This window comes from Psychrobacter piscatorii, assembly GCF_043641605.1.
Taxonomy (GTDB): domain Bacteria; phylum Pseudomonadota; class Gammaproteobacteria; order Pseudomonadales; family Moraxellaceae; genus Psychrobacter; species Psychrobacter piscatorii_C.
On sequence record NZ_JBHZRK010000011.1, the window covers coordinates 1 to 57,671 of the forward strand.

Sequence of the window (57,671 nt, forward strand, 5' to 3'; positions counted from 1 at the left end):
ATCACGCCACCTGTGTTGATCGCATTACCACCAATAACGTTCTTAACCGATTCTGCGGTGTTAAATAGCTGACCGCCGTTAGTCGCGTCTTGACTGTTGGCTGCCACGGTACCATTAGCAACATTAATAATCTTAGCACCACTGGCATCAAAACCATTGGCTTTTACTTGTCCTGTAAAGGTCGGGGCATTAGCAATTTGAATGTCAACTTTGCCATCAGTGATAACGGTTTTAACGTTGCTATTAGAGCTAGCACCAGCCAACCCACCAGAGATAGTGAGCGTTTCACCTAGCTTACGTGTTGAGCTGCCACTATTACCCGTAAAGGTAATTGACTTAATAACTTCTGTGTTTAAATTTGATAGTGCTGTGCCGACATTATTAGCAGCAGAATAGTTTGTGCCATCTGTTTTTGTAATAGTATAACTTGGTGCTGTAATCCCACCTGCAGCTGTTCCTGCAGTAGAAGTACCGCCCAATGCACTGGCTGTATTGGCTGCTAGGTTGCCTAGTTCTGTATTAGTTTGAAATAATTGACTACCATTAATACCATCTGTACTCGTTGCACTCACGCGACCAGCGGCTAAGTTGGTTAAAGTACGCTCAGTACCTGATGCACCAATGCTCACCGTGCTTGAAGTAGCAGGTGTGCCTGCATAGGTATAAGTCTTGCCGTTAACTGTACCTGTTTGGGTTCGAACGTACGCAGCAGTTGTTGAACCAGAACCTAATGCAACACTATTTGCAATATTTGCTGTTGCAGAAGTGCCCAAAGCAATAGAGTTTGTGGCTGACGCATTCGCACCAGACATAAGAGCTAAGGCATGATTCCCTGAGGCAACCGCACCATTTAGGCTATTAGTTGTACCATTTCCACTTGATCCAATAGCAACAGAACCAACCCCATTTGCAACTGGACTATCTAAGGTTGAAGTCAAGCCACTACCAATAGCAACCCCACCCTGCCCACTAGATGTAGTGGGATTGGCATTGAAATTTGACCCGATTACAACAGCTTGTACAGCGCTAGTACCCGCAATGATATCATTACCAATAACGGTTGACTGCTCTCCTTGTGCTGCAAGGTTTGCACCTATTGCGATTGCTTCTACACTTGAGGCACAAGCAATATTATCAGTAACCCCATTTCCAATAGCTATCGAAGCCTCTTTAATACTAAAACCACCGTTAGAATCTCTTGTACAGTTTTCCCTAGTCGTCCCGCCGCCTGCTTCATAGCCTGCTACTGCTTGCACACTAAACCCGGCACTAATCAGCCCCACACTTAAAGCACTCAATCGTAATAATCGTGCCCCTGATGACACGGCAGCAGATGCAGTAGACGTAGAACTCACGGTACTACTAGACTTACCACGGCTTTTTGCATACTCAGCAACCGCCATAAAGCAGTTTAATGACTGATTCCAAATGACTTTATAATTACGGTTCATATTTTTTCATCCTATGAAAATTGAAGAGCGAGTAGGTAACAGGAAAGACTATAGGTTTGTATATATACAGATTAGAGATAATTAAATAACTTTTGTTAGCTTATTGACTAGTTTTGTTATCATTTTATAGTATCAAGATGTATAATAAATACCGTTCAGCCCTAAATATTGACCGTTCATCAGTAATATTTAAGAAAGAATCTAAATACTTTTTATATCAAAGAAATCCATGATTTTTTACCCAATCTTCTATATGAATTTCTACTGTTTTTTTGTTTTTACTGTCCTATTTTCATATATGAGTTTTTACTTTGTAATAAGTGAAGACAATAAGAATCATCATGAAATAGACGTATTTTTTATAGTAAATTAAGGGATGAAAGTCTTTATTAATCGATCAAGGGCTTTTATTTTTTACTTATTAGACCTCTTGCAAAAGTACCAGTTTATTGACTTTAACTAACGAAGTCACAAGGGCTAGCGATGACTTATGCAAGAGATCTATTAGGTAGGTATAATGATATGTAGTTGGGAGGATTCATATAAATTTTTATACGATTATGAATGATTTTATCGATTGATTCGTGATTTCAAGGATATTGACTTATATGGCAATTAATAAATATAAAGACCTTTCATCAATGGTTTATTTTTTCTTTTTTAGAGCAATGTAAATTATTACTCCCCTAACCTCCTACTTATCTGCTTTCTATATATTCTGAAAAAACGTATACGTATAACAAAAGAATAATTAAAAGCGAATCAAAATATAATTAACCCCAATTCGGGATAAGCGCTCAAAAAAAGATAAAAAAAGAAGCCCAAAATTGCTAAAGTGAGTTTACCAAGACCACTTAAGCAAAAAGGACTTCTTACATGGACAACCTAACCGAACTATACTGCCATATTGACGACTTTTATCAGCAATTCAAACCTGAGTTTGACGCTCATTTAATCGCAACGGGACACCAAAGGTTAAGAGCATGCAAGATAAGTGTAGCAGAGATGATGACCATCTTGGTACTGTTTCATCAACTGCGGTATCGACAGTTTAAGGCGTTTTACTACCATCACATGCTTGGCATGATGAAACGGGCGTTTCCAAATCTGCCGAGCTACTCGCGATTTATAGAGCTTGTGCCGCGCAGTATCATGCCACTGTGCAGCTACTTGCAAAGCATGATGGGCGACTGTACGGGTATCAGCTATATTGATTCAACCAAGATAGCAGTTTGTCATAACAAACGTATCTACCGTCATAAAGTCTTTGAGAGTATGGCGCAAAGAGGTAAAGGTAGTATGGGCTGGTTCTATGGCTTTAAGCTACACGCCATTATCAATCATAAGGGCGAGCTTGTATCTGTTAAAGTCACTGCGGGTAATACCGATGACAGAGTGCCTGTTAAGGATATGGCAACGTCTTTATTTGGAAAACTATTTGGTGATAGAGGCTACATCAGTAAAGCACTGAACGAGTGGCTCACAAAACACAGTGATACTACGTTGATAACGAAACTTCGGCGTAATATGAAACCCCAATTACTTGAGCCTATGGATGAGGCTCTACTCAATCATCGCTCTTTGGTTGAGACGGTGTTTGGGGAGCTGAAAAACTTGTGTCAGATTGAGCATTCACGCCATCGTAGTGTCACGGGTTTTATTACAAACTTGCTGTCAGGTTTGATTGCTTATTGCTGGTTTCCGTATAAACCCACCATCAAAAATATGCCTCAGCAGGGACAGGTGGCTACATTGTAAATAGTATCAATGAGTTACAATGTGGCTTATCCCGAACTGGGGTTAATTAGTATGTTTCTGCTAAAACAATATAGAAAACAATGTGTTATTACACTTATTTTTTAAATAAAACAAAAGTCTTTCAATTTTATTAAAAAGCTACACTAAATTTATCTATTTAAACGTTTAGAAATTCTAAATCTAATACCAATGAGGCAATCATCGCTCTTGCCAATGCAACCATAAGCGCATATCTAACTCAAGTTGATGATACTCAGGTTCCATATGACAGCACAGTTGATAAAACGCCTTGTTATGGTCGTGCTCTTTAAAATGAGCGAGCTCATGCACCACAATCATGCGCAAAAACTCTGGCGGTGCGTCTTTGAATAGACTGGCCACCGTGATGCTATTGTGCGATTTAAGCTTGCTTCCTTGCACGCGAGATTGGGTAGTATGGATACCCAGCGCATGCTTTAGTACCTTTAACTTACTGCTATAACTGACATGTGATAGCGGGCCAATCTTGCGCATGTATTGGTTTTTTATTTCATTGACATAGTGATAAAGCGCCTTATCACTTTGTACTTGATGCTGCATGGGGTATTTGTTTTCCAAATACGCACCCATCCTGCCGTCGCTTATCATTTGCGCGGCTTGCGTTTGAACCTGTTCTGAGTAATGCGCTATGTATTTTAATCTGGTCACAAATGTATCCTTTGCTTGTGCGTTAAAATTTATCAGCTGATCTTGATGAATTTTACCTTATATTTGCTGATTTTCTCTCTTACTTATTCTGTTTCTCTCTTGTCCTGTTTATCATGAACGAATCTCATAAAAAGAAACCCCATAAGCTGTAGCCAACTTATGGGGTCATTTCTTACAAAAGTTTCTTATAAAGCCAGTCACTTATCAGCTATCGTACATATATAGATTGATAGCGCGATAGTCTAAGCCATTAACGCTCTAAATGCAGATACTGCAAATGACGCTCGTACTGATTTAAGATATCGACCAATACCTGCTCTTTGGTATAACCAACCAAGTCATATTCTTGCGAGCCTTCACTCAAGAACACCTCAGCACGGTAGTAGTACTCTGCGTGCTTGGTTGATGTATTCAATGTGAAATTAGGGCGTTCAGCTTTGATTAAGTTAACTTCATAAATAAAATCATCTTCATCACCATGACCGACACGTAGTTTTAGGCCGTCTACCTGACCAGTATCTTGGTTCATACCGGCATCGATATCCTCACCAATACTGGCAAGGTTATGCGCATCTAACGAGGTTTTGAGGCCGCCTGCTTTAAACTCTTTTTCGACCTCAGTCATCGCTGGCATCACGACCGTTTTCAAGAACTTTTCGACCTGCGCGTGTCCTGGGAAGCTCACAATACGTTGCAAGCGTGCTTTCCAGCCTTTACCGCTATCAAGTACATTGGCGGTACCAATCGTGCTGGCTTTGCGCTTATTGCCTTCTTCTTTCAGTGACTTCCACATGGACATCATATAGAGCACTAGAATCAGAGAGAACGGCAAGCCTGCAATCACGGAAACAGATTGCAGTGAGGCAAAACCACCTGCAAACAATAAACCTAGCGTGATAAGACCCGTTGCAGCCGCCCAAAATAAACGTAACCAAACCGGTGCATCCGTATCATTGGTCATGCCTCTTGAGCTTAGGTTCGCAAGTACCAACGCGCCTGAGTCAGCAGAAGTTACAAAGAACACCAGACCGATGATTACACCTGCAAATGATAGGACTTCGCTATAAGGGAAGTACTCAAATAGCGCAAACATGCCCATCGCGGCATCATTGACGGCAGTTTCACCAAGCGCCGTTGCCCCATTAGCGACCAGATCTATCGCGGTGTTACCAAAGATAGAGAACCATGCAAAAATAAAGCCCAATGGAATGAACATCACACCAAAGACAAACTCACGTAGCGTACGGCCACGGCTAATACGCGCAATAAATAGACCAACAAACGGTGCCCAAGCGACCCACCATGCCCAGAAAAATATCGTCCAACCTGATTTCCAGTCGGCACCAGCAGTACCGTCATAAGCGTAAACATCAAAGGTTTTATAAATAATGGTTTGGAAATATTGACCAATATTTTGCGTAAAAGTGTTTAATAAATATACGGTATTACCCATCACGAGGATGGCAAGCAATAGCAATATTGACGACAGCATATTGAATTCAGACAGACGACGTACGCCTTTTTCGACACCCGTCATCGCAGAGACAGCAGCGGCTACGACCACACCGACAATGATAAGCGCTTGAACCATCTTGCTAGATTCAATACCAAAGACATGGGTCAAGCCAGCATTAGCCTGTAAGACCCCAATACCCAGACTGGTCGCAATACCCATCAGCGTACACACGACACCGAAAGTATCAATCCCATCACCCAACCAGCCTTTGATCAAGCGTTCACCAAATATCGGTGTGAGCGGTGAGCGTAGCGCGAGCGGCATGTTTTTGCGATAGGCGAAGTAAGCCAATGCCATACCAATCAGTGCATAAATACCCCAGCCATGTAAACCCCAATGCAAAAAGGTCTGAGCAAGTGCTTGACGCATCGCCTCGGCACTCGCAGGCTCTAGTCCCGTATGCGGTGTTAGATAATGCATCAATGGCTCTGACGCACCAAAAAACAATAGATCTATACCAATACCCGCGGAGAAGAGCATGGCAGCCCACGCTAAAAACGGAAACTGCGCTTTTTCGTGATCCTGCCCCAGCTTGATATCGCCATACTTAGAAAAGCCGACAAACAAAGCAAAGATACTATAAGCGGCAACCACCAACATGTAGTACCAGCCAAACTTATCTGATACCCAAGCCATGCTTGAGCTGAGTAAGGTCTCACTATAATCTGGAAAAACAATGGTCCAGATTATCAATAAAATAGAAATAATAGCCGAACCTAAAAACACAGTTTTATTTAGGCTCAAAGGTTTCGTCACATCTTGTGATGGCGAACTGTACATAAAAGACCTCAAATAGGTAAATTAAACAGTGTCCGATATTGCTTTGTCCGGCATAGCATTATGACTTTTAACCACATAACGTATACATAACCGCATGACGCACAAAGCAGTACCAATGAATAAAAGCGAATAAAATGATAAACAGTGCCGACCGTAACGACTTGCATCGCCCTACTACATCAGCGCTGATAAAAAAGGCCTTTACGTGAAAGGCCATTACTTTGAAGTTATCTTATATCGTTATTTATTCAGCAGCGCATCTCGCCCTGCCTACCTGCCCAGCCGCTTAGCTTACATCGTTGAGAGGTAATCGCGCATTGGCTCAGAGCGTAGCGGTGCTCCATTGGCGACATAATAATCTGCCGTAGAACGAGGCAGTTGTACGCCTTTCATTTTATCAACGATTTTTTCGGCCAGCATAATGGTGGTGGCATTGAGATTGCCGCTAATAATATTTGGCATAATAGACGCATCAACGACTCGCAAACCATCGATACCATGTACCAGCCCTTCACCATTGACGACCGAATCGTTATCTTCCCCCATCGCACACGTACACGACGGATGATATGCCGTCTCGCCATGCTCACGCACATAGTCATCTAACTGCTGATCGGTGACCAAGTCTTCGGTGGGTGAGATGGCAGCACCGCGATAAGGGTCCAGCGCAGGCTGATGCATGATCTCACGCGTAATACGCATCGCGGCACGGAACTCCTGCCAATCCTGATCATGCGACATATAGTTAAATAAAATACTTGGATGCGCACTTGGGTCTTTTGAGGTCAGCTTGACGCGACCACGACTTGGTGAGCGCAATGAGCCGACGTGTGCTTGAAAACTGTGCGAATCACTGGCGCTACGGCCATCATAACGCACGGCAAGCGGCAAGAAATGATACTGAATATTTGGGTGAGTGAATTTCTCATCCGTACGGATAAAGCCGCCGCCTTCAAACTGGTTGGAAGCCCCAAGGCCTGTACCATTAAACAACCACTCCGCACCAATGGCAGGTTTATTCCACCATTTATTGGCAGGCGCAATCGACACTGGCAGCTTACATTCGTACTGCATATACAGCTCTAAATGATCCTGTAAGTTATTACCAACGCCCGGCAAATCTAGTATTTCAGTCACGCCAGCGTCTCTAAGCCATTGACTAGGGCCAATACCAGAGCGCTGCAATAGCTGCGGTGAGGCAATCGCACCAGATGACACCACCACTTCACGAGAGGCATAAAAATTTTTGGTTTGGCCTCCGTGCTCTACCTTGACGCCAACGGCACGCTTGCCATCGAATAAGATCACATCGGTCAGCGCCCCTGTCAAGATCGTGATATTGTCACGCGGCTTGGCGCGATCCAGATAGCCTCGAGCCGTTGAAGCGCGGCGACCATTTGGCGTTACAAAGCGATCCATCGGACCGAAGCCCTCTTGCTGATAGCCGTTTAAGTCTTCGGTGCGTGGATATCCTGCTTGTACGCCAGCTTCGATCATGGCTTGGAACAGTGGATTGACGCCTGGCTTGGAGGTAGTCATCTCAACAGGGCCGCCCGCACCGTGGTAGTCATTTTCGCCGACATCGCGATTTTCTGATTTTTTGAAATACGGTAGGCAATCTAAATACGTCCAATCTTCCAGACCTTTGATTTTTGCCCAATCATCATAATCCAGCGCATTGCCGCGGATGTAGCACATACCGTTGATAAGCGATGAGCCGCCAAGCCCTTTACCGCGACCACAATCCATGACACGGTTGTTCATATATGGCTCAGGATCTGTCTTGTAGCCCCAGTTGTAGGTCGTGCCTTGCAGCGGCATCGCAAGCGCCGCTGGCATTTGAGTACGAAAGTCCAATCGATAATCTGGACGACCGGCTTCTAGTAGTAATACTTTGATATTGGCATCTTCGGTCAAACGCGTGGCCAGCACATTACCTGCTGACCCTGCACCAACAATAATATAATCGTATTCAGGGGTGGTTGATGTCATAACATGCTCCATAATATTGAAAAATATAAATCGGTTGGTAGCAGTGAGGTCAAATGCACAGCGTCATCAGACCCAAACTGCCCTCGTTTTTCTCAATACCAATCATTAAAAGACCGATTCAAACGCACCCAACTCTACTTGGATAGATTTGGTTTGAGTATAATGCTCAAGCGCCTCAACCCCGTTTTCGCGGCCGATGCCTGAGTGCTTATAGCCGCCGACTGGCATCTGTGCCGCTGACTCACCCCACGTGTTCAACCAGCAAATGCCTGCTTCGATCTGAGCGATGACGCGATGCGCGCGATTTAGATCCGCAGTCACAACTCCAGCCGCCAAACCATAATCGGTATCATTGGCGCGGCGGATGACTTCCTCTTCGGTCTCGTACGTCAATATTGACATAACTGGACCAAAGATTTCCTCACGGACGATGGTCATATCGTCGCTGCAATCTGTAAATACGGTCGGCTCAACAAAGGCACCATTTGCCAATGCATCTGTTGTGACGCGTGCGCCGCCCGTTAGTAGACGTGCGCCGCCCTCTTTGCCTTGCTCGATATAACTAAGCACGCGCTCCATATGTGGGAAGCTAACCAATGGACCCATATTGATGTTCTCATCTACCGGATCGCCCAACTTAATACGCTCAACACGCGTTAAAATGGCTTGCTCAAACTTTTCTTGCATCGCCTTAGGGACAAACACTCGCGTGCCATTGGTACATACCTGACCGGTACTATAAAAATTCGCCATCATCGCGATGTCAGCCGCGGTATCGATATCGGCATCATCAAATATGATCAACGGTGATTTACCACCAAGCTCTAACGTCACATCTTTTAAAGACGAGCTTGCCGCGCTCGACATGACTTTTTTACCCGTTGGTACGCCACCTGTAAATGATACTTTGGCGATATCTGGATGATTGGTCAGTGCTTGACCTACTTCGTAGTTGCCTTGCACGACGTTGAATACACCATCTGGTAATCCCGCTTCTGTCAGGATTTCTGCCAGTTTTAAGGCAGTCAAAGGGGTGACTTCTGATGGCTTAAAGATCATCGCATTACCAGCAGCTAGTGCAGGTGCTGCTTTCCACATGGCGATTTGAATAGGATAGTTCCATGCACCAATACCAGCGACCACGCCAAGTGGCTCGCGGCGAGTATAGACAAAGCTCGTATCACGCAATGGAATCTGACGACCTTCGATCATTGGCGCAAGCCCTGCATAGTACTCAATGACATCAGCGCCAGTTACGATATCGACATACTTTGTCTCAGAGTACGCTTTACCCGTGTCTTTTGTTTCAAGCAGCGCGAGCACATCATTGCGCGCACGCAATATTTCAACGGCCTTTGATAAAATACGACCACGTTCAACAGTCGTCATCGCCGCCCAGATTTTTTGACCTTTATGTGCCGCTTTTACCGCGTCATCAATCTGCTCATTGCTCGTTTGCTGAATGGTTGCTAATACCTCACCAGTCGCTGGATTGATATCTTCAAAAGTGGTGAGCGTGTCATCTACCGCCAAGTAACGACCATTAATATAAGCGGTTTGCACTTTTTCTAAATCGATAATGTCTGTCAAATTGTTGCTATCTGTCATAAATTCTCCTTAGGACGATGGGCAAAAGCCGCTATATAAAAGCTCTTACCACATAATGTCGTCATTATTTAATTTTGTGAATATAGTTTTCGTAGTTTTTCATTGGCTAAATGTTTATTAGTTCGAACTTGTATCAAAGTCACGGTGCGTCATTTTTATCAACCGATCATGTAATGACTGCTTGTCCGCTATATGGATGCCTGAAAAGTCCGAGAGCCAAATCCCATCAGCCGTCAGACGAACCATGCTTAGTGTTTCAGTATCGTCAGTAGCTGCGTGTTTCTTTAGTTGAGCATTGGCCCATTTGGCCCACAACTCACGTAACTCGCTATCGCCTAACATCAATACATATAATGTTGCTTGATTATCGTATTCTGCTTGCGCTTTTTCGCCCAAGCTGATGGTGGCATCTATATAGGCACGGGTAAAAGAGCCATAACTCACAGGGTCACTAGCCATGGCGGCATCTACTTCTGCCTCAAATTTCGCCATTGCATCATTAAACACTTCAAGCACAAGGGCGTTTTTGGTTGCGAAATGATGCATCACGCCGCCCTTTGTCACGCCTACGGCATCAGCGACCGCCTGAAACGTTACCTTCGTCAATCCTTGCTCAAGCGTTATTCGCGCTGCCTGATCAAGTAAGGCACGGCGAACCACTTCTGGCTGTTTTTTGCGCTTATGAGCATTTCCCACTTCTATATTCATATTAATGCACCACAGAGTTAGACAATAAATTCATCACAACAACACCGCCGACGATCATAGCGATGCCAACCACTGCTGCCGTATCTAGGTTTTGCTTGAATAGCACTAAGCCTGCGAGCGATGTCAGCACAATGCCCAATCCACCCCATAATGCATAGGCAATACCTAAAGGGATGACCTTGAGTGTCTGTGCCAATAAGTAAAACGAGAGCGCATAAAGCGCACCCATCATCAGCGTCGGCCCCAAACGGGTAAACTGCTCTGACTTTACCAAAAAAGTCGTACCGATCACCTCGCATACAATAGCGATCGTCAAATAACCGTAAGCAATCGTCGTAGGACTCATCGTTAGCACACCGCCTTTATCCAAGCATCTGCTAATAAAGTATAGCAAAGAAACCATATGGTAGGTATTTTATAGTAATATTCTAGCAATGTGAAGGGCTGTCTTGCGTCTTTATTGTGTCAAACCGTGTAGTGATCGTCTTAATAGCAAGATATTGCTCGTTTATAGTTAGTTCGATCCGGTTAGGTTGGTGATCGTGTCAGCATTGCATCAATTATTCTTTTCAAAATCTGATGTTTTCTATAAATGTAGGTAGCGATTAGAGCAAATAAGTAAATTTGCATTCTTATTGGGTGAAGAAAGCTGCTGAAATGCCCTATCTAGCAAGGGATAAGCGCCTATTTTTAATAATTGCGACAATATTTATAATTAATCGCATAATAAGGTTGACAGCCTCTAACGACTTGGCTAAAATGTGCCCCACATAACGCAAACAAGCCAAGTAATTACTGCTTTATAAAGCTTTAAACACTTGCAGTTATGACAGCTTATTCTCCAATAGCTCAGTTGGTAGAGCAACGGACTGTTAATCCGTGTGTCCCTGGTTCGAGCCCAGGTTGGAGAGCCATATACTAAAAACCTTCATCACTATTTGATGAAGGTTTTTTTATTGTTGCCGTTTTCGCATTTGTCTATAATAATATTCGCATGGCGGCTGTGTTCTTTTAGGCATTTTTGTTGTATGGTAAGATGTGTTCTGATTGGGTTCGTTTTTGTTTGAGTGTTTTACTCCTACTCACTAAAAATAATGGTTTATTATGATACCTGTACGTGTAAAAAATAAGTTTTCTGATCATCCGCAAAAAATCATGCGCCCGATCAGCATTCGTTTGTCTGAAGAAATGATTGGCCTATTGGAAGCGACGACGTCAGAATTGGGCTTTAAGCGCATTCAAGGTCTTATTCGTTTATATATTCGCCAAGGTCTCGATCGTGACCATCAAGATTACACGCTCGCTCATGACGAAGTATTCATCGAAACGCTACGCAAGCGCGGCGTCAGTCAGCGTATCATCGATGAAGCAATCGTAGTAACGCACAACAACAACATCTCTCACTCTTTATCTGAGTTGCAAGACAACGATCAATAACCAATGTTGAACATGACAAACTAAAAGTCATTATGCGGCCAGATATATACGACCGGACAGTAGCCGATAACGACGTTTATAAAAAAGACCAAGTTTGCTAACGCAAGCTTGGTCTTTTTTTGTGGCTGTTATCCAGAGCTATTATTCAGAGTAAAGCTTTATTAAAACTTTTTATCTTTATACATTTTTTTCATACTTCACAGCACTGATTTTTTGACACTATTGTCAGTTTGCTACGGTAGTTAGCCATAATTAAACAAAACCTCTCCCCAAACGAGGTATATTAAGAATAACAGTCGCAATTTTTCGTCAGGTTTTACCATAATAAAAATGTATAAGGAGGTGCACGATGATGAGTTTACAAAATCGTTTTAATAAAACTTTGTGTTTGAGCATTACGGTGGCGATGCTAGCGATTGCACCTGGCTGCTCATCACCACAAACTGACCCCAGCAAAACAACCATACCGACTGATTCTGACCAGTGGCAAAAGGAACTAGGGCAAACCTTTGAGCAATTGCCTGCGGCCGATCAGCAAGTGCTGAGCAGATATATGCTGCGAATGAAACTCAGCGAGGCTTATGAATCAGGCGCCATGCCGCGTACCACGATTGAGCAAGCCCTCATACAACAGCGTGAGTACGAGCGTTTGCATCCCAATAATCCAACAGGTAAAAAGAGCCCTATCGTGACTGGTCAGGCGGCAAATGCGACAGCACAGAAATATCCTGTCGCCCTATTACCAATTAAAACCAGTGACAGCGATAGCTTAAACCAAGTCAAAATGCAGTTCATGCTATCTAATCATGGCGATGTCGCTATACAGAGCTTCAAAGGCGTGCTGAGCATGAAAGATGCCAACCTTACACAAGGTAAAAGCTTCAATGTTCCCTTGATACAATTCGATCCAGCTATCGAGCCAGAACAATCTGGCAAAATCATTATCGAGAGTAGTATTGAGGACATCAATGTCATGCGTGCGATCAAAAACCCCAATGGCATGACAATCGAGATTGAAGAAGGCAAACTGATATTAGCAGATGATCAAACCATTGAGTTTGGCAGCTCACTAGCAAAATAGCCGTACAACGTACTATTTAAAATTTTGTAGAGCATGTGATTCAATCTTTATATATATAACAGCCCCATAAAAAAAGCCTCAATCATTGCTGATTGGGGCTTTTTCGAATTTGGCGGAGACGGAGAGATTCGAACTCTCGAAGGGCTATTAACCCTTGTCGGTTTTCAAGACCGGTGCATTCAACCGCTCTGCCACGTCTCCATTGGTGCATCATTATATAGATATCATTTTATAATGCAAGCCCCTAATCTAAAAAAACTCAATTAATTTTAAAATACTTTTAAATTCGTACATTATCGCTTGCTGTACGCTAGATGTAAGCACATATCGAGAAGCCTGTTGGCATAACCCCATTCATTATCATACCAAGCAAAGACCTTGTACTGCTCGCCTACTTGCATCAGCTGCTGACCATCAATGATAAGCGACTCAGTCTGATGAATAAAATCACTAGAGACCAAAGGTTCATCGGTATAGGCCATGATGTCATGTAGGTGCGCCTGACTGGCAGATTTGAGAACCTCACGGATAGCCTCGACACTGACGTCTGGCGTATCAAATACAAACGTCACATCAATCGCCGCCACATCAATGGTGGGCACGCGTATCGAATGTCCATTTATCTTACCCACCATGGCTGGTAGAACACGCTCCGTCGCAGCGATACTACTAGAGGTCGTTGGGATAATATTATAGCCAGAAGCACGCGCTCGTCTTGGGTCTCGATGTGCCTGATCGAGCACGGTCTGATCAGCAGTAACCGCATGAATCTCTGTCATCATGGCAGATTTCACACCAAACGCTTTATCAAGCGTATCAATCAGCGGCACCAATGCCTGCGTGGTACAAGAGACACTAGAGATAATCGGTAGATCAAGCGTGAGTGCATCGGTATTCACACCCATGACGATACAAGCGTCCACGTCATCGAATGGCGCTGCACCAATGATTACTTGCTGTGCGCCAGCCTCAATATGTAGAGTGGCTTGCTCATACGAGCGAAAATGCCCCGTACACTCCAGCACCACATCGACGCCTAGCGACTGCCAAGGTAAATTTTGTGGATTGGGCTCTGATAGCATATTGATACAATACGTTAAATTATTTTTGGTCAGACAAAGCTGAGTTCTATTATCCTCATCTGCTTCGCTTTCTACAATCTCAGCATTGACGCCCAACCGACTCAGGCGACCATGCGTGCTATCAAACTTTAATAAGTGCAGCAAGATATCTGCTGGTGCCAAATCATTAATGGCGACCACATGAATGGCACGTCCTAACACCTCAAAGCGCTCTAGCAAGGCACGCAGTACATTGCGCCCTATACGACCGAAGCCATTGATAGCGACTCTCAGTGGCTGTGAGTGTTCACCAGTAGTACGATACGTCGCCGCTATCGGGTCAGAGGTCAGTTGATAAGTGGCGCTAGAAAAATCAGGCATAAAAGATATCGCTATAAAGGGATATAAAGAATGAGCATTAATGAGCGTTGTCGCTTTAGACACGCTCTAATAGTTGGTTCGATATTAGTTTTTCAAAAAAACCTACAGAGTCATAAAAATCTATCATGTCATAAAAATCTATCATGTCATAAAAATCTATCATGTCATAACAAACTATCTTGTCATAAAAAATCACGGCGTGATAAAAATCAGTGCCAAACGAATGGTGTTGTAGTCAATGCTCTGCTTTAGATGATCAAATATCGGACGCAGTTTGATACTACCATCATCATTAAAATCGTTTGGATTGTTAGCGACTTTGATGGCGACATAAGCATTGCCAACCGCTGTCATGACCTCATCCTCTGGACGTAGATGATCGCAGGCAAGGCTTGGGTCTTGTGATTTTAGCTCGCCGATATGGCGCATGATCGTCGATTGCGACAGTTGACGCGCTTGCGAGATTTCCGCTATGGTCAAACTCTCCTCCAATAGCACTCTGGTCGCACGCAAGGTACTCTCTGACTTATCAGAGACCTGATTGCCTAGTTTTTGTTTTTTATCGATTTGCGCTTGCTGCTGTTCGCGGCGCTTTTTTTGCAGCGCGGCATAGGCATCAATCACGGATTTACTCAGTGTCCCACCTGACTTTAGGACAAACTTCTCGTGGGCCTGCTGCATGCTCTCTTCATCGAGCATCGCATAGTTGGCATCGGCTTCGTCAGACAGTACCAAAAAACGCTTGTCTGCGCCTCGTGCCAGCGGATCGAGTTGCAAGCTCATATCATTCATACCTAATAGCTGCAATCCTGCCAGTGATTTGAGGCGTGATAATGCCACGTAGCCTTGCCCCAACTCAAAGGTACGCGACAAGTCGATTTCAGCGGCGTCAAGGGTCATGCCTTGCGATTTATGAATCGTAATCGCCCATGCTAGACAGAGCGGTACTTGTAGGTAACTTGCCAGCACATCACCCGCCTCATCTTCGATGATCCATTCTTCAGGCTCAGCAATGACTTCGCGTCCTGAGTTTAGCCTGACCACAGGCATTTTTTGTGTCGCCGCTTTCTTTGCTTTTGATTGCTCAGCTTCTTTTTTGGCAACACTTTTTTTGTCTTTGGTCGTCTTTTTATCAGTGGCTTCGCCAGTATCTTCACTGTCACTACTGCTATCGTCTTCTATTAACACGTCACTACTGTCTTTACTGTCATCTATCTTGACCGCAGCAAACCCAATCAGCTCACCCATCGTTCCGTTAGACACGCTAAGCTCGGCATTGTTTTTGATAAACATCACCTTTGCACCCACTTTGAGAATCAGCTCGTCCTGGGTACGTACGGTCTTTTTTAAGGTCTCAACCAGCTTACTGTCACCCGTGGTGGTCGCCTCAAAGCGCATCATCTCACCGTCTAGCAATGCCAACTCTTTGTCATTGATTTTATTAACATTGAGATTGTGTGTATAGAGACGAGTGCGTTTGATATCGACGCTTTGATCGTACGTGTTTTCTAAGGCGGCAATCGCCTCAAAGGTCACTTCCTGACGACGGATTTGGTTCAGAATATCATCCAAATCAAGCCCGCCATTTGCCGCTTCACTGACTTGTCTATGCTGCTCTGATAGATAGCAAATATGGAACTTGGCATCGAGCCATGCCTCAGACATAAAGGCGAATTTTTCACGATTGGTCTCCCCTTTACTACCGATTGGCGGTAACTGAAAAAAGTCTCCTGCGACGACGACTTGGATGCCGCCAAAGGCTTTGTCGTTTTTGCGAATATGCTTGAGCACTTGGCTGACCAAGTTGAGCTGCTTGGCATGTAGCATTGATATCTCATCGATGACCAGTACTGCCGTGTCTTTTAGTCTGTCTGCCAAGAACTGCTTACGGGATAAATTTGTCAAATCTCGGTCGCTCAGCTCATCTTTGATACCGATGCCTGACCAACTATGAATCGTTGTGCCATTCATATGCGTGGCGGCAATGCCAGTACTGGCCGTCACTGCAACAGGCACACGGCGAGCACGTAGATAATCGATGTATTGATTGAGGGTATAAGTCTTACCTGAACCTGCCGAGCCAGTCAAAAAGACGTTTTGACCTGTTTTTAAGATATCAAGAGCAGAAGATTGACGCATAGATCCAAACCAACCAATATTATGAAAAGAAATAGTATAAAAAAGAAAGCCACCATGATTAGGCAATAACCACAGTAAGCCAAAGTAGATGCCCACAATTATAACAGCTGCACTCACTTTGCGGACCATTTTAACTGACCCGCACTATATAACTTAAAGTTATGTGATACAAAATATATCATTATAAAAAGTCATTATCGTTCTGCCCAAAAGCTCAGTACGATAGAGGAATAATTGGTTCAGGAAGACCAAGGATTCATTTTTAAATGGCTGTCTATAAATAGCCATATTTTAAATAATCATCATACACAACAAGGAGTGGTTAATGTTATACGCTTATCCCAATACTGAAAACAGTCCCGTCCAATTCCGCGAAAAATACGATAATTTTATCAATGGTGAGTGGACCCCTCCTGTCGATGGCGAGTACTTTGACAACCCAAGCCCCATCGATGGTAAGGTTATTTGCCAAGTCGCCCGTTCAAAAGAAGCCGATATCGAAAAAGCCCTAGATGCCGCGCATGCTGCCAAAGACGCTTGGGGCAAAACCAGCGTCGCTGAACGTGCCAATTTGTTATTAAAAATCGCAGATAGCATGGAAGCCAACCTAGAAGCCATCGCCATTGCTGAATGCTATGAAAACGGTAAGCCTGTGCGCGAAACCTTAATGGCAGATATTCCACTCGCTATCGATCAATTCCGTTATTTTGCCAGTGCCATTCGTGCACAGGAAGGCGGTATCAGCCAGATTGATGAAGACACGGTTGCTTATCATTTTCATGAGCCGCTCGGCGTCGTGGGTCAAATCATTCCATGGAACTTCCCTATTCTAATGGCGGTATGGAAAATTGCCCCTGCACTAGCTGCGGGTAACTGTATCGTCATGAAACCTGCTGAGCAAACCCCAGCTTCCGTTCTATATATGTTAGAGACCATCGGCATCGCTGATATCTTGCCTAAAGGCGTGCTAAACATCGTCAATGGCTTTGGTGTCGAAGCGGGTAAACCACTTGCCTCTAATCCTCGTATCAATAAAGTCGCCTTCACTGGTGAGACCACGACTGGTCGCCTCATCATGCAGTACGCGAGCGAAAACATCATTCCAGTGACGCTAGAGCTTGGTGGCAAAAGCCCTAACATCTTCTTTGCCGATGTTATGGATGAAGACGATGATTTCTTGGACAAAGCGGTTGAAGGTCTAGTCATGTTTGCACTGAACCAAGGCGAAGTCTGTACCTGTCCATCACGTGCGCTGGTACATGAGAGCATCTATGATGAATTTATCAAACGCTGTATCGCTCGTGTCGAAGCCATAAAAATGGGCAATCCATTAGACACGGATACCATGATTGGTGCGCAAGCCAGCTCAGATCAGCTAGAGAAGATTCTATCTTATCTTGATATTGGTAAAAAAGAAGGCGCAAAAGTCTTGGTTGGTGGCGAGCAAGCCAAACACGATGGCGACTTAGCAGACGGCTACTATGTTAAGCCGACTATCTTTGAAGGCACCAATGATATGCGCGTGTTCCAAGAAGAGATCTTTGGACCTGTACTCGCGGTTACTACCTTTAAAGATGACGACGAAGCCATGCAAATTGCCAATGATACGTTATATGGTCTAGGCGCTGGCGTGTGGACACGTAGCGTACATAAGGCCTATCGCTTCGGCCGCGGCATCCAAGCAGGTCGCGTATGGACCAACTGCTACCATCTCTATCCATCACATGCAGCGTTCGGTGGCTACAAACAATCAGGTATTGGCCGCGAAAACCATCTAATGATGCTCGATCATTATCAGCAAACCAAAAACATGCTGGTTTCGTACAGTCCTAAAAAAATGGGTTTCTTCTAATCTAATCTGCGAAAAGATGACAGTAGATAGAAAACAAATGCAATCTATCGCAGGATAGGTTGCATTTTTGCTTTAAAGCCTATTAGAGACAGTTCGAGCTACAACTCGAAGTTTAGTCACTATATGGTTTTTAATCATCGTATGGTTTTTAGCGATAGTTTTTGACTATTGCGAATGTAAGTAGTTAAGGAGTTGATGATGAAAATTATGGCAACAGAGTCCTGTAAGGCACTCATTGAGCTATTGCAATCGAAGCATGGCGATTTGATGTTTCATCAATCAGGCGGCTGCTGTGATGGTAGCTCGCCCATGTGCTATCCATTAGGGGAGTTCAAAGTGGGTGGTCAGGATGTGCTGGTTGGTGAGCTTGCTGGCTGTCCATTTTATATGGGGCGCGCACAATACAATCTATGGCAGCATACCGATTTGACTATTGATGTCGTCAAAGGACGCGGTGCGAGTTTTTCACTAGAGATACCTGAAGGCAAACGTTTTATCGTACGCTCAGAAGTGTGCTCGGTATCAGATGATATATCATAAATTTCAATCGATAAGCTGAGTATCAACATACCAGCGTACTTTCCTATACTCGTGTACACCTGTACTTATATAAATAGATACCACCGAGTCATTTATATTTTATTATTTCCACAAAATAATGGATATGGTAAAGCTTAAACTATTTTGATTAGCATGGGCGCTATAAGGAATATGACATGGAATCTGACACACTATTTGATTACGTCATCGTCGGCGGTGGGTCTGCAGGTTGTGTATTGGCGAGCCGCCTCACCGAGAACCCAAACATCAGCGTTTGCTTATTAGAATACGGTGGTGATGGCAAAGATCTGGCGGTACGTGTACCTGCTGGATTGATTTTGATGGTTCCTGGCAAGCCGCTCAAATTGAATAACTGGTGCTTTCATACTACGCCTCAGACGCATCTCAATAACCGTCGCGGTTTTCAGCCACGTGGGCAATGCTTGGGCGGCTCCTCTGCCATCAATGCCATGGTGTATACGCGGGGCAGTAAGCTAGATTATGAGCGCTGGGCGGAACAAGGCTGCACTGGCTGGGGATTTGATGATGTGCTGCCCTACTTTATTAAAGCCGAAAACAATATTCACGGTAGTGATGCCTTGCATGGTGATAGTGGACCACTACATGTCAGCGACTTATTGAGTCCGCGAGAGATCTCAAAAGCCTTTGTAGAAGCGGCCGTCGCCAATGGTCTCGACCATAACACCGATTTTAATAGCGAAAAACAAGACGGTGCGGGGTTGTATCAAGTTACCCACTTTCATGGTGAAAAACAGGGCCAACGCTGCTCTGCTGCTGCGGCCTACTTGCACCCCGTACAAAACCGTCCGAATCTCACCGTGATCACCCATGCGCAAGCCAACCGCGTCATTATTGAAGACCATCAAGCCACTGGTGTCATCTACGAAAAAGATGGTGTGAAGCATACCGTTCAGGCGCGTCATGAAGTCCTATTGTCAGGGGGTGCATTTGGCTCGCCCAAAGTCCTGATGCTGTCTGGTATCGGGCCGGCTGAGCATCTAAAGTCGCATGGAATTGATGTCGTGGTAGACGCACCTGACGTCGGTGGCAACCTACAAGATCATTTGGATGTCGTCTTTGATTACGAGGTCAATACCACTGATGTCATCGGCATCGGTCTGGCAGCTATGGCGACATTGCCTAAGAGCATTCGGCAGTGGAGGAAAGACGGTACAGGGATACTATCTACCAATTATGCAGAAGCGGGTGCCTTCTTTAGTGTGGGTGATGCGCCAAAAGAGTGGCCAAATACCCAGTTGCATTTCGTCATCTCGCGCGTGATAGAGCATGGTCGCGATTTGAGACGTGGCTATGCCATTTCTTGCCACAGCTGTTACCTGCGTCCTGAGAGTCGCGGCACCGTGAGACTAGGCTCAGCTGATCCTTCTGACGCCGTACTGATTGATCCCAACTACCTCTCACATCCAAAAGACGTCGAGCATATGGTGGCAGGTGCCGAGCGTACTCGCGCTATTATGCAAGAAGCCGCACTCACCAAATACATCACCGAAGACTACCCCGCCCCTTATATCGAAAAAGACGGCATGCTCGGTTATATCCGCAATAAGTCAGACACTATTTACCACCCCGTAGGCACTTGCCGTATGGGTGCGGATGATAAGTCAGTGGTTGATTTGGAATTAAAAGTACGCGGTGTGGGTGGATTAAGGGTTATTGACGCTTCAATTATGCCGACACTCATTAGTGCCAATACCAATGCGCCAACCATCATGATTGCTGAAAAAATAGCAGATCTTATTAAGGCAAAACATGGTGATGCTGAGGTAGTCACTACGTAGATTAGGATCCCCTCAATTTCTCATAACCTCAATATCTCATAAATTGGTGTACACAAAATATAACCAATTTATTTCTGATTGTTTTTATTGAGTAAAATTATAATTAAGGATTAATACATTATTGCGTCTCATTCCCATTGGTACCACAGGGATAGAAAGAAACAATAATTGATATTATTGATCAAAATAATATCAAAACGAGCAGAAACCCATGTTTTTTATAAAAATTAGTTCAAATATTTCTTGCATTGCGGCTATTTATGAGAGTATATTCGAACAACTATTCATATCGTTATGTTTTTAACTACATCAATTAAAGTTATATCAACTTTATTTTTGTATTATTTTGTAAAAATATACCGTTAGAATAAATACTCAAAGCCAGTTTAGTGCTTGCTCATTATATTTCTCGCACATTGTATTCATGGTCGAATACAAACTAGGTAAATATATGAGTGACTACCTATCATTACATGGGACGTAATAATGCAAAAATCACTCTTTAAACTTACGATGTTGGCCACGCTTATCTTGGGTGTAAGCGCCTGTAGCGGTGACAACAAAACCACTGATGAATCTGCTGTCAGCTCAGATGCCAAAGCTGCCAAGACCTTGCTTTATTGTTCAGAAGGTAGCCCTGCTGGTTTCGATCCAGCACAGTACACCGCAGGTACAGATTTTGATGCGAGCGCCTACCCTATTTATAACGGTTTGGTACAATTTAAAAGAGACGGTACTGAGATTCAGCCAGGACTCGCTGAAAGCTGGGATATTAGCGAAGATGGCAAGACTTACACCTTTAATCTACGTAAAGGCGTCAAGTTCGGCAAAACCGATTATTTCACACCAAGCCGTGACTTTAACGCAGACGACCTTATTTTTACCCTAGAACGTCTCACCAACCCAGATTATGAATTCAACAAAGCCTATCCCGCTGAGTTCCCATATTCAGTTGGCATGGGACTGCCTGATATTATTTCTAACATTGAAAAAGTTGACGATTACACGGTAAAAGTCACTCTAAGCGAGACCAACGCGCCATTTTTACAGAACTTAGCGATGCCGTTTGCTTATATCAATTCTGCTGAATATGCAGACAAATTGATGGCTTCTGGTAATGCCGCTGACCTTAATACTAAACCAGTTGGTACTGGTCCTTTCGTCTTCACTTCTTATCAAAAAGACGCGCAAATTCGTTATACCAAAAACCCAGACTATTGGGACAAAGATAACATCTACATCGATAACCTCGTGTTTGTTATCACCAAAGATTCAGCGGTTCGTGCGCAAAAAGTTCAAGCGGGCGAATGTCATGTATCGGCATATCCAAAACCTGCCGAAATTGAATCGGTCAAAAAATCCGGCAAGGCCACCGTTCTTGATCAACCAGGTTTTAACGTCGGCTATGTGGGCTACAACGTCGAAAAACCAAAGCTAAGTGATCTTAAAGTTCGTCAAGCATTAGATATGGCGATTAATAAAGACGCGATTATCAATGCCGTCTATCAAAGCGAAGGGCTCAAAGCCACCAACCCGATGCCACCAACGCAGTGGGGTTACGATAAATCGCTTAAAGATGCGCCTTATGATGTCGAAAAAGCAAAAGCGCTGATCAAAGAAGCAGGTGCTGATAATATGAGCATCAACTTGTGGTACATGCCTGTCCAACGTCCGTACAACCCCAATGCCAAGCTAATGGCTGAAATGCTGCAAGCCGATTGGGCGAAGATTGGCGTTAATACCAAACTGGTAACCTATGAGTGGGGCGAGTATCTAAAACGCGCTGCTAAAGGTGAGCCTGATGTGATCTTGGCAGGTTGGACGGGTGACAATGGTGATCCAGATAACTGGCTAGGTTCATTACTGTCTTGTGACGCTGTCGGTGGTAATAACTACTCACGCTGGTGTAATAAAGACTTTGATAATTTGGTCATGAAGGCGCGTCAAGTAACCAATCAAGATGAGCGCGTGGATGACTACGTACAAGCTCAGCAAATATTCAAAGAGCAACTTCCTTGGACGACAATGGCGCATTCGGTAGTAACGGTATTCACTGCACCAAACGTTGTGGATTTCAAAATCAGTCCACTTGGTGCTGTACGCTTCGATGGCGTGAAGGTCGAATAGCCTTAGCTAATTAAGTCCGGCACGACATGCACTATTATTTAATTTGTATTCGGCTGGCTCAGAATCTCTGTTCCAGCCGTATTTATATGCGTTAAATATTTTTTATTTAAGTGCTTATCATGTAAGTATTTGTCATTTAAGTATTTGTCATTTAAGTGCCTTTCACTTAAGTGTTTCATGACTTAAATGCATGGTCACGGACGACTTCATTCATTGCTACCACTCCACTCATTGAATCACAACTACTGAGCAGCCCATGCTACTTTATATTCTGCGCCGTATTGCCATTCTCATTCCTGTCTATCTTGGCCTCACGCTGTCGACCTTTACGTTGATTCGTCTCGTACCGGGCGATGCTGTCGAGATCATGATGGGTGAGCGTATGGTCGATCCAGAGCTACATGCCCGCGCCTTAGAAAGACTTGGATTAGATAAACCACTCGTTGTCCAATATTGGGACTATTTGACGGGTATATTGACCGGTGATTTTGGTCAGTCTTTTCGTACTCGTTCTCCCGTATTACAAGACTTTTTTGCTCACTTCGTACCAACCTTAGAGTTGGCGTTGTGCGCGATTGTCATTGCTAGTGTCATTGGTGTGAGCTTAGGTATTTTTGCCGCCTTACGCCGTGGTACTTGGATTGACTATACCCTAATGTCAGGAGCACTGGCAGGATACTCGATGCCGATCTATCTATTGGGACCTATCCTGACAGGTATATTCGCTCATTATCTCGGCCTTTTACCCGTTGCTGGGGTAATTTCTGTCGCACAGTTCTTAGATGTCCAGCCACTATACGGTTCATGGTTACTTGGCTCTCTCACCTCAGGAGAACCTGGCGCATTTTGGAATGTGGTCAAACACTTTATCTTGCCTTCAATTGCCTTATCGACTATCCCACTCGCCATGATCGCGCGGATGACACGCTCTGCGATGCTAGAGGTGTTGGATGAAGATTATGTGCGTACGGCTCGTGCCAAAGGCTTATCACCGCGCCGCGTGATAATGATACACGTGATGCGTAATGCGTTGATTACCGTGGTCACTGTGGTTGGCTTGCAAATGGCGACGCTGCTTGCGGGCGCGATTATCACTGAGACTATCTTTAGCTGGCCGGGCGTTGGTAATTGGCTCCTCGATGGCTTTTTCACTCGTGATTACCCCATTGTGCAAAACGGTATCTTGTTGGTCGCCACTGCCTTGATTTTGGTCAGTTTATTTATTGATATTTTGTATGGTCTGATCAATCCGCGTATTCGACATACTTCTTAATGTCACATTGATAAATACTCATATTATAAATAGTGATGATTGGCGCTGAAGTGATGTTTTAGCAATGCTTAGTACTTTTTTAGGAACAAAACTCTAAAAAATGTCACTGCGCTAGCCACTATAGGAACTGCTCATGAAGCCTTCTGTTCTCCCCTCTGATGTCAATCTCATGGCCGCTACACCGCCATCATCTTGGCAACTATTTTTATCGACGTTTTGTCGCAATAAAGGCGCAGTACTTGGTTTTATTGTATTGGCATTGATGGTCATCATTGCCATACTCGCGCCCACTATTGCACCCCATGATCCTTATGAATTGTTTACCGGCCAAGAGCAGCTGCCGCCAGCCTTTTTAAGTGGCGGTGATGCGATGTTTTGGCTAGGGACTGATGATGCTGGACGAGATACCTTGTCTCGGGTGATGTATGGCGCGCGTTATTCTTTATTTATCGGTCTGAGCGCGACGACCCTTGCGATGCTAGTCGGTATTTCATTAGGACTTAGTGCCGCATTTTGGCCCAAGGTTTGGGGCAAAGCGGTCATGCTAGTCAATGATATTTTGATGTCATACCCTAGCTTACTACTAGCGATCATCATTGCCGCTATCTTAGGGCCATCTATGACCAATACGATTATTACGATTGCACTGGTCTGTACGCCGCCTTTTATTCGTCTGACTCGCGCCACCGCGATGGTAGAGTTACAACGTGAGTACTTTATCGCTTCACAAGTGATGGGTGCTGGCGTACTTCGCCTATTGTTTATCACCATTTTACCCAACTGTATGGCTCCGCTTATCGTACAAGCAACGATGATTTTCTCTTCTGCTATTTTAGAAGCGGGTGCGATTGGTTTCTTAGGGTTTGGTGTACAGCCACCTGATGCTGAATGGGGCGCGATGCTCGGTACGGCTCGTCAATACATTCAAAGTAATGTTTGGCTCGCTATTTGGCCAGGTGTCGCTATCTTCTTGGCTGCATTGTCGATTAACTTGACGGGTGATGGCCTGCGTGACGCGCTCGATCCCAAATTAAAGCAGGTGACCTAAGATGACTGACACCTTAATTAAAACGCTTACTACTCATACTTCTATGAATGGCGAATCAACAAAAGACGCGCCGTTGTTATTAGACATCGAAAATCTGTCGGTCACTTTTGGTCAAGGAAAGCGTGCCTTTCGTGCCGTCGATGATGTGTCGTTAAAAATCACACAAGGTGAGGTTATCGCCGTTGTGGGTGAATCTGGCTCAGGTAAGTCGGTCACGATGATGGCGCTGATGGGGCTATTGCCGCCGTCTGCGACCGTCCGCGCCAAGCGAGTGATGTTTGATAATAAAGACATGATCAGTATGCCTGCCAAAGAAAAACGCGGCATCATTGGCAAAGACATCTCTATGATCTTTCAAAACGCGATGTCTTGTCTGAATCCAAGCTTTACCGTTGAGATGCAGTTGGGCGAAGTACTGCGCAAGCATCTTGGTTTGCGCGGTGCAGCAGTACAGGCACGCATATTAGAGCTGCTAGAGTTGGTCGAAATGCCTGACGCCAAAAATCGACTCAAAGTCTACCCGCATCAACTCTCAGGCGGTATGAGCCAGCGCGTTATGATTGCGATGGCGCTTGCTTGCGAGCCAAAACTGCTCATCGCAGACGAACCGACTACCGCACTTGATGTCACCGTACAAGCGCAGATTATGGATTTGCTCGGTCGTTTACAACGTGAAAAACAAATGGCGATGGTGCTGATTACCCATGATTTGGGCCTTGTCGCACAAAACTCACGAGATGTCGCGGTCATGTATGCTGGACAAGTGGTTGAAACCAGTACCGTGCCAGAGATTTTCCAACATCCTGCACACCCTTATACAGAGGCGCTATTACAAGCCATTCCTGAGCTGGCTATTGGTCAAGATCGCCTGAATAGCTTACCCGGTGTCGTACCAAGCCAATATGATCGCCCAAGCGGTTGCTTATTGTCTCCCCGTTGCCCGTACAAAGAGCCAACGTGTGATGTACCACCGCCTATTTTGGATACACCAAATGGTAAGGTACGCTGTATTCATGCTGATCCCTCTTCTCGCACCCCTATCTCTCACGCTGCTATTTTGGAGTCACAAGTATGAGTAATAAAGTGGTTTTAAAAGCAGACAATCTACACAAGCATTACCCAGTATCGCAAGGATTGGGTAAACCAAAAGCGTATGTCAAAGCTCTAAACGGTATCTCATTCGAGCTTGAAGCAGGTAAGACACTAGCAGTCGTTGGTGAATCCGGCTGCGGCAAATCTACCCTTGCCCGCCAGTTGACGCTGATCGAAGCGCCTACGCAAGGCGAGTTATTTATCAATGATGAAGGCACCACTGGCTACAGTAGAAAGGCGCTTAAAGACTTACGTACCGAAATTCAAATGGTCTTCCAAAACCCTTATGGTAGCTTAAACCCGCGTCATACTATCGCCTATCAACTGACAGAACCATTAGATATTCATACCAATCTGTCTAAAGAAGAAAAGCGTGACAAAATCAATGAGATGATGAGAAATGTCGGCCTACGCCCTGAACATGCTGGGCGTTTTCCACATATGTTTTCGGGTGGTCAGCGGCAGCGGATTGCCCTCGCCCGCGCGATGATGCTCAATCCAAAAATTGTCGTCGCTGACGAGCCGACCTCCGCACTCGACGTATCGATTCAGGCGCAAGTATTGAACCTGTTTATGGACTTACAGGATGAGTATCGTACTGCCTACGTCTTTATCTCACACAACTTGTCAGTAGTACGCCATGTCGCTGACGATGTGATGGTGATGTATTTGGGTCAAGCGGTCGAGCACGGTCCTAAAGAAGCCATTTATAATGCGCCAAAACATCCGTATACCATCGCGTTACTGGCAGCTGCACCCACGGTAAATGGTCATAAAAACGATTTAACCCTACAAGGTGAGCTACCAAGTCCGCTCAATCCACCAAGTGGCTGTGCGCTACATAAACGCTGCCCATATGCTACCTCGCAATGTAGCGAAGTAGAGCCTCAACTGCGCGAATGGGATGGTCGATTGGTTGCTTGTTTACGCTTGGAAGAGATATATGGTTAAGAGATTTTTAATCATCTAATAAATAATTGGATAGCAGATGACAAAACCGCCATCATGGCGGTTTTGCTTTTATCATTATGATCACATCAAATTATCTTTATCTCTCACCGTTTTTACCTTATAAGACCTCTATCTTGAGATATGCAGCGCCGCTTCCAACGCTGCGGTGTCTTCGTGCATACGATATAAGCAAATCCTGCCTACCTCATCGAAGCGGACAATCATCGTCCAAAGGCTATTAAACACGTCGCCCGTACGCTTGACCGTATGTGCAAGCTCGCCAAATCTAACAATATAATGATCGTTTTCGATAGAATCGTCCATCTCAAAAGTGCCAAATTCAAACAGTTGCGCCAAATTTTTAAAGAATAGCGTACCTGCTGCTTGGCCGATATGAGCACCATAAATCGGTACTTGGTGGTCGCTTTGGTTTCGAAAGACTACGAATTTGACATCTGTGGTACATAGCATCATGGCTTGCTTATACTCCTCTGCAAAGACATGAGCGACGAACTGATCAAGGGTTTGGGTGTTTGCGGTTGTCTGCATGGGTTTTCTCACTATCGTGGATGAATTCAATCGCGGCGTGTGGAGCTGCCAGCGAGTGATACTCAGTCTAATGAGAAGCATGATAGAAAAACAGACGACGCCCACACAGCGACTGTGCAAATATGCACAATAAAATTTGCTAAGATAAGAGATGATTAAAACAAGAGAATAACTATGTACTGGGATGATTTGGCTTACTTTGTTTGCTTAGTAGAAAAACAAACATTGACCGCGTGCGCTGAAGAAATGAATGTGCAGCACAGTACGGTTGCTCGGCGTATTGAACATCTTGAGCAAACATTGGACGTCAACCTCTTTGATCGGCTGGGCAAACGCTACGCGTTAACTATCGAGGGCGAGCGGCTCTACCACCAAGCAGTAGAAGTCAAAAAAGAGATGGTCACTTTTCAAAGAATGGCGATTGATCAGAACGTTCTACAAGGCAAAGTGTTGGTATCCGCCCCGCCTGTATGGGCAAATGAGGTGCTCATACCTGCTTTGGCTGATTTTCGCCAGCGCTTTCCAGATATCGTATTGGCTTTAAGCGGTGATGTCAGTATGAGCAATTTACATCAACGAGAAGCCGATATCGCCATACGAACGCGCCGCCCCACTCAAGAAGACTTGGTTATTCGTACATTAGGGTCATCGACTTATCGATTTTATGCCCATGATGAATACCTCAAAGATACCAGACCTGAGCAATGGCAGCTGATAGAGTTTCAAGCCAACGCCAGAGTGCTCACTTGGTCTCAGACACTCATAAAGCAGTATGCTTATACGATTGCTTTTAGTACCAATGACTTATATATGGCATGTCATGCGGCTCGTCAAAAAATAGGAATTGCTTTGTTACCAGATTTTTTAGCCCGTCAGTACCCAGAACTGGTAACGGTTGATACTATTAATAAAGTCACGATAACTGACTTAGAAGCTACTTCTTCAGCGGACAATTACGCGGCTGCTGAGCCATTACAACCTGAGCAGTTAGATGCACACTCACCTATGCCACTGGCTCAATCATACCCTCTTTATCTGGTCATGCACCCAGATGTTCGGCGCTCAGCACGAGTCAGAGCGGTGGCAGATTGGTTAATTGACTGCTCTCATCGGTTAGAGGGGTTTGCATAATCTTTCTTAGTAGCTTGAATGATAGACATCTAAATTGTAGAACCATTGTTATCAGCTAACATTGACCACGCCGCGGCATTTAGGAAACTGCGCGCACCCATAAAAGGATTGTCCTTGGCGTGCGCCTTTTTTTGCGATGCGTTCAACCATCTCACCCTGACATCTTGGACAGGTTGGTATTTGAATCAGATTAGCGGCATCTTCTGTCACTTTAAGCATCGCAGGTTCATTAACTTTTGGCTCAGATTCTACAACCTCAAATGGTGTAAGAAACACTTTATTGGCCATATCATGTGACATACCGGTATGTGATGTAATTGTTTGCTTGGTTTCCAGATTATTAACGGGTAACTCGCTAGATTCAACCTCAGTTTGACCAGACCATCGATGCACCTCTCTACTTTTTAGAGGAAGTCTTTTAGCGGTCTCTTTTACTATCGGCTCTGACGTAGGCTTATTAGCCACTTTAGCAACTGGTTTATCATTAGCGTTACCGCTAGGCTGTTTATTTGATGGGCTATGCTTGTCTTTGAGATATGCCTTATGCTGTCGATTGGTGCGCCACGATTTACTAAATCTATTGCCTTCAATCTGCTCAACAATGGATGTGACCTCGTCTTCAGTGAGTAGCTTGTCTTGTTTCTTCTTTACATAAGAGACCATACCACTCGTCAATACGTGCTCGGGTAGCTCATCACGGGTTTTTAGCTCACATTCACCAATGAACGCAATCATCGAATGGAAGTAGCTCAGCTCCAATCCTAATAAATCTGCGAGCGTCTTAATGTGCAAGTAGTTTTGACGCAATGGGTTTTGAAATTTGAATTTGCTTCCATTTGGGAATGATTGCGTCCACTGTCTTTGTGTCTCGCTACCGTATATCCAGCCTTTATAGTTTTTGGTTTCAATGACAAAGATACCGTATACAGAGACGATGATATGATCGATTTGCGTACTGCCACCATTGGCTCTTGGCAAGGTAATACCGTTTAATCGGTGATAGACGTCTTTTTCAAGCTTTAGCCACATGGCGACGTTGATGACAGTTTCGCCTAGGAAACCTTTGAAGCTGGATTTTAGGGACATTGCTTTTTACTCTGTCTATAGTATCTGCTTAATTAGCACTTACACCAAATATTCATTTAATATAACCCGTAAATTAACCTTTTAGCGACTCATTCCATTGTCTGATATAATCCATTTGCTTACTTGCTGTGGTTAACTTATTTAGATCATCACACTGATCAAAAGTCCTAGCTCTATTGGTTGCTCGCTTTCCCATTTCAATAATATAGCCAACTCTTCCTTGCGACATTTGCTGACCCATGCTTGAGCAGACAAAATCTAATCTACAGCCATTAATACATATAACAATGCTTTTAGGCTCTAGTAGCGCTCTGAGTCCAAATAGCGCTGTATAAAAATCACTACCTTGAAATTTATACCTACCAAGTCCAGCCAATACAAGAGTTAGTCCAACATTTTCAGCAGAATCCGAATAGCTTTCAAATATTAACTCAGCACTTTCTTTAATTTTATTGTTATAGATAGCTACTTTTTGATGCATGATATTCATCTTTGTGTCCAGCCTATATAATTTTTTCTTTCGGATTATAGACATCTTTTTCAAGCTTTAGCCACATGATGACGTTGATAACGGTTTCACCTAGGAAACATTTGAAGCTGGATTTCAGGGACATAATAGCGATCTTTAGAATGGTTATAGAATGTGCTAAGCGCAATAATAAAACTCTTTAAATTTAATTGATCAGCACTCTCTTACGATGCTTTAAAGGCTTGGCATAAGCAGAAGAACATGATCTGATATGTTTATAAAAACTCTTATAAACCCGATCATACTCTTCATCAAGCTGTTTAAGTGCATCTAAAGTACTATCGTTAGGGTTAATTTCATATTCATACTGTGCATTTATCAGGTCTCCTCCTGCATTTAAAAACAACTCATATTTTTTCTCAAGCTCTGGAAAATATAAAGCTATCAATATTTCTATCTTGCCACCTTCTCTGTAAAATTCATCAACATCTAAAGCTTCATCGCAATTGCTTGAAAAACTTTTGGATTGAACTTCCTGAATAATGGCTGCAAAATCAACTAGTCTAAAAACTACTTCCTCAAACTTTATTCTTAAAAAGGCTTCATACTCTTTTTTGCGTTCAGATCTCTGAGTAATGAGAATACCGCATAGTCCAAATATTCCGATTATGCAGGCTGCTATCAAGCCTTCACTTAGTTCAATCTGTTTTAGCCATGTAATAGCGTTTGTCAGCTCGATACTATCCATCTAATTTTTCCAATTCTGTAGTTATATAATTTATTTTTATATGAGAGCTGCACAAGAAATAAAACTTATCTTTGTAAGCAATCAATCTATTCTAATTTACCACTAAATCATTATATTGAGGCACAGAATTTAGTACTGGTTGCAGCAGTTATTTTACCAATAACCATATTGATAAAAGCAGACCAAAAGAAAAGCCAAAAATTAAATCACAAAAAAAGCCACCAGATTTCTCTGATGGCTTTTTTTTAAATACTAATTAAGTCAGGCTAATTAAACCAAACTATTTACCGCTTCAACCACAGCGTCAGTGGTAATACCAAACTCTTTATATAGATCGCTAGCTGGAGCAGATTCGCCATAAGTGGTCATACCGATGACTTTGCCATCTAAACCAACGAACTTATACCAGTAATCTACATGCGCGGCTTCTACTGCGACGCGAGCACGGATGTTGGCAGGCAATACCGCTTCGCGATAGCTAGCATCTTGCTCAACAAAAATCTCAGCACATGGCATAGACACTACACGTACGCCAACGCCATTTGCGCTCAACGCCTGATACGCTTCCATCGCTAGGCCAACTTCTGAACCAGTGGCGATGATGATGGCTTGTAGCTCGCCTTTTTCTTTCGCAAGCACATAACCACCTTTGGTGATGTTCGCTACTTGCTCGCTATCACGTGCTTGATGTGGCAAGCTTTGACGGCTAAAGATCAATGCTGATGGGTTATTTTCTGATTTGATTGCTTCTGCCCAAGCGCTGGCAGATTCAGTCGCATCACATGGACGCCATGTACGTAGATTTGGCGTGGTACGTAGACTAGTCAATTGCTCAACTGGCTGATGCGTCGGGCCATCTTCACCCAGACCGATAGAGTCATGGGTATAGACGTGGATGACGCGCTGCTTCATCAGTGCGCCCATGCGTACCGCGTTACGTGCATATTCCATAAACATTAGGAACGTCGCTACGTAAGGGATAAAGCCGCCATGCAATGCGATACCATTGGCAATCGCGGTCATACCGAACTCACGTACGCCATAATAGATGTAGTTGCCATCAGCGTCTTTCTCGATGCCTTTAGCGCCCTTAAATAGCGTGAGGTTCGAGCCAGCTAAATCTGCTGAGCCGCCTAGTAGTTCTGGCAATAATGGCTGCAAGCTATTGATTGCATTTTGGCTGGCTTTACGACTAGCGACATCACCGCCCGCTTCTTGTGTTTGCTGAATATACGCTTGTGCTTGGCTATCAAAGTCAGCTGGCAAATCACCATTTAGACGGCGTGATAGTTCTGCTGCAAGCTCTGGATAGGCTTTTTTATACGCTTCAAAGTCCGCATCCCAGTTCTTTTGCTGGACGTCGCCTTTGGCTTTAGCATCCCACGCTTCATAGATTTCGTTATCTAATTCAAACGGGGCATGTTTCCAAGACAGTGCATCGCGAGTCAAGGCGATTTCGTCATCACCAAGTGGCGCGCCATGACTAGCCGCAAGGCCTTGTTTGTTCGGGCTACCAGCACCGATAGTCGTTTTACAAATAATTAGACTTGGCTTAGTCGTCTCTGCAATGGCTTGCTCAGTTGCCTGCGTGATCGCATCGGTATCGTGACCATCGACTTTGATGACTTGCCAGCCATACGACTCAAAGCGCGCTTCGGTATCGTCAGTGAACCAGCCTTCGACATTACCGTCGATTGAGATGCCATTGTCATCGTAGAAGAATACTAACTTGCCAAGCGCCAACGTGCCAGCGAGCGAGCACACTTCATGACTGATACCTTCCATTAAGCAGCCATCACCTAAGAATGCATAGGTATGGTGATCAACGATATTATAACCGTCACGGTTGAACTGTGCAGCTAGGGTTTTTTCTGCAATTGCAAAACCAACAGCATTGGCAATACCTTGTCCTAGTGGACCAGTAGTTGTCTCGACACCAGGCGTGTAGCCAAGCTCAGGGTGACCTGGGGTTTTTGAATGCAGCTGACGGAAACCTTTTAGGTCATCAACGCTCACATCGTAACCTGATAAATGTAGCAATGAATAAATAAGCATCGAGCCATGACCGTTTGACAGTACAAAGCGATCACGGTTGTGCCAATTAGGATCAGCTGGATTGTGCTTCAAAAATTTGCGCCACAAAACTTCGGCAATATCAGCCATACCCATTGGCGCACCCGGATGTCCAGAGTTGGCTTTTTGAACCGCGTCAAACGACAGTACACGGATGGCATTGGCTAGTTTACGTTCGTTAATTGGGGTGGGCATAGCGTGTCCTAATATCAAAGGAAAGTTTATTTGAATGAAAAAGGTTATTGAACTGAATTTACTTAGATATCTAAATAGGTGGCTCATTATAAACTAAGTAGCAACAATTTTCCCTGTTACTCCTAGTCCATGACTTGATCGGGTCACATAATAAAAAATCAATTGATCGTTAACGACTTCAATATAATGTTTCTCAAATTCTTGATAGCAAACATACTGAAGCCATCTCTCCTCTAAATAATCTGCGATTTGCTGATAGCTTATATTATTTGCAAATTTACAATACAACGTAAGCATGCAGTTCGCGTCATCATGACGTTCCTGATAAATAAAATCACAGCCAACATTGTTTTCCTTACAACAGAAAAATATATTGGCATCCATTTCAAAGCCTAACAAGCTGTCGCCACTACTTTGACCATAGATGATATATTGTGAGTAATTCAATTTATCAACTATAGACAAAGTATTCATAACGTCATTACCCTCAAATTTCAATACGCTCAGCACCGCCCATAAACGGACGCAATACTTCTGGAATCGTGATGCTACCATCCGCATTTTGATGATTTTCCATCACTGCTAGTAGCGTACGACCAACCGCTAGACCTGAACCGTTTAGGGTATGAGCCAAGCTGGTTTGCTTGCCATCTTTGACACGCGTACCCATACGGCGCGCTTGGAAGTCACCACAGTTAGAGCAGCTAGAGATTTCACGATAAGTGTCTTGGCTTGGTAGCCATACTTCAATGTCATAGGTTTTTTGTGCGGCAAAACCCATATCACCCGTACATAGTTGTACTGTACGGTATGGCAACTCAAGCTGCTGCAAGATATATTCGGCCTGCCCTGTCATCGCCTCTAGCAAGTCATCAGACTGATCGCTAGTACCGACATTGACCATTTCAACTTTTTCAAACTGATGCTGACGAATCAAGCCGCGAGTATCACGCCCGTGCGAACCGGCTTCACTACGGAAACATGGCGTATGCGCGGTGAATTTTAGCGGTAGCTCTTTGATATCCAAACGCTCGCCGCGTACCAAGTTGGTCATCGGTACTTCAGCCGTTGGGATGAGATAAAAATCCATCTCATCGTTATTCGTGTGATTGCTTAGCTTAAATAAATCATCTTCAAACTTAGGCAACTGACCCGTCCCTTTTAAGCTATCGCTATTGACGATATAAGGCACATAGGTCTCAAGATAACCATATTTCATCGTATGGGTGTTGAGCATAAATTGAATCAGTGCACGATGCAGCTGCGCCAATTGACCTTTTAGCACGTTAAAACGGCTACCAGTTAACTTAGTCGCTGCTTCAAAATCCAGCATGCCAAGCGTCTCACCGATATGAGTATGATCTTGAATTTCAAAGTCAAACGTACGCGGCGTGCCCCATTTGCGCACCTCTACGTTATCGTCTTCTGACGTACCCACTGGTACATCTGCCGCTGGAATATTTGGAATCTGTAGCGCTGCTTGAGTGAGTCGCTCTTGTAAGGTGCGTAGCTCGTCTTCAGCAGCTTTGATCTCACCGCTAACGCTTTGCATCTCAGCCAATAGCTCACTGGCATCTTCGCCTGATTTTTTTAGAGCACCGACTTGCTTAGCGCCAGCGTTACGGCGCGATTGCAACTCTTCTGTTTTGACTTGTAGAGACTTGCGCTCGGATTCAATCGACTGCCAAAACTCCATATCAAGCGTATAGCCACGAGTGGCCAGTTGTTGCTGTAAATCGCTTAAATCGCCGCGTAAGAGTTTTGGATCTATCATAATAGTTGCCTGTAACACTAAGAGTGAATAAGAAGTTTAAACATTATTAGTATAATTATTGGTCAGCTTATACTTATTGCAAAGCTTGATAACGCAATAACTACCTTGCCATGCTGCCATATTTTTTATCAAACTATATGGGTGCCGCTATCATACCAAGACCCAGCAGATTTGACCATGCTTTGAGCTTTTTTGAGCGCTTTTAGCGTGATTTTGGGCTACTACTTTCATTATCCATAGCCAGTTATACTTACCCGAAATACATATCCTAAAGTTCAACTTACTTTAATAAGGCTCATCTACCTTTATTAAAGCCATTAATATCGCCGCTATCAGTGAACAGAACCGCTTATATGTTTCATTTAGGAGTACTTTTCGGTAAGATAAGCGCATACCTTTATTTACCTACAGCCAAGTAGTACATCACGACTTGGCTTTGGCGATGTAAACCCAACACTTTTAACACAAGCATCTGAGAAACCTTTATGGCCCTGTATCCTTACACGCTCCAACCTGTCGCCTTAAACCTGACTGAAGCTGAATTCCTTCAAGCCCAATATGAACTGTTTGCCAGTGCCAGCCCCTCTTTTGGTCTGTCGAGCTTTAAGACCAAAGAATGGATCATTATGGCTGTGGTTGTGGTACTCGCTATTGCAGGACTGATCTTTGTAACAGGCTACTCAACCATCATTTTTTGGTTGATGCTCGTTGGTGTGGTGATTTATCTTTTGGCGCGTACTTTAGGCTTTAGATGGTATGTAAAAAGAGAGTTTGAAAAACAAATTGCTGATCAAGAGATGCCAGATGAAATGCGTCAAATGAAGCTTGGTGTACAAAAACATGGTCTAGTCATGGCGATGCCAAGCAACCAGCCTGAGATGATGAAAAACTCGCAAATGCGCGGTATGCAAATGCGTGCGGGCGCGACTCAACAAGCGGTTATTCCGTGGACTGCTATCAAGAGCTGGGATGAGACTGACGACTATATCTTTATGATGTTTGAGATGAAAGGTCAGCAAGGTAGCCAAATCCTTCCGAAACGCTTGCAAGCGCAAAAATTCCCTATCGATACGGTACGTCAACATTTACAAGAAGTGGTTCCGGTTAAAGGCTTAAATCCTGAAAACTTGCAGCCGCCAGCATAATGGCTATTAGCTATCTCTATCGTTTAGAAAAACGATAGAGAGACTCAATTATAGTTTTATAAAACCAATCGTAAAATTGCATTTATTATATTTAACTTATTAATAATAGTTTGCTATTATTATAAGCATCAAAGGAAGAGCTAGAGCTTATATAGATATTAATAAAAGTTAAGATATTTTTATTTTTATATTAATTAACTACTACTCGTCTTTCTTCAATTTTATATAACAACACTCACACTATAAGGACAATACTATGAGTAATACTAATAACGCTACTAACCAGATCGGTCTAGAAAAAGCTGACATGAGTGAAGTCATCGTTCAATTAAACAACTTGCTATCAACATATCATGTGTTTTACTTAAACGTACGTGGCTATCATTGGAATGTAAAAGGTGAGCACTTTTTTACTTTGCATCCGAAGTTTGAAGAATTATACACAGCATTGCAGTTACAGATTGATGAGATCGCTGAGCGTATCTTGACTCTAGGTGGTACACCACTTCACGCTTATAGCGATTTTGTACAACATACGAGCATCAGCGAAGACAAAAACGTCAAAGATGGTACATCTTGCGTTAAAGGCGTGGTAACTGGTTTACAAGCGCTAATTGCCGAGCAGCGTCGAGTATCCTCATTAGCAGCAGAAAGCGATGATCAAGGTACTGCTGATCTGGTTGATGCATACGTACAAGAGCAAGAAAAACTGGTATGGATGTATAATGCCTTTTTGGGCTAATACTTTATTAAGCTGATTATATATCGCTTAAATTAAGCCAAATAACAGTAAAATTTAGAACCATAAAAAAGCACCCAGTTGGGTGCTTTTTTATGCTCAGCAATCTGTAACAGATTGATTTACTGTTGAATCCATTGACGCATCTTTTCACGCTCAGCAGGCGTTGCTTGTAGCCAAATCTGCATAAATGAATCTAATGTACTGGTAGAGGTATTCACACTCGTGGTTTGCTTGATATTGGTCGTACCAACATTAGCATTGTTTGGCATTACTGCTGGTTGATCTAATGCTGCTATCGCACGTTGGTTTTGTAGCTCGGCATCGCCCGCCCCACCAAACACACCACCTAGCGCCTTACCAAGCCCTGAAAGTAGTCCACCTTGATTGCCAGCCATACCCTGTTGACTTGCGATAACCGTGTTGTTCTGCTGAATAGCGAGTGTTGGCTGCTTAGCATAATCTTTAGCGGCTTCGTAATCTTCTGGCTGGTTCGGCATCGTCAAACGATACGTTTGGTTATCTAACAATTCCGCCGTCACGCTGACGTTACCTGAACGCAGGTAATCATGCTCATCACGCAGCAAGTTATATAAGCGATCATACTTAGCAGTGATAGCGTGTTGACCCGGCTGGAGCGTGAACTTCTTGGTTAATGGCTGAAAAGCGCTCTGCTGAACTTCTTGTCCATTAATGGCAGTCACTTTGATATGGTCATCAACCAATAGTGTCACAGCGGCTTGTGACATCATAGAGACTGAGGTCGCACCCACCAACAACATACCAATAGTCAATTTTTTTAGCAAAGAAGCATTCGATTTCATAGGTTATTCCATTAATAGTGAAAGCAGGTTGGATAAAAAGTTCGTATTCTTACTGTTATTTGTATTTTTACTGCTAAAAGTTTTACGATTAAAAGTTTTACTGCTAAAAATCAAGTGGCATCGTATGTTGGTCTTGATCCGTCGTCTCGTTGTCTACTTGCGTCTCTTGGGCTATATCAGCCAGCTCTGCTGCAAGCGTTTGCTCATCAATAGTACGTAATGCGTCACTGATCACTGCTTTTGATATATTACTGCGGCCAAGGTTAGAAAACATTGGCTGAATATAATTAAGCACTTCCATCATTGCACCGATACGATGTGGCCCTTCAGTCAATAAATGATTAATAATGCGATCATCAAATTGCCAGCCGCGCCGACGCAAAATGGATTGGAGCAATGCCTGACGGTCTGCTAAATCATGACCAGTAGGCACTTTAAAGGCTGGTGCTTGTGCCAAACGCGTCAATAAATCTCTGAGTTGAAACGGCAAGTCACCTGCTGGCTTATTGGCCGCAAATAAAAGCTGGCGCTGACCTTCGCGGCTACGGTTGATCAGATGAAACAGCGCTTCTTGCCACTGACTGCTTTGCTCAAGCACTTCTAAATCATCGATAGCAATCAGATCAAAGTTTTCTAAAGAAGATAATACATGGACGTCGGTATGGATCAATTCATTGAGTGACAAGCAAATTGCTGATTTGTCCATTTCAATAAATGACTCACAAATAGCGGAGAGCAAGTGAGACTTACCCGTCGCAGGGCTACCAAACAGGTATAACTGACCGATCAGGCCGACATGTAATTGCCGCACTGCATCAATAATAGACATCCAACCGGGACCGGCAAAGTCGCTGAGACTTGCATCATGCTTAATGTCCAGATTGAGACTTAGCTGTGCTTCTGCCATGAATCATCAACTCGTGTTGCGTAGTGCAATATAAAAGTGCAGTAGAAAAAGGAATAAATTGCTATTCAGTACTATCCATACTACCTGATAAAAATGTGTGCAGTGGATATATAGCTTTTTTATGATGGATGAATTGCCTTAACCAGGCTAATCTTGATAAAAAATATAGCAACGGCTGATACGATCAACACTGCGACTATATATAACATATTTGCAAAATGACTGACAAGTCTTTTACCTACTAAGCCTTATCAATCATTTGCTTTATGCTTGCCATTTGTACGCTATCCGCTCACTATATTCAATAATAGAATATTTACTTCTTCTCAAACAATAGCAGTTGTTTACGACCTTTATAAAAATCTGTCGTGCGATAATACGCATATAGGTGACGGAACAATACATTCAAGACAGCAGAGACCGGTAGCGCGATTAACATACCCACAAAACCCAATAGACTGGCGCCTGCCAATACCGCAAAGATAACCCATAATGGTGATAAACCAATCTTATCACCTAATAGTAGCGGCTGCAGAATATAACCTTCTGCGGCTTGTCCGACTAAAAACGCCCCAACGACCAATAACAGGTAGGTCCAATCCAATCCAAACTGAAACAAGCAGGCGATGATAGCGGCCACAAATCCAATACCAAAACCCAAGTAAGGCACAAAGCTAGCAATACCAGCCACCATACCGATGATAAGTCCAAGCTCTAGACCAATAAGCTGCAGCTGTATGGCATAAATAGCACCCAGCAGCACCATCACCAACAGCTGGCCTTTGATAAACGCCATTAAAGCCTGATCGCACTCTTTGGCGATACCGACGACTTGTTTGCAGTATGCTCCTGGTATCGCCATCTTCCACGTCTGTAAACGCTGATCCCAATTGAACAAAAAATAAAACGTTAAAATTGGCACCAACACGATCAGTCCTGCACTGTTAATAAAGTTCATACTTGAAGTCAGTACTTGGCTCATCATGGTACTGGCATCAGCAAACTTATAATTCGTTTGCATATACTCGACCAGCGTCTCAGAAAAATCCTTAGACTCTAACACAGGCAATTGAAAACGAGTATTGCTATTGAACCACTCGCGTACTACTTGGTTATACCAGCCAGATATCTTAGGTAGATACTCCCAAGCGGCTTGTAGCTGATGCCACAATGTCGGTACCAACCACCAGAGCAACAGCGCCATCCCTACAGTGATGGTAGAGTAAACAATAATAATTGCGATCCAACGTCTGAGATGTTTTGACAATCGCTTTACCAAAGGATTGAACAAGTAAGCTAGCATAAAAGCAAATATAAACGGCACAATGACTGGTATCATCAGGTAGAGAAGGAACAGCGCCACAACCAAAGCGACGACGATAAATAAACGTCTGAAAAAAGGGTCGATTGGTTGGTTCATCATGATAAGTAATCCTATACGTGGGCTGATTTGAGATAGTGACAAAAATTGCGGTACTTGAGCCGTCAGGAGTCGTAAATTTAGCGTTTTATTATCGCAGAGTACAACAAAAAATCAGTCATTTTTTGTTTCTTAACCGCTTATTTACCACTTAATGCAAATCTTAGCCAAATATTGGCAAGTTGCTTTGCGAGTACGGTCTGTTTTTGGGTATAATGCGCGCACTATCTTTAAACTTTGCCTTTAAACTTTATCTCGCTGATTTTAGCGTGATTGACTCCCTTACTTTTTAATTCCAATTATCTATCCCCAACTGTGAGATGACTATGAGTGACAAGCCTTCTTTAAGCTACAAAGACGCCGGCGTTGATATCGATGCAGGCGATGCTTTGGTTCAGCGAATCAAGTCCGTTGCAAAAGCCACTACTCGTCCTGAAGTCGTGGGTGGACTTGGCGGTTTTGGTGCGTTATGCCGTATCCCAACAGGTTACACTTCTCCGTTATTGGTGTCTGGTACTGATGGTGTGGGCACCAAACTAAAATTGGCATTACAGCTCAATCGTCACGATACCATCGGTATTGATTTGGTCGCGATGTGCGTCAATGATTTGTTGGTTTGCGGTGCAGAGCCACTATTTTTCTTAGATTACTACGCAACAGGCAAGCTTGATGTTGATGTAGCTGCGACTGTGGTCACTGGTATTGGCGATGGTTGTAAACTTGCTAACTGTGCGCTTATCGGCGGTGAAACTGCTGAAATGCCAGGTATGTATCAAGACGACGATTATGACCTCGCAGGATTCTGCGTGGGCGTGGTTGAAGAAAGCGAGGTCGTGACTGGTGACAACGTTGCCGAAGGCGATGTCCTGATTGCATTGGCTTCAAGTGGCGCACACTCAAATGGCTACTCACTGGTACGTAAAGTGATCGAGGTTAGCGGTATTGACGTAACCAATAGCGATGAGCAACTAGACGGTCAACCTATTCAAGATGCCTTGATGGCGCCTACTCGTATCTATGTTAAAGCCATCAAAGCATTGCAAGATACCCTTGGTAGCTCAGCGCTTCATGCCATGTCGCACATCACAGGTGGCGGTCTCACTGACAACTTGCCACGTGTGCTCCCTGATGACCTAGCCGCTAGCATCGATACCAGCAGCTGGCAGTTCTCAGAGTTATTCACTTGGTTACAAACTCAAGGCAATATTGAGCAAAGTGAGATGTACCGCACCTTTAACTGCGGCGTTGGTTTTGTCATCGTGGTGCCTAAAGATAAAGCCGAAGCAACGATCAAGACATTGACTGACGCTGGTGAAAACGCTTGGCAACTGGGCGAAATGGTCAAACGTGAAGCCGATGCCGTGGTATACCGTTAATGTCAATTGATCAGACAAACCAAGCTGTCAAACCATTACGTATTGCTGTTTTGGTCTCAGGAAGTGGTAGCAACCTACAAGTGCTCATAGATGCCATGCAAGCAGGTGCGCTACCGATCGAAATCGTTGGTGTCATTAGTAACCGTGAAGATGCTTATGCGTTGACACGTGCGACCGATGCATCGATTCCCGTTGCTGCCTTGTCGCACGTTGCGAGTGGCAAACGCATGGGTATTAAGACCTTTGAGGCTCATGCAAACGAGCAGCTCATTGCATGGCAACCTGATCTGATCGTTTTGGCTGGTTTCATGCGTGTATTGAGTGGCTCATTTATCGATAATGCGCCTGCACCGATGATTAATTTGCATCCTTCTCTACTGCCAGTTTATAAAGGCCTAGATACGCATCAGCGAGTACTGCAGGCGGGTGATCGTCATCATGGCTGTAGTATTCATAAGGTAACAGCGGAGCTGGATGCAGGTCAGGTATTGACCCAAGCCGTACTGAGTGTCGATATCAACGATACGGCAGAGAGCTTACAGTCACGGGTACAGAAGCTAGAGCACAAGCTTTTACCGTGGACGATATTGCTGCTAGCAAAAAACGTTTTGTCACTTGAAGCCGAAAGCACTTCACAAGCTAATCAATACCTACCAACCCTACCTTTGCAGTTATTTATCACTTCATAGAATATAAGTAATGCATAACATATAGACAGATAAAACCTTTGGTTGTTTAAGCCATTTTTTACGGTATAAAACAACAAAAAGCCCAGTTACTCGCAATGAGTAACTGGGCTTTTCTTATTCAGTGACCACCTATAAAAGAGTATAAATGGTCATTTATAACAGATTTTTGGTTTATTAAAATACATGTACTGCTTTAATGTTTACAAACTCTTTGATACCAAATCCACCATGCTCACGACCATAGCCTGAGTTCTTCACACCACCAAATGGCAGTGCAGGATTGGCAAGACCGTAACCATTGATATACACCATACCAGTATCAAATTGCTCACTGGCTAGGCGAATCGCTTTTTCTTCATCTTTTGAGAAGATAGCGCCACCTAGGCCATAACGGCTGTCGTTCGCAATGCGCATCGCATCGTCTTGGTCTTTGGCACGAATGAGCGAGGCTACTGGACCAAACAGCTCGTCGTCATAAGCAGGCTGACCTTTCTCAACGTTCTCTAAAATAGTCGCTGGATAATAACTGCTTTTGCCTTCTGGTAATTGACCACCAACGGCTATCGTCGCGCCTTTTTTCAAACTCTCTTCCACTTGCTCATGCAGTTTTTCTTGCAAATCTTTGCGCGCTAATGGACCGATGTCTGAGCTGTCATCCATTGGGTCGCCAGATTTTGTACCTTCAAACTTTTCAACAATGCGTTTACGGAATTCATCATAGACGCTATCAACGACAATGAAGCGTTTCGCTGCTACGCAAGTTTCACCGTTATTAATCAAACGGGCTTGGGTACAGGTTTCTACAGCGGTTTCTATATCGGCGTCTTCTAGTACGATAAAGGCGTCATTTGAGCCAAGCTCTAGTACTGACTTTTTGATTGCTTTGGCCGCTTGTTGACCAACGATACGACCAGCATCATCGCTACCTGTGAGCGTTACACCGCGTACTTTGTCATTTTCAATCAACTTTTCTGATTGATCATGATCGATCAAAATCGTACGGAATAAATCATTTGGCAGTTCAGACTCATGGAATATTTTTTCAATCAATAATCCAGAACCTGTGACGTTCGCTGCATGTTTAAGTAAAACGCTGTTACCTGCCATCAAATTAGCAATGGCATAACGGAATACTTGATACGCTGGGAAGTTCCAAGGCTGCATACCATAGATGACACCGATTGGTTGATAAGTCACGATACCTTTTTTCATGCTTTCGATATCTCGCTCATCATCTGCAAGCGCCGCGACACCGTTTTCAGACGTATAGTCACAAATTGCTTTGCAAAGATCTACTTCTTGCTGACTTTGACCATATAGCTTACCGCGCTCTTCAGTCATAAGCTTAGATAGCTCTTCTTTGTACTCCATCAGCTTGTCACCGATAGACTTAATGACACGACCACGTTCTTCGTGGCTCACAGTACGCCATTCTAAAAATGCATTATGTGACGCATCAACAATCTTGTTAACTTCGTCGTTGCTCATGTAATCATAACTTTTAATATTTTCGCCCGTTGCTGGGTTAACAGTAGTAATATCTGACATGTGGATGTCCTTATTATTTGATTTTATGTATTTAGTATTATTGTCACTTTTAATTATTTGGTGTTACATCGATAGGACAATTTAATAAATGAATCGATAAGTTGTTTTCTATCTGCACCTATCATAACAAGGTATTTAGCGAAGAGTTTTACAATATATTGTGAAGTGTGTTGAAGATGTTAATAGTGTGACTGTCTTATTAAGAATGGCTAAATATTGATTAAGACTACATAGCAATACTAAACAAAAAAACCAGCCTAGTGGCTGGTTTGGTTCGTTGAATATACCAAATAAAGGTTAAACAGTAATATTCAAAGTAAGCTAATTGTTCACTATAAAATACTTACTACTTTATAAAAATTCTCATTAAAACAAGTGATTAATGACAGGTATTTCTTGTGGTGGATTTTCTTCCTCAGCCACTACTTGCCGTGCCACATGCATGATTAATTGACGCAACCAACGGTGAGCAGGATGGTGCTGTAGCAATGGTGACCATGCCATGGTCAGCTCAAACTCAGGAATAAAAAATGGCGGCTCTTCCATCATGATACTGTCGTTATTGGCCTGCATTCTTGCCACACGGGTTGGCAATGTCGCTATCAAATCTTTATTTGCGGCAAGCATGGCTGGCATCTGATAGTGGCGGGTGAAGACACTAATTTGGCGTTTTTGGCCCAAACGTTGCAATGCCTGATCAATAGACCCTAGGCCGCCTGATTTTTCTGGATTAACCCCAAATCCCACGCCCATCCCTGTTTTAGATACCCATACGTGCTGTGCTTTAAGGTAGTTTTTCAGATTAAAACGATTGGCATAAGGACTTTCAGACGACAGCAAGCAACTAAACGTATCACGCCATACTAAAACCTGATGAAAGCTTTGTGGTATCTCATTAAAACGATTGATCGCCAAATCAACACGCCCCTGTTCCATATCGCGATAAGAGACATCTGAGGGTGTCAAAAAATCCAAAATGACGTTGGGTGCTTCCGAACGTAACGCCTTCACTAGCTTCGGCACCAAAGTCGCCTCAGCATAATCTGACGTCATAATACGAAAGACGCGTGACGTACTATAAGGACGGAATTCAGTGCGCGGCTCTAGGACTTGAGTCAAATCTGCAAGTATCTCACGGATGCGTGGCTGCAACTCAAGGGCGCGCTCAGTCGGTGTCATCCCTTCAGATGAGCGCACCAGCAACGGATCATTAAATAACTTACGCAAACGGCGCAAGATATTGCTCATGGCAGGCTGGGTGATACCAAGCTGCTCAGCTGCGCGAGTGACGTTTTTTTCTCGTAGCAACACATCTAGATGGACTAATAAATTTAAATCAACCCGCTGCAAATTCATATGTATTTCTCTTAGCTTTTAAAAGATAAGCACCACGGCACGCTTGGTATTATCAGTGCTGGAATGGTGATTTTCGATCTAGGACAGTATAATTTTGCGAATTTTTATTGGTTTTACCGCAAAAGATACTCAGCATAACTCAATTCCATCACCATAAGATACTGTTATAACTACATTATAACCTATAAAAATACTAAAGATAAGTATCATAAATTAGATAAATCTTGGTAAGGCAGTTATAGTGAGTCCCATAAAGGATTTGCGGTACAGACCACAAACCTGAGTTTTATGAACGGGTTATCGTCCAAAAAACAACATAGTTAAATAGCATAGTAATGGTTTATCTCGACAGTGAAACATTACCAAGTGTCAGTATAATTGTAACATCTCTTGTTGTTAATTATGACAACGCTGTTTATTAAATACTCAAACCCCTTTGATATACTTGGACAAGCTGAATCAGCACTATAAATCAGCAATTATTTGTCAACTGCTGAGTTCAGCAATCTTCTTGTATTAATGCACAGGTTTGTTTAGGGTAAAGAAGACCTTTACGAGGTATTGATACCACTACTACCGAATTTATTGACAACACAAATTATTATTTTAACGCTCAATTTATTTTTTACACCCTACCAAGGAGACTATAGATGTCAACTGCATATAAATCAGCGATCGACCTAGTACGTGAATTAAAGCAAAAGCACGGCAACTGGCAGAACATTAGCGAGACTGATGCCGCACGTATGATGTCACAAAACCGTTTTAAAACGGGCTTGGATATCGCAAAGTATACTGCAAAAATCATGCGTCAAGACATGGAAGATTATGACAATGATACGTCTCAGTACACACAGTCTCTAGGTGCATGGCATGGTTTTGTGGCACAGCAAACCATGTATGCCAAGAAAAAATATTTCGGTACGACTTCTAAAACTTATATCTACCTTTCAGGTTGGATGGTAGCGGCGTTACGCTCTGAGTTTGGTCCACTACCTGATCAATCTATGCACGAAAAGACGTCAGTACCTAAGCTAATCGAAGAGATCTACACGTTCTTACGTCAAGCAGATGCTAAAGTGTTGAACGACTACTTCCGTGAGCTAAACGCTGCTGAAGAAGCTGGCCAAGACACTTCAGCAATCTTAGAAAAAATCGAAAACTTTGATTCGCATGTTGTGCCAATCATTGCAGATATCGATGCAGGTTTCGGTAACGAAGAAGCCACTTACCTATTGACTAAGCAAATGATTGAAGCTGGTGCTTGTGCCATTCAGGTTGAAAACCAAGTATCTGATGCTAAGCAATGTGGTCACCAAGCTGGTAAAGTCACCGTACCGCATGAAGATTTCATCTCTAAGCTAAACGCTATCCGTTATGCATTCTTAGAGCTTGGTGTTGAAGACGGCGTTATCGTTGCTCGTACTGACTCTGAGGGCGCATCACTCACGCAAAAAATCCCAGTATCAAATGAGCCAGGCGACCTTGCTTCTAAATACATCGATTTCATCGAAATGGAAGAAGTATCTCTTGAAGATGCAAAAGAAAACGATAGCTTACTTAAGCACAACGGCAAACTAGTACGTCCAGTTCGTCTACCTAACGGCCTATATCAATTCCGTGAAGAGACTAACATCGACCGCGTTGTACTTGACTGTGTCACTGCTCTAGAAAACGGCGCTGACCTACTATGGATCGAAACACCGACTCCAGACGTTGCACACATCAAATCAATGGTTGACCGTATCAAAGAGCAACAGCCTAAAGCGAAACTTGTATACAACAACAGCCCATCGTTCAACTGGACGCTTAACTTCCGTAAGCAAGTTATCGCACAGTGGGAAGAAGAAGGCAAAGACATCTCTGCATACAATAAAGATGACTTGATGAGTGCTGATTACGACGGTACTGAGCTTGATGCTGCAGCTGACGTAGCCGCTAAGAACTTCCAACGTGATGCGTCACGTGAAGCTGGTGTATTCCATCACTTAATCACGCTACCGACTTACCACACCACTGCACTTAGCGTTCATGAACTTGCTAAAGGCTACTTCGGTGAAGAAGGCATGCTTGCTTATGCAGCTGGCGTACAACGTAAAGAAATCCGTGAAGGCATCTCTTGTGTTAAGCACCAAGCAATGGCTGGTTCTGACCTTGGCGATGACCACAAAGAAATCTTCTCAGGCGATAACGCACTGAAAGCTGGCGGTGGCAAGAACACGATGAACCAGTTCTAATAACTGACAGACTAGCAGTATTTATTAAAAAACCGCCCTACATCATGTAGGGCGGTTTTTTATTGCGGTTTAAATAATCAGAGAATGGTAGACTAATAATTATCAAGCAAAACCGTCAATCAAAGCCATCAGTCAGAATTATTAGGAGCCAATATGCAAGAGATAGAGCTGAAGTTTTTGGTACCAGAGTCACGTCTAAAGGGTTTAATGCGTCAAGCAAAAGTTAAATCCTCACAAGTGACACCACTGGCTGCACATTATTACGATACCCCTGATCAGCAGCTTGCACAGGCAGGTATCGGTCTGCGTATTCGTAAAGAAGGCGATACATGGGTACAAACCATCAAAGCTGGTGGCGATGGCATTGCCGCTCGTTTGGAGCACAACGCTGTGTTAGACGATAAGCAAGTACAGGAAATGCTTGATAATAACGAGCTGATGCCTGATTTGACGATATATGCAGACACTCCTGTCACCTCTGCGCTGGCTGACTTTAAACTCAAAAAGTTAGCAAAAAACCTAACAAGACTGTATGTTACCGACGTCGAGCGCACCACTCGATTGCTCACAGAAGATAATAGTGACGAAACTGATAGTTGTATCGAGATGGCTTACGATCATGGAGAAATTGTCCATGGTACTGACGACTCTCAGCGAAAAACCATTCAGGAGATAGAGTTCGAATTGGTGTCAGGAGATATAGATTTTTTATTTACGACAGCCAAAACATGGTGCAAACGCTACAAGCTGTGTCTATCTACCGTGACCAAAGCTGAGAACGGTGGCTTGCTCATCAACGGACAGAAACACAGTCCAGCAGTTGGCGCTGACCTAAGCCAACTAGATGTGAACAAAAACAGTAGCATGCCCGCCTTTATACGAGCAGCCGTACATAACTGTCTATTACAGATATTGCCAAATAGTAGTGCTATCGTCGCTGGAAGTATTGATCACGAACATATTTTGCAAACACGCATTGGTATTGATCGTATGCAAGTTGCATTAACAGCATTTGCTGAATTTTCCGATGAAATAAACCCAGAATGGCTACCGATACTAAAGCAAACCTCGACCTTGCTTGACAATTATTACCAACTCGCTCATATCGAGGCCTATATCGAACCTGAGCTACAGGCACTCGGAGCCCCTACTGTTGAATGGACAACAGATATAGAAGATATAAAAATCACACCGATCAATACGCTGCAAGCCAATGACTTTCAGCTAACCTTGCTAGAGCTGATTGCCTTTACCATGAGTGACCCTAGTATTGAGCCTCAAGCGGATAAACTTGCTCTCGACAAGCTAGCAAAAATTTTATCGAAACAATATAAAAAGTGCCTCAAAGCAGATAAAGACACTGATGAAGTGATTGATACCGAGATTGTGAGCGATGACGTAGATGTTGATACCGATATCTCTGAGGATAATCAAGACGAAGCGCTACTATGCGATCACCTAAAAGCGCTACGCTACATAAGTGAGTTCTCTGCGCCTTTGCTAAGTAAGAAAAAAGCCAAGAAGAAAACCAAGCGCTGGTTAAAGCGTCTGATAAAAGCGCAAATAGCGCTAGAGCAACGCAATGATGAAAATCAATATCAACAACTCTATGCCCTAAAATCGGCCACAGATGCCAATGCCCTATACGGTGCAGGTTGGTTTGCTGCCATGCTCACAGATGACCCAAGTTATATCGAAACGCGTTTGGCCAAATTTAAAGACAGCTCAACATTTTGGTAAAACGTATTACTCGGTAAAGATACCTCGGTAAAGATACATTGCTTAGTAAAAAGGACAGCTTTTATCAATGAAGCTGTCCTTTTTTATAAATAAACCATTTTATTTTTCGCTTTGATCTTATCGTTCAATATTTATACCTTTCACTACCATCCTTAGCCGTCATCGGATTTTTCGGCTCAAATACCGATAAATAAATATAATTTAGAAATAATGAGTACGATTAATCTTAGTTAATCTGCAACGATCATTACTGGCATACCCTCTTCGACTTGCTCAAATAATTTCACGATATCTGTATTACGCATACGTATACAGCCATGTGAAAGCGGTATACCCATCGGCTCAGTATCTGGTGTGCCGTGGATATAGATATAGCGCTCATAAGTATCACAGCCGCCTTGACTGTTGCTACCTTTATTCGAGCCTTCTTCCAAACCGCTCAACCAAAGAATACGGCTCAGTATCCAATCACGTTTAGGATGTAACGTGCCAAGAGCGGCATCATATACCTCGCCAGTTGGCACACGGCCCACAAAAACAGCATTCATAGGCTCGCTGCCGCCTATTTTTTTTGCAATACTATGCTTACCAAGAGGCGTGCAACCGCTATCTTGCTGACTACCAATACCGTTCTTCGCCGTAGAGACGGTGTATTCAGTGACCTCAGCTTGCTGCTTATGTATTGTTAATGTCTGCTTAGCAATGTTAATCACTAGATGCTTATTAAAAGTTTCATTATTCGTCATAAATGCTTCCCGCTATCAGTCATCCATAAGATGACTGTTAAGGTAGTTGGTAAAACTGATTCAAAATTTCTATTATCAAGGGATTGTGTCAATGCTTTTGGCACCGTAATATAGAGGCACACTTTTTGATGCTAGCAGATTATGACGACTATTTCACCGACACGTGTGTCGATGTATGATTTTTTATATCATGATACCAAGCCTATGCTGCCACTTTTGGCTGATGCCGCACAGCTCTCGTTGCCACAAGCGAGGCTGGCAATGGATGCCAGTTTACAAGCTATTGTGAGCGCACTTCTTGCCTATCAGCAGCAACATCAAGGACAAGCACTCAGCAAAAGACTATTTGGACGTGCTGCTGTCAAAGAGTTACGACAATACAACTCAATGAATTTTGCGACTCTCAAGGCGACGTTATATCACCGAAACGATGCGGCAGATGCCGTTTTTAATAACAGCGCCCGTGTGATAAAAATCAGTGACCATATTGCTGAAGATATTCATGCAAAAACGCAGCAAGTTCAAATCTTACTCACCTCTTTATGCGTGATTGTCCTTCGAGAATTGGCTATCTTGGCAGAATACAGTCAACTCGATAGTGACGAGATGAATAAATGGTTTGCCCTACAACCACAGTTTTTGTCCGCAGCACGGTTTAGCAATGAGCAAACGCAAGCAGTGCCTACTCTTGAGTCAGAGCGTGCTAACAGCGAGCCGGCTACACTACTGACAGAGTCTGTAGAAAACAAAGAGCCTTTGGAAAATCATGCGGAGAGTGCAGAACTCAAGCTATTAAACGCTGAGCAGTTATCAAGCACCCCGCCACCTTTTGATAGCTACTGGTACGAGTTGACAGGGTTCGAACCTAAAAACCATGAACCTGTACAAGACATGCAATTGGCAACGGGTAATTACCTAAAAGCTATTGGACGCTCACCGGAGAACTTGCCGCAGGGTCGTCATAACGACATGCTGGTATTTGAAGAGATGCACGCTATTGCTTTGCCACATCAGCGCTGGTTATTACAGCTGGCAAAAATCTCTGATATTTATCTTAGTCGAAATCGCCTGCGCATCAACTCTGAACCCGCCAATCCACCAAAGCCGCCTTTAGTAAGCTTAGGATTGATCGGTGGCAATAATGACAACACGCCAGCGACAACGAGCGAAAAGCCGATAGAATATGACGCTTCCACGCCACTTTGGAAAAACCCTGTCATTCTTATTATTATACTTGTCATCGGTATACTAGGGGCGCTCGCTACGCTCAAGTATCAATCGCAAAAGTCTGATGGCGTTGTGCTCGCCACCGAAGAAATATTAGCACAAGATATCACTGATGAACGTCAGCAACAAGATGTCGCTATTGTGAGAATGGACGATGAAGAGTCTGATACGGCAGAGACAGCACAAGCCCAATAAAGACATGTGCTGTTAATAAAGTGATGTTCATAACAGAGTCTTGATAGAAACGCATCAGCCATAAAAAAAAGAGGCGCTATTTATATAGGCCTCTTTTTTATTGCTATTGAACTAAATACTTAATTAACTACGTACAATCGAAATGCTTATTTAGACAAATCGCGACCACGGCTAGCTTCGATAGCCAAACGTAGGCCGTTTAGACGGATAAAACCTTCTGCGTCTTTTTGATCGTAAGCACCCGCATCATCTTCGAAAGTTGCGATTTTTTCGTCAAATAACGAATCATCTGACTTGCGACCGACGACGCTCACAGCACCTTTGTATAATTTTACACGTACGGTACCGTTGACGTATTCTTGTGATTTGTCAATCAATGCCTGTAGCATCATACGCTCAGGGCTGAACCAATAGCCATTGTAGATAATTTTTGCATAGCGTGGCATGAGCTCATCTTTTAGGTGGGCAGCTTCACGATCAAGCGTTAGTGACTCGATACCGCGATGGGCTTTTAGCATAATTGTACCAGCTGGCGTCTCGTAGCAACCACGTGACTTCATGCCGACATAACGGTTTTCAACGATATCTAAACGACCGATACCATGTTTACCGCCAATTTCATTCAGCTTAATCATGACTTCATAAGGCTTTAGCGCTTCGCCATCGATAGCAACGATATCACCTTTCTTGTATTCTAGTTCTAGATATTGCGCTTCATCAGGCGCGTCTTCTGGGCTGACAGACCAGCGCCACATGTCTTCTTCTGCTTCAGTGTACGGCTCTTCTAGAACGCCACCTTCATAAGAGATATGTAGCAAGTTGGCATCCATTGAATAAGGCGATTTTTTCTTATTACCTGCATAATCAATAGCGATGTCATGCTCTTCAGCATACTTCATCAAACTTTCGCGGCTTGATAGATCCCACTCACGCCAAGGAGCAATCGTTACCACGTCTGGTGACAAAGCGACAGCACCTAACTCAAAACGAACTTGGTCATTACCTTTACCAGTCGCGCCATGACTGATGGCATCGGCATTGTGTTCTTTAGCAATCTCAACCAAACGCTTAGCGATTAGTGGACGAGCGATAGACGTACCGAGTAAATACTCACCTTCATAGATAGCATTGGCACGGAACATAGGGAATACGTAATCACGGGCAAACTCTTCGCGCAAATCTTCGATATGGATGTGCTTGATACCCATTGCTTGAGCTTTGGCTCTTGCTGGCTCAACTTCTTCGCCTTGACCGATATCAGCGGTAAAGGTGATCACTTCCGCATCATAGGTTTCTTGCAGCCATTTAGCGATGATTGAGGTATCAAGACCACCTGAGTATGCCAATACGATTTTATTAATATTTTTTGGATCAAGTTGAGCCATGAAAAACTCCTGTTATGAGAATTTAGTTTTAGTAAACGCGCTAAGATCAAATCGAAAGCAAGTTAAAAAGAAATTACCTGCTCAGTGTACATCATATTTACTATAGGCAAAAGTCTAACTGCCATAAGGCGTGTGCTTTTGGCTTAAATCTTAGAACGGGTTAAATAATACTCAATGAATTATGTACAGATATTTCGCCTTATATTTAGTCAACTGGGCAAATCTGTTATGATAGTCGCACAGTATTCTCCTCTTTTTTTCCTTTATTTGACGATATAGAGCGCTTTGACACTATGACTGATTCGATTAGAGAATTAACCATCCTTCAGCCAGATGATTGGCATATTCACTTGCGCGACGATCAGGCTTTGAGCACGACCGTACCGCACGCAGCAGGTAGTTTTAACCGTGTGATCTGTATGCCAAACCTTGTGCCGCCAGTCAAAAATGCACATGATGCACAGGCCTATCGCGCGCGTATCATGGAAACTTTGGCAGCAAGCGATTTAAGTCTTGAGCGAAAATCAGCCTTTGATCCACGTATGACTCTGTACTTAACGGACAATACTACTGCCCAAGATATCGAGTTGGCTGCACAGTCAGGCATCGTACAAGCGGTCAAACTTTACCCTGCTGGAGCGACCACCAATTCTGCCGATGGTGTTACCAACATCAATGCCTGTGTCGATGTGTTTGAAGCACTAGAAAAGTACAATTTACCACTATTGATACATGGTGAAGTGACGCAAGACCATATAGATATTTTCGATCGCGAAAAACGCTTTTTAGACGAAGTACTGGCACAAATTATCGTCAAATTCCCAACATTAAAAATCGTGGTAGAGCATATAACGACCAGTGATGCAGCGGATTTTGTATTGGCTCAAGGCAATCATATTGCTGCCACTATTACCCCGCAGCATTTAATGTTTAATCGCAACCATTTATTGGTTGGTGGTATCAAACCGCACTTTTATTGCTTACCTATTTTAAAGCGTGAAAGCCATCAAAAAGTCCTGTTAGATGTGGCCACGAGTGGCAATCCGAAATTCTTCTTAGGTACCGACTCTGCACCACATGCTACCGACAAGAAAGAAGCCGCTTGTGGCTGTGCTGGTTGCTATAGTTCAGCAACCGCTCTACCGTTATATGCCACTGCTTTTGATAGCGTTGGCAAAATAGACAAGCTAGAAGGATTTGCCAGTCGTTTTGGCGCGCAGTTCTACGGTCTACCTTTAAACGAGAGTACCATTACGCTTGTCAATACCCCTATGCAAGTGCCGAACGACTACCCTTACTTTGATGGTGCATCATTAACGCCGCTCATGGCAGGTGAAACGTTACCTTGGTCGCTTAAGGTTTAGTAGCCACACAGCATAGCACTGACAAAGCAACCTATTATTTTTTCTATAATGCCAATGATACCTTTGTACTAAACACCCTTAGTGCAAAGGCGTTATCGATGTTATGAAATAATGATGTGCAATTCCATATACCAGCACGACTGATAAAAGTGATTGAACTTGATATGACCAATCAAAATACAGCAACCTTGCCTGACGCAGATGTCTCAAATTCTACGGATGACGACCTGAACGTAATCCCAAGTGCTACTACTGAAGACAAAGGCGACGACGAGCAAACACCCTTGAGTCTAAAAGACCGGTTTCGTAAGTTTTTGCCTGTCGTCGTCGATGTCGAGACAGCGGGTTTTAACTCTCAAACTGATGCGCTATTAGAAATCGCCTGCATCCCTGTACTACTTGATGAGCATGGCGTATTTTATCCAGGTGAGGCATTCAATGCTCATGTTGAGCCATTTGAGGGTGCAAATTTAGAACCCAGTGCCCTTGCGTTTACTGGCATCGATCCTAACAACCCAATGCGTAAAGCCATTGCTGAAGATGAAAAAACGGCCCTTCGCCGTATCTTTAAAGGCTTAAAAGAAGTACGCCGCGAGGAAGAGTGCCGTCAATGTGTTCTGATTGGACACAACGCGCATTTCGATTTGTCATTTCTAAATGCAGCTGTGCTACGTACCAATAGTAAGAACCACAATCCTTTTCACAATTTTTCAGTGTTTGATACCGTGACTTTGTCTGCACTGGCTTTTGGACAAACTGTATTAGCACGGGCATGTAAGGCAGCAGGACTCGAGTTTGATGGTAAAAATGCTCACTCAGCACTGTATGACACTCAAAAGACGGCCGAGCTGTTCTGTCACATACTCAATAATTATCCTATGCTCGCTAATGCGATGCACAATGAAGAGGCTAAAGAAGCATCAGCTGATAACGATAGTGAATAAGTCACATATCATATATTGCCAATCATAGATAATAGTGCTATTTGTAATACTTGATGACTTTGACATCTTGATTTGATAATCAATAGGGATATGATTGATATCACGATAAGCAGATGGAATTATTTTGTATGATAATAAATGTCATATTTTTGGACGGCTAATATGACTACTTATGATGAGTGTCGCGCTTAAGCGATGCAGTTATATCCTATAGATAGTTCAAGTTACTCACTCTGCCTTGATAACGAATACTATCGAGGCCTAATAGGAGGGACTTTATTATGGATCCACAACTTAAGTTATGGGGAACCATCCTAGGCTATATGTTGCTCGCTTTAACTATTAGTGCTTGTACTTCCCTATGGATTCGGTATCATTTAAAGCGCAATGATCTCCATCCTCGCCGTGCAATTAAAAAAAGATATTTAATTTTAAAAAGACGTAGAAAAAGGCTTGACAGGAAACGCAGACGCTATTAAAATACGCACCACTTCAGCATAAATGGTGAAAGCAGTTGAAGTGTTGTTACTAGTCCCCATCGTCTAGAGGCCTAGGACACCGCCCTTTCACGGCGGTAACGGGGGTTCGAATCCCCCTGGGGACGCCACTATTTGGCGTCACTTGTTAGCACTCAATAAGACTAACAATGGTACCACCAAAAACCCCACTCATAATATATTATGAGTGGGGTTTTTTATGCCTGATCTTAACATCAAAGCTATTCTTAATATCCAAACTATTTGTTTAAATAAAAAAAGCCAGCATTGAATCAATGCTGGCTTTTTCTTGTTCGTCTGCTCAACTAGATGTAATTAGTATTTAGCTCGATAACCAATCGTATGAACATACTTAAAATCATAAGAGAGTTAACTCCTATGATTATACTATCTATCGATTACAGCATTAGCCATAGTAATGTGGCAGCTATCATCAAGCCGAGTACCGTCTGAATTAAAAAGAATGCCTGATGTTGACCAACGACCTTACTCAACGTCACGCCTAAAGTATTATACTTAATAGGTGCTGTATCGATATTGCCTGTTCTGTTCTGCTCTTCGTAATACTCTTGCAAAATATCTAAGAATTTCTGCCACTCATTAGCATTCCAATCATAAGGCTTAAATGGCATCAGTTTTTTGAGCTCAGACTCTTTAGTCATCCAGCGCTCAAGTGTAATAGAGCGTAGTGACCAACTGGCAAAACGGCGCTTTGTGATTTCCGAGAAGTCTAAGATTTTTAATTCTTTATGTCGATCATCTGTTAGCAATCGATTTTTTAGATTTGTTAGTGCTTGTTCTGACCCTTCGACACATTGCAAAAAGTATCCATTGCCATAGCAAAGAATACCGGTAATGTTATCGGCATGGTTACGCTCAACTGCGGTCTCTGAGATGTCATTAAGCGTGCTAGGACTTGAAAGACCAGTAGAAGTAATCCGGCTTATATATACAAGCTGGCAGAGATCTGTCGTTACTGGATTTGTCGAATCGTTGATTGTTGACAATCAGCTTCTCCCTATTATTAGGTAAATGTCGCTAAAACAATCATACTAACTTCAGAAAATATAGAGAAAACATCACTAAATGTAATAATTTTCTCTGATATATTATTGATTTTATAAGTTTTTATATTAATTGTATTAAGTTAGTTACATCATAGGTTAGATTGGTCATCAAAGCAACCTCTTATTAATTAATAACCTTGCTTATATACAAAAAACATGTTTTAAATATATATTATATATTAAATTAATATATCTTAACTTCTATTGAGGCTGAAAATTGCCGTAAAATTGATGCGATATTGACATTCATTACCTCGAGCTATCTGATATAAATACGAAGCAAATCTATAAATTTGATTAGCATAAGGATTGGATATTAAGAATTGCTGCCAGTAATATGGCGTCATCAGGATACGTAAGCTTGATGTTTTGTCGACTACCAGGCACCAAACGTATAGGTAGCTCTAAGTGCTCAAAAGCACTGGCTTCGTCTGTGATGCTGAGCTGATGTTCAGATACATAGCGTAGGACGCGTTTCAGCTGACCTAAACGAAAAACTTGCGGGGTTTGTGCTTGCCATATGTTGCTACGGTCAATAGTGCATTTCGCATAAGGAATAAGTCTATCTTCCTCAGTAGGTGTGGTTTGCTGATAGGATGTCTTCAACGTATCGGCCGCCGGTGTCGCTAAGATAGCACCATAAGGCTCCCTCATCGCCGCTTTGATAACTTGCTCGACATCCACACTCGGTACAGCGGGACGTGCCGCATCATGAATGAGTACCAAATCTGAATCATCGGCGCCTGACTGACTGATGGCCTCTACCCCTGCCTGTACTGACTGCCAACGCTCAGCCCCGCCAACTGCATAATGTATAGGAAGCTCAAACTCTAGCTCCTGCGCTGTGCTGTCGTCTGTTGCTACGACCAATAGACATTTATGAATATAATCGCTATGGCTAAGCCTAGCCACGCTGTGCTGCAATAACGTCTGACCTT

General features: G+C 43.4%; 47 protein-coding genes and 3 tRNA genes (1 of these 50 running past the window's edge). 24 read left to right on the top strand and 26 right to left on the bottom strand.

Translation table 11 applies throughout. The features are described 5' to 3' along the window. Nucleotides 1-1,451, bottom strand: a 1,451-nt coding sequence (locus ACHUET_RS10610) for an ESPR-type extended signal peptide-containing protein (RefSeq protein WP_394212688.1), incomplete at its 3' end; no start/stop codon positions are given. Between the two features lie 876 nt (nt 1,452-2,327). Between ACHUET_RS10610 and ACHUET_RS10615 the strand changes: the two genes are divergently transcribed. Further along, a complete protein-coding gene (locus ACHUET_RS10615) occupies nt 2,328-3,209 on the top strand; it encodes an IS982 family transposase (RefSeq protein WP_394212689.1) in 882 nt (293 codons plus the stop codon). Nucleotides 3,210-3,407: 198 nt separating this feature from the next. On the opposite strand, the gene ACHUET_RS10620 is transcribed toward ACHUET_RS10615, so the two are convergent. After that, nucleotides 3,408-3,896 (bottom strand): M48 family metallopeptidase, encoded by a 489-nt coding sequence (locus ACHUET_RS10620; RefSeq protein ID WP_394212691.1) that lies wholly within the window; start codon nt 3,894-3,896, stop codon nt 3,408-3,410. A 59-nt stretch (nt 3,897-3,955) separates the two neighbouring features. On the opposite strand from ACHUET_RS10620, the gene ACHUET_RS10625 reads away from it, so the two are divergent. Continuing rightward, on the top strand, nt 3,956-4,048 hold the full coding sequence (locus ACHUET_RS10625; protein WP_394212817.1) for a flagellar motor protein MotB: 93 nt from the start codon (nt 3,956-3,958) through the stop codon (nt 4,046-4,048). A gap of 98 nt (nt 4,049-4,146) precedes the next feature. Here ACHUET_RS10625 and betT read toward each other — a convergent pair whose 3' ends face one another. The 5 genes from betT to ACHUET_RS10650 all read right to left on the bottom strand — a co-directional run bounded on the left by betT (nt 4,147) and on the right by ACHUET_RS10650 (nt 10,846). After that, the gene (gene betT / locus ACHUET_RS10630; protein WP_394212693.1) at nt 4,147-6,192 is read right to left on the bottom strand and encodes a choline BCCT transporter BetT; all 2,046 of its coding nucleotides are present in this window, start codon (nt 6,190-6,192) and stop codon (nt 4,147-4,149) included. A gap of 291 nt (nt 6,193-6,483) precedes the next feature. Continuing rightward, nucleotides 6,484-8,184: a choline dehydrogenase gene (betA, locus tag ACHUET_RS10635; RefSeq protein WP_394212695.1), complete on the bottom strand. Its 1,701-nt coding sequence runs from the start codon at nt 8,182-8,184 to the stop codon at nt 6,484-6,486. A 105-nt stretch (nt 8,185-8,289) separates the two neighbouring features. Next, the gene (betB, locus tag ACHUET_RS10640) at nt 8,290-9,792 is read right to left on the bottom strand and encodes a betaine-aldehyde dehydrogenase (protein ID WP_394212696.1); all 1,503 of its coding nucleotides are present in this window, start codon (nt 9,790-9,792) and stop codon (nt 8,290-8,292) included. A gap of 117 nt (nt 9,793-9,909) precedes the next feature. Next, nucleotides 9,910-10,500 carry a TetR/AcrR family transcriptional regulator gene (locus tag ACHUET_RS10645; RefSeq protein WP_394212698.1) on the bottom strand — a complete coding sequence of 197 codons (591 nt, stop codon included), beginning with the start codon at nt 10,498-10,500 and terminating at the stop codon, nt 9,910-9,912. A gap of 1 nt (nt 10,501) precedes the next feature. Beyond that, nucleotides 10,502-10,846 (bottom strand): DMT family transporter, encoded by a 345-nt coding sequence (locus ACHUET_RS10650; protein WP_201599578.1) that lies wholly within the window; start codon nt 10,844-10,846, stop codon nt 10,502-10,504. A 492-nt stretch (nt 10,847-11,338) separates the two neighbouring features. Here ACHUET_RS10650 and ACHUET_RS10655 point away from each other — a divergent pair. The 3 genes from ACHUET_RS10655 (at nt 11,339) to ACHUET_RS10665 (ending at nt 13,018) form a co-directional block, all read left to right on the top strand. After that, nucleotides 11,339-11,414: transfer RNA gene (locus tag ACHUET_RS10655), tRNA-Asn, on the top strand. Nucleotides 11,415-11,604: 190 nt separating this feature from the next. Beyond that, complete coding sequence (locus ACHUET_RS10660) at nt 11,605-11,937, top strand: CopG family transcriptional regulator (RefSeq protein ID WP_201599496.1); 333 nt, start codon at nt 11,605-11,607, stop codon at nt 11,935-11,937. A gap of 349 nt (nt 11,938-12,286) precedes the next feature. Continuing rightward, nucleotides 12,287-13,018: a hypothetical protein gene (locus tag ACHUET_RS10665; RefSeq protein WP_394212700.1), complete on the top strand. Its 732-nt coding sequence runs from the start codon at nt 12,287-12,289 to the stop codon at nt 13,016-13,018. A gap of 110 nt (nt 13,019-13,128) precedes the next feature. Here ACHUET_RS10665 and ACHUET_RS10670 read toward each other — a convergent pair. The 3 genes from ACHUET_RS10670 to ACHUET_RS10680 all read right to left on the bottom strand — a co-directional run bounded on the left by ACHUET_RS10670 (nt 13,129) and on the right by ACHUET_RS10680 (nt 16,599). Further along, a tRNA-Ser gene (locus ACHUET_RS10670) sits at nt 13,129-13,219 on the bottom strand. 92 nt (nt 13,220-13,311) lie between these two features. After that, the gene (locus ACHUET_RS10675) at nt 13,312-14,460 is read right to left on the bottom strand and encodes a type I glyceraldehyde-3-phosphate dehydrogenase (RefSeq protein WP_394212702.1); all 1,149 of its coding nucleotides are present in this window, start codon (nt 14,458-14,460) and stop codon (nt 13,312-13,314) included. 192 nt (nt 14,461-14,652) lie between these two features. Further along, nucleotides 14,653-16,599, bottom strand: coding sequence for an AAA family ATPase (locus ACHUET_RS10680; RefSeq protein WP_394212704.1), 1,947 nt, complete (start codon nt 16,597-16,599; stop codon nt 14,653-14,655). A 325-nt stretch (nt 16,600-16,924) separates the two neighbouring features. On the opposite strand from ACHUET_RS10680, the gene exaC reads away from it, so the two are divergent. From exaC to ACHUET_RS10720, 8 genes are all read left to right on the top strand, one after another. Continuing rightward, a complete protein-coding gene (exaC, locus tag ACHUET_RS10685) occupies nt 16,925-18,451 on the top strand; it encodes an acetaldehyde dehydrogenase ExaC (RefSeq protein ID WP_394212705.1) in 1,527 nt (508 codons plus the stop codon). A gap of 195 nt (nt 18,452-18,646) precedes the next feature. Further along, entirely contained in the window at nt 18,647-18,991 is a 345-nt protein-coding gene (locus ACHUET_RS10690) for a DUF779 domain-containing protein (protein WP_463556593.1), read from the top strand. A gap of 176 nt (nt 18,992-19,167) precedes the next feature. Then, nucleotides 19,168-20,811: a GMC family oxidoreductase gene (locus ACHUET_RS10695; RefSeq protein ID WP_394212707.1), complete on the top strand. Its 1,644-nt coding sequence runs from the start codon at nt 19,168-19,170 to the stop codon at nt 20,809-20,811. 486 nt (nt 20,812-21,297) lie between these two features. Beyond that, complete coding sequence (locus tag ACHUET_RS10700; RefSeq protein ID WP_394212709.1) at nt 21,298-22,938, top strand: ABC transporter substrate-binding protein; 1,641 nt, start codon at nt 21,298-21,300, stop codon at nt 22,936-22,938. Between the two features lie 256 nt (nt 22,939-23,194). After that, nucleotides 23,195-24,211 carry an ABC transporter permease gene (locus ACHUET_RS10705; protein ID WP_114700462.1) on the top strand — a complete coding sequence of 339 codons (1,017 nt, stop codon included), beginning with the start codon at nt 23,195-23,197 and terminating at the stop codon, nt 24,209-24,211. Between the two features lie 133 nt (nt 24,212-24,344). Further along, on the top strand, nt 24,345-25,259 hold the full coding sequence (locus ACHUET_RS10710; RefSeq protein ID WP_114700463.1) for an ABC transporter permease: 915 nt from the start codon (nt 24,345-24,347) through the stop codon (nt 25,257-25,259). A gap of 1 nt (nt 25,260) precedes the next feature. Then, nucleotides 25,261-26,334: an ABC transporter ATP-binding protein gene (locus ACHUET_RS10715; protein WP_394212712.1), complete on the top strand. Its 1,074-nt coding sequence runs from the start codon at nt 25,261-25,263 to the stop codon at nt 26,332-26,334. Beyond that, complete coding sequence (locus ACHUET_RS10720) at nt 26,331-27,302, top strand: peptide ABC transporter ATP-binding protein (protein WP_371531985.1); 972 nt, start codon at nt 26,331-26,333, stop codon at nt 27,300-27,302. The genes ACHUET_RS10715 and ACHUET_RS10720 overlap by 4 nt, the downstream gene beginning before the upstream one ends. Before the next feature lie 129 nt (nt 27,303-27,431). On the opposite strand, the gene ACHUET_RS10725 is transcribed toward ACHUET_RS10720, so the two are convergent. Further along, entirely contained in the window at nt 27,432-27,851 is a 420-nt protein-coding gene (locus ACHUET_RS10725) for a nuclear transport factor 2 family protein (RefSeq protein WP_394212714.1), read from the bottom strand. A 174-nt stretch (nt 27,852-28,025) separates the two neighbouring features. Here ACHUET_RS10725 and ACHUET_RS10730 point away from each other — a divergent pair, with 174 nt between their 5' ends. Beyond that, entirely contained in the window at nt 28,026-28,982 is a 957-nt protein-coding gene (locus ACHUET_RS10730) for a LysR family transcriptional regulator (protein WP_394212716.1), read from the top strand. 51 nt (nt 28,983-29,033) lie between these two features. Here ACHUET_RS10730 and ACHUET_RS10735 read toward each other — a convergent pair whose 3' ends face one another. The 6 genes from ACHUET_RS10735 to serS form a co-directional block, all read right to left on the bottom strand. Beyond that, complete coding sequence (locus ACHUET_RS10735; protein ID WP_394212718.1) at nt 29,034-30,068, bottom strand: nuclease-related domain-containing protein; 1,035 nt, start codon at nt 30,066-30,068, stop codon at nt 29,034-29,036. Between the two features lie 73 nt (nt 30,069-30,141). Continuing rightward, nucleotides 30,142-30,558 carry a hypothetical protein gene (locus tag ACHUET_RS10740; protein ID WP_394212720.1) on the bottom strand — a complete coding sequence of 139 codons (417 nt, stop codon included), beginning with the start codon at nt 30,556-30,558 and terminating at the stop codon, nt 30,142-30,144. Nucleotides 30,559-30,742: 184 nt separating this feature from the next. Next, nucleotides 30,743-31,285 (bottom strand): hypothetical protein, encoded by a 543-nt coding sequence (locus ACHUET_RS10745; protein ID WP_201599506.1) that lies wholly within the window; start codon nt 31,283-31,285, stop codon nt 30,743-30,745. Between the two features lie 270 nt (nt 31,286-31,555). After that, nucleotides 31,556-33,553, bottom strand: a complete 1,998-nt coding sequence (gene tkt, locus ACHUET_RS10750; protein WP_394212722.1) for a transketolase — start codon at nt 33,551-33,553, stop codon at nt 31,556-31,558. Between the two features lie 93 nt (nt 33,554-33,646). Further along, nucleotides 33,647-34,027 carry a hypothetical protein gene (locus tag ACHUET_RS10755; protein WP_394212724.1) on the bottom strand — a complete coding sequence of 127 codons (381 nt, stop codon included), beginning with the start codon at nt 34,025-34,027 and terminating at the stop codon, nt 33,647-33,649. Nucleotides 34,028-34,040: 13 nt separating this feature from the next. Continuing rightward, on the bottom strand, nt 34,041-35,327 hold the full coding sequence (gene serS, locus ACHUET_RS10760) for a serine--tRNA ligase (RefSeq protein ID WP_394212725.1): 1,287 nt from the start codon (nt 35,325-35,327) through the stop codon (nt 34,041-34,043). Between the two features lie 485 nt (nt 35,328-35,812). Here serS and ACHUET_RS10765 point away from each other — a divergent pair, with 485 nt between their 5' ends. Then, nucleotides 35,813-36,472: a YcxB family protein gene (locus tag ACHUET_RS10765; protein WP_058025884.1), complete on the top strand. Its 660-nt coding sequence runs from the start codon at nt 35,813-35,815 to the stop codon at nt 36,470-36,472. 256 nt (nt 36,473-36,728) lie between these two features. Beyond that, nucleotides 36,729-37,214, top strand: coding sequence for a Dps family protein (locus ACHUET_RS10770; RefSeq protein ID WP_394212727.1), 486 nt, complete (start codon nt 36,729-36,731; stop codon nt 37,212-37,214). A 119-nt stretch (nt 37,215-37,333) separates the two neighbouring features. Here ACHUET_RS10770 and ACHUET_RS10775 read toward each other — a convergent pair whose 3' ends face one another. From ACHUET_RS10775 to ACHUET_RS10785, 3 genes are all read right to left on the bottom strand, one after another. After that, nucleotides 37,334-38,035 carry a DUF2057 family protein gene (locus tag ACHUET_RS10775; RefSeq protein ID WP_394212728.1) on the bottom strand — a complete coding sequence of 234 codons (702 nt, stop codon included), beginning with the start codon at nt 38,033-38,035 and terminating at the stop codon, nt 37,334-37,336. A gap of 103 nt (nt 38,036-38,138) precedes the next feature. After that, complete coding sequence (hda, locus tag ACHUET_RS10780) at nt 38,139-38,942, bottom strand: DnaA regulatory inactivator Hda (RefSeq protein ID WP_093071321.1); 804 nt, start codon at nt 38,940-38,942, stop codon at nt 38,139-38,141. 316 nt (nt 38,943-39,258) lie between these two features. Next, complete coding sequence (locus ACHUET_RS10785; protein ID WP_394212730.1) at nt 39,259-40,365, bottom strand: AI-2E family transporter; 1,107 nt, start codon at nt 40,363-40,365, stop codon at nt 39,259-39,261. 323 nt (nt 40,366-40,688) lie between these two features. On the opposite strand from ACHUET_RS10785, the gene purM reads away from it, so the two are divergent. Both purM and purN read left to right on the top strand, forming a co-directional pair. Beyond that, nucleotides 40,689-41,738: a phosphoribosylformylglycinamidine cyclo-ligase gene (purM, locus tag ACHUET_RS10790; protein WP_394212731.1), complete on the top strand. Its 1,050-nt coding sequence runs from the start codon at nt 40,689-40,691 to the stop codon at nt 41,736-41,738. Further along, entirely contained in the window at nt 41,738-42,427 is a 690-nt protein-coding gene (gene purN / locus ACHUET_RS10795) for a phosphoribosylglycinamide formyltransferase (protein ID WP_394212733.1), read from the top strand. Before purM ends, purN begins: the two co-directional genes overlap by 1 nt. A 174-nt stretch (nt 42,428-42,601) precedes the next feature. Here the strand turns inward: purN and ACHUET_RS10800 are convergent, their stop codons facing one another. Together ACHUET_RS10800 and ACHUET_RS10805 are read right to left on the bottom strand one after the other, a co-directional pair. After that, nucleotides 42,602-43,975 (bottom strand): NAD-dependent succinate-semialdehyde dehydrogenase, encoded by a 1,374-nt coding sequence (locus ACHUET_RS10800; protein WP_394212735.1) that lies wholly within the window; start codon nt 43,973-43,975, stop codon nt 42,602-42,604. 366 nt (nt 43,976-44,341) lie between these two features. Continuing rightward, nucleotides 44,342-45,331 carry a LysR family transcriptional regulator gene (locus tag ACHUET_RS10805; protein ID WP_058025743.1) on the bottom strand — a complete coding sequence of 330 codons (990 nt, stop codon included), beginning with the start codon at nt 45,329-45,331 and terminating at the stop codon, nt 44,342-44,344. 650 nt (nt 45,332-45,981) lie between these two features. On the opposite strand from ACHUET_RS10805, the gene ACHUET_RS10810 reads away from it, so the two are divergent. Both ACHUET_RS10810 and ACHUET_RS10815 read left to right on the top strand, forming a co-directional pair. After that, entirely contained in the window at nt 45,982-47,568 is a 1,587-nt protein-coding gene (locus tag ACHUET_RS10810) for an isocitrate lyase (RefSeq protein ID WP_394212737.1), read from the top strand. Between the two features lie 153 nt (nt 47,569-47,721). Then, nucleotides 47,722-49,308 (top strand): CYTH and CHAD domain-containing protein, encoded by a 1,587-nt coding sequence (locus ACHUET_RS10815; RefSeq protein ID WP_394212739.1) that lies wholly within the window; start codon nt 47,722-47,724, stop codon nt 49,306-49,308. A 230-nt stretch (nt 49,309-49,538) separates the two neighbouring features. Here the strand turns inward: ACHUET_RS10815 and ACHUET_RS10820 are convergent, their stop codons facing one another. Further along, complete coding sequence (locus tag ACHUET_RS10820) at nt 49,539-50,054, bottom strand: L,D-transpeptidase family protein (protein WP_394212741.1); 516 nt, start codon at nt 50,052-50,054, stop codon at nt 49,539-49,541. A 141-nt stretch (nt 50,055-50,195) separates the two neighbouring features. Between ACHUET_RS10820 and ACHUET_RS10825 the strand changes: the two genes are divergently transcribed. Next, the gene (locus ACHUET_RS10825; RefSeq protein WP_394212742.1) at nt 50,196-51,476 is read left to right on the top strand and encodes a hypothetical protein; all 1,281 of its coding nucleotides are present in this window, start codon (nt 50,196-50,198) and stop codon (nt 51,474-51,476) included. Between the two features lie 146 nt (nt 51,477-51,622). On the opposite strand, the gene ACHUET_RS10830 is transcribed toward ACHUET_RS10825, so the two are convergent. Beyond that, on the bottom strand, nt 51,623-52,861 hold the full coding sequence (locus tag ACHUET_RS10830; protein ID WP_394212744.1) for an argininosuccinate synthase: 1,239 nt from the start codon (nt 52,859-52,861) through the stop codon (nt 51,623-51,625). A gap of 293 nt (nt 52,862-53,154) precedes the next feature. Here ACHUET_RS10830 and pyrC point away from each other — a divergent pair, with 293 nt between their 5' ends. The 3 genes from pyrC to ACHUET_RS10845 all read left to right on the top strand — a co-directional run bounded on the left by pyrC (nt 53,155) and on the right by ACHUET_RS10845 (nt 55,776). Then, on the top strand, nt 53,155-54,225 hold the full coding sequence (gene pyrC, locus ACHUET_RS10835) for a dihydroorotase (protein ID WP_394212746.1): 1,071 nt from the start codon (nt 53,155-53,157) through the stop codon (nt 54,223-54,225). Between the two features lie 164 nt (nt 54,226-54,389). Next, entirely contained in the window at nt 54,390-55,169 is a 780-nt protein-coding gene (gene rnt / locus ACHUET_RS10840) for a ribonuclease T (protein ID WP_394212748.1), read from the top strand. Nucleotides 55,170-55,700: 531 nt separating this feature from the next. Then, nucleotides 55,701-55,776 (top strand) — tRNA-Glu (locus tag ACHUET_RS10845). A gap of 288 nt (nt 55,777-56,064) precedes the next feature. Here ACHUET_RS10845 and ACHUET_RS10850 read toward each other — a convergent pair. After that, nucleotides 56,065-56,673, bottom strand: coding sequence for a BLUF domain-containing protein (locus ACHUET_RS10850; RefSeq protein ID WP_394212750.1), 609 nt, complete (start codon nt 56,671-56,673; stop codon nt 56,065-56,067). Nucleotides 56,674-57,030: 357 nt separating this feature from the next. Then, nucleotides 57,031-57,671 carry the 3' portion of a 2-C-methyl-D-erythritol 4-phosphate cytidylyltransferase gene (gene ispD / locus ACHUET_RS10855; protein WP_394212752.1) on the bottom strand. The gene runs 94 nt beyond the window's last position, so only the last 641 of its 735 coding nucleotides appear in the window; the start codon falls outside the window, past its right edge; its stop codon occupies nt 57,031-57,033.

Coding starts and splice junctions, on each gene's coding strand:
- ACHUET_RS10615 (WP_394212689.1), top strand. CDS start 2,328: ATGGACAACCTAACCGAACTATACTGCCATATTGACGACTTTTATCAG.
- betT (WP_394212693.1), bottom strand. CDS start 6,192: ATGTACAGTTCGCCATCACAAGATGTGACGAAACCTTTGAGCCTAAAT.
- betA (WP_394212695.1), bottom strand. CDS start 8,184: ATGACATCAACCACCCCTGAATACGATTATATTATTGTTGGTGCAGGG.
- betB (WP_394212696.1), bottom strand. CDS start 9,792: ATGACAGATAGCAACAATTTGACAGACATTATCGATTTAGAAAAAGTG.
- ACHUET_RS10645 (WP_394212698.1), bottom strand. CDS start 10,500: ATGAATATAGAAGTGGGAAATGCTCATAAGCGCAAAAAACAGCCAGAA.
- ACHUET_RS10650 (WP_201599578.1), bottom strand. CDS start 10,846: ATGAGTCCTACGACGATTGCTTACGGTTATTTGACGATCGCTATTGTA.
- ACHUET_RS10660 (WP_201599496.1), top strand. CDS start 11,605: ATGATACCTGTACGTGTAAAAAATAAGTTTTCTGATCATCCGCAAAAA.
- ACHUET_RS10665 (WP_394212700.1), top strand. CDS start 12,287: ATGATGAGTTTACAAAATCGTTTTAATAAAACTTTGTGTTTGAGCATT.
- ACHUET_RS10675 (WP_394212702.1), bottom strand. CDS start 14,460: ATGCCTGATTTTTCTAGCGCCACTTATCAACTGACCTCTGACCCGATA.
- ACHUET_RS10680 (WP_394212704.1), bottom strand. CDS start 16,599: ATGCGTCAATCTTCTGCTCTTGATATCTTAAAAACAGGTCAAAACGTC.
- exaC (WP_394212705.1), top strand. CDS start 16,925: ATGTTATACGCTTATCCCAATACTGAAAACAGTCCCGTCCAATTCCGC.
- ACHUET_RS10690 (WP_463556593.1), top strand. CDS start 18,647: ATGATGAAAATTATGGCAACAGAGTCCTGTAAGGCACTCATTGAGCTA.
- ACHUET_RS10695 (WP_394212707.1), top strand. CDS start 19,168: ATGGAATCTGACACACTATTTGATTACGTCATCGTCGGCGGTGGGTCT.
- ACHUET_RS10700 (WP_394212709.1), top strand. CDS start 21,298: ATGCAAAAATCACTCTTTAAACTTACGATGTTGGCCACGCTTATCTTG.
- ACHUET_RS10705 (WP_114700462.1), top strand. CDS start 23,195: ATGCTACTTTATATTCTGCGCCGTATTGCCATTCTCATTCCTGTCTAT.
- ACHUET_RS10710 (WP_114700463.1), top strand. CDS start 24,345: ATGAAGCCTTCTGTTCTCCCCTCTGATGTCAATCTCATGGCCGCTACA.
- ACHUET_RS10715 (WP_394212712.1), top strand. CDS start 25,261: ATGACTGACACCTTAATTAAAACGCTTACTACTCATACTTCTATGAAT.
- ACHUET_RS10720 (WP_371531985.1), top strand. CDS start 26,331: ATGAGTAATAAAGTGGTTTTAAAAGCAGACAATCTACACAAGCATTAC.
- ACHUET_RS10725 (WP_394212714.1), bottom strand. CDS start 27,851: ATGCAGACAACCGCAAACACCCAAACCCTTGATCAGTTCGTCGCTCAT.
- ACHUET_RS10730 (WP_394212716.1), top strand. CDS start 28,026: ATGTACTGGGATGATTTGGCTTACTTTGTTTGCTTAGTAGAAAAACAA.
- ACHUET_RS10735 (WP_394212718.1), bottom strand. CDS start 30,068: ATGTCCCTAAAATCCAGCTTCAAAGGTTTCCTAGGCGAAACTGTCATC.
- ACHUET_RS10740 (WP_394212720.1), bottom strand. CDS start 30,558: ATGAATATCATGCATCAAAAAGTAGCTATCTATAACAATAAAATTAAA.
- ACHUET_RS10745 (WP_201599506.1), bottom strand. CDS start 31,285: ATGGATAGTATCGAGCTGACAAACGCTATTACATGGCTAAAACAGATT.
- tkt (WP_394212722.1), bottom strand. CDS start 33,553: ATGCCCACCCCAATTAACGAACGTAAACTAGCCAATGCCATCCGTGTA.
- ACHUET_RS10755 (WP_394212724.1), bottom strand. CDS start 34,027: ATGAATACTTTGTCTATAGTTGATAAATTGAATTACTCACAATATATC.
- serS (WP_394212725.1), bottom strand. CDS start 35,327: ATGATAGATCCAAAACTCTTACGCGGCGATTTAAGCGATTTACAGCAA.
- ACHUET_RS10765 (WP_058025884.1), top strand. CDS start 35,813: ATGGCCCTGTATCCTTACACGCTCCAACCTGTCGCCTTAAACCTGACT.
- ACHUET_RS10770 (WP_394212727.1), top strand. CDS start 36,729: ATGAGTAATACTAATAACGCTACTAACCAGATCGGTCTAGAAAAAGCT.
- ACHUET_RS10775 (WP_394212728.1), bottom strand. CDS start 38,035: ATGAAATCGAATGCTTCTTTGCTAAAAAAATTGACTATTGGTATGTTG.
- hda (WP_093071321.1), bottom strand. CDS start 38,942: ATGGCAGAAGCACAGCTAAGTCTCAATCTGGACATTAAGCATGATGCA.
- ACHUET_RS10785 (WP_394212730.1), bottom strand. CDS start 40,365: ATGATGAACCAACCAATCGACCCTTTTTTCAGACGTTTATTTATCGTC.
- purM (WP_394212731.1), top strand. CDS start 40,689: ATGAGTGACAAGCCTTCTTTAAGCTACAAAGACGCCGGCGTTGATATC.
- purN (WP_394212733.1), top strand. CDS start 41,738: ATGTCAATTGATCAGACAAACCAAGCTGTCAAACCATTACGTATTGCT.
- ACHUET_RS10800 (WP_394212735.1), bottom strand. CDS start 43,975: ATGTCAGATATTACTACTGTTAACCCAGCAACGGGCGAAAATATTAAA.
- ACHUET_RS10805 (WP_058025743.1), bottom strand. CDS start 45,331: ATGAATTTGCAGCGGGTTGATTTAAATTTATTAGTCCATCTAGATGTG.
- ACHUET_RS10810 (WP_394212737.1), top strand. CDS start 45,982: ATGTCAACTGCATATAAATCAGCGATCGACCTAGTACGTGAATTAAAG.
- ACHUET_RS10815 (WP_394212739.1), top strand. CDS start 47,722: ATGCAAGAGATAGAGCTGAAGTTTTTGGTACCAGAGTCACGTCTAAAG.
- ACHUET_RS10820 (WP_394212741.1), bottom strand. CDS start 50,054: ATGACGAATAATGAAACTTTTAATAAGCATCTAGTGATTAACATTGCT.
- ACHUET_RS10825 (WP_394212742.1), top strand. CDS start 50,196: ATGACGACTATTTCACCGACACGTGTGTCGATGTATGATTTTTTATAT.
- ACHUET_RS10830 (WP_394212744.1), bottom strand. CDS start 52,861: ATGGCTCAACTTGATCCAAAAAATATTAATAAAATCGTATTGGCATAC.
- pyrC (WP_394212746.1), top strand. CDS start 53,155: ATGACTGATTCGATTAGAGAATTAACCATCCTTCAGCCAGATGATTGG.
- rnt (WP_394212748.1), top strand. CDS start 54,390: ATGACCAATCAAAATACAGCAACCTTGCCTGACGCAGATGTCTCAAAT.